This is a genomic window from uncultured Rummeliibacillus sp., assembly GCF_934216135.1.
In the GTDB taxonomy this organism is placed as follows: Bacteria; Bacillota; Bacilli; order Bacillales_A; family Planococcaceae; genus Rummeliibacillus.
Genome location: NZ_CAKQBI010000019.1, coordinates 1 through 57,671, shown reverse-complemented (window position 1 = coordinate 57,671; position 57,671 = coordinate 1). Strand labels below are relative to the sequence as shown.

Below are 57,671 nucleotides of genomic sequence, written 5' to 3'. Positions count from 1 at the left end.
TCCTTTTTCAGCTAAAAAATCACCTGTTAACTCGTAAAAATTCGTTGGCTTAAAGTTTTCAATTTCCATATGTCGTTTATAAATCATATATACTGTGGGAGATTGTACTCTTCCGATAGACATTGTTTCATTTAAACCTTTTGCTTTCAGTAACATGGTATAGAGACGACTTGCATTCATCCCTACCAACCAGTCACTGATTTGTCTTGTTTGCGCTTCTCGATATAGTAACAAGTCCTTCTGATTATCTCTTAAATTGGTAAAGCCTTTTCGAATTTCTTCTATTTCTAAAGAGTTAATCCATAATCGTTGGATTGGTTTATTGCGTACACCTGTCTGACGTAAAATGGAATAAAAGATATTCGAACCTTCACGATCGACATCGCATGCGTTTATAAGTAAGTCGGCTTCTTTAAATAGTCTTTTCACTTCTTGAAATTGGTCCCATTTCCCTTTTGCTACACGAAATTCGTATTTTTCAGGAATCATCGGTAATTGGTTAAGTGACCATCTTTTCCATTCTGGTTTATAATCCGCAGGTTGTTTTAATTCAACTAAATGACCAATCCCCCAAGTAATCGTTGCACCTTGAGGAAATATAGCTGATGGTTGTAATTCTATGTAGTTTTTTGTTTTCTTCGCTACTTTAAATGCGTCCGCATATGCCTTTGCCTGAGATGGCTTTTCGGCAAGTATAACGATTTTTCCCATTAATAATCCCATCTTCTTTAAAATATTTTAGTAGTAAAAACGTAAAACTCAACTAATTATACATATTAGTTGAGTTTGGTATTAAATACTTTACTACTATTTTACTTTAAAAAATCTAAAATATCACTTACAAAATTGAATCTAAGTCTGAACACACCGAAGTTTTCATCTCCATTTTAGTGTGTAGATTATTATTTATCATTAACTTTCTGTAATTGGGTTTTATAAAATTCTATTTCCTAATTCCTACTTATTAATCAAATATCTATTCGTTCAATATTTCTAACTGTCAGATAACCAATGATGATTCCAACTATCCCAAGGGAAATTGGGATGGCAATCAGTTGATACACACTGAAATCATCTACGTTTGTACCTGTAAGGCTTACTAAAATAACGGCTGAAATAATTGTTGCAGATGGTGACTTTTTACGAATTCCAAAAAATAACGGAATAAGGCTTAACCCTGCAGATGTCAGTGCAGTGAAAAAGCTAGTCTTTACATACGCTAGAACGTACTCTACACTAATTGTTTCAGGTACAATATGGAATAACGGATTAAGTAAATAAAGTCCAACTACAATAAGCAATGATGAAAACATTATCGTTGTAAAAGTGAACACCACAATAATGAATAGCTTCGAAAACAAAATCTTCTTTTTGCTAATAGGATAGGTAAACATAATACTCACAACCTTATTCTTAAATTCATTGATGATGATTTTAACCATAATAACAGATGAAAAAATAAGAAATGTCGCCCGAACTAAAGTATCACTCATCATCATAAACGCATCAAAATCTTCGAATGGAACATTTGATTCCATTGTTTCTAAAACAAAGATCATCCCCATCAAAATGATAATACAGATATTTGCTATCAGTACACCTGACCAGTAATTGAATAGCTTATATTTCTTTATCTCCAAAGAAATAAGTTTAAGCAATTGCCCCACCCCCATTAATTATTTTCAAAAAGTAATCTTCTAATGAATGTTCCTTCTTATTAATTTTTGTTACAAGAACATCATTCATAATTAGAGCTTTGGAAATCTCTCCTTCAGCTATTTTCGAATCATATATTCGGATTGTTTGAGTATCCATAATTTTAAAATTGGCGATTTTTAATATTTCATGGATGACAAATACTGATTTCTTTATGTCATCTGTTTCTAACTCTATATAGCCCACATTTTCTGAACGAATGTCATCCATTAATATTTCATTAATGAGATGGCCATCTTTAATAATCGCAATGGTATCCGCAATTTTTTCGATTTCCGCGAGATTATGACTAGATATCAATATCGTCATGCCATAATCTTCTTTCAATATCTTGAAAAGTGAGCGCATTTCTTTAATCCCTACCGGATCAAGACCGTTTAACGGCTCGTCAAGTATTAATAATTCTGGTTTTGATAATATAGCTCTTGCAATGCCCAATCGCTGCTTCATCCCTAAAGAAAAATCCTTTACCTGTTTCTCTTCAAAGTTCTGTAGTTGAACCATTGCAAGAGTCGTATCAATCGCAGATTTGTCATAGTAGCCGATGTATTCACAGTGAAGATTTAAGTTTTCACGAGCTGTTAATTTATCAAAAAATATAGGATATTCAATGATATTACCAATTCTTTTGAATAGTTCATAGGATGTGGGTGTTAATTTTTGATCAAAAAGAAGAATTTCTCCGTTTGTTGGCTTCACTAAATTCAAAATCATTCTCATGATGGTTGTTTTCCCTGCACCATTTGGCCCTAATAGTCCATAAATTTCTCCTTTTTTTACATGTAAATTCACATCCGAAACAACTTCTTTACCTTTATAAATCTTCGTTAGATTCTTTGCTTGTATTATATAATTCATTTCCCTTCCCCTTTCATAATTCTATTGTATCCAATAAAACTCTCCTTTTTCTTAACCATTCCTTACGAATTCCTTACTTTCCCAAAAAAATTGTTGGAATACTTAACATCTATTCGATATTAGGTATTCCAACAATAAAATTAACCTATAAATTTATTTAGTTTTACAGTGAAGGCTGTTCTTTCATAAGGCATACTTTCTAATAAAATTTCTCCACCCATTTTCTCTACTAAAGTTTTTGTAATGGTTAAGCCAAGACCACTTCCTTGATAAAGGTTATTTCTTGAATCATCCATTGTATACATCCGATCAAACACATGCTCTTTATGTATTTCATTTATACCCTTACCTTTATCTGAAACTACAATATAAACATGCTTTTTATCGGCCTTTAACTCTAAGCCTAACATTTTACCATCCGCACCATATTTAATGGCGTTTGATATTAAATTGTCGAGGACTCTCTCCATTTCTATTTCATTGACCAATGCATAATGGTTTTCTTCAGGAATTAGGATGGATACCTCAAAATCTCTGCTCGACAATATATCATAATAATCGAGGACTTTTTTTCGACATATTTCATTTATATTAACTTTTGAAATATCAATCGTCTTATCATCTGATTCAAGCTTCGCTAATTCAAAAAATTTATTTATCAATTCAATAACCTCTTCAGCCTTTGAGTTCACGATTTTCAACAATGATTTCAATTGCTGCCGATTTAGACTTTCATCATTTGCAATCATTTCTGTGTAACCAAGAATGACTGTAAGAGGCGTTTTAATATCATGCGAAATATTCGATAACATTTTTCTCATAGAACGTTCGATACGATTATAATCTGCTGCAATCATTTGGTTATAATCTACTAAACGATTTATTTGTGTTAGTAAAGACTGAATCTGTGTATTATCTGTATAAAGTAATAATTTTTCATCTGTTTTATCTTGCACAATCTGTTGTAGCTTCAAATGGGCATATTCCAGTTGTTTGTAATGTAATGTACGTTTCACATATAGATAGATATTTAAACTAATAGATAGCACTAAAACAATTGTGATCCATACCATACTTTAGAATTCCACCAGTCGATAGCCGATGCCCCATAAAGTTTGAATATATTTAGGATTTGAAGGATCATCTTCTATCTTTTCTCTAAGTCTTCTAATATGAACATTGATCACATTCATATCTTGCACGTACTCTGCCTGCCATACAAGATTATATAATTGTTCCTTTGTATATACTTGCTTTGGTTTCTTTATAAATAGGTTTAAAATATTGAACTCTGTTGCTGTAAGCTTCAAATTTACACCGTTCTTTTTCACGGTGTACCCTTCCATATCAACAACTAAATCTCCTATTTTAATGATAGTTTCCTTTGCGTTTGATATTTCAGTTGAATAATTTATTGTTCTTCTAATGAGCGCTTTAATCCTAGCTATCAATTCTATCATTGAAAAAGGTTTTGATATGTAGTCATCTGCTCCCATCCCAAGTCCTAATGCTTTGTCTACATCATCACCTTTTGCAGACATGATTAAAATTGGTACTATACTATTTTGTCTTATAGCCCTTAGACATTCCAGTCCATCAACTTTAGGCAACATTAAATCCAAAAGAAGTAAATCAAAGTCCTTCTCACGAGTAAGTACCTCTAAAGCTTCTTCACCATCAAATACAGTCGTTATTAAATAACCTTCCCTCGTTAAACTGTCACTGACCAATTTACTAATTGCTTGATCGTCCTCAATAATCAATATTTTTTTCTCCAAGATAACACTCCACTTCTAAAATGGTACTGAGCTAATTATTCAATTATAGAATATAATTATCGTTTTGGAAATATAATACATAATTTAAAAGTGGAATATTTTAAATCGAACGAAATCTTAATTTTATGAAGTTTTATGTGCTACTTTAAAATCTAAACATACTCTTACTTATAATTTCTAATTAAACTAGAATACCGTTTCTTTCAACTTATTTAAAAAATTATTTTTATAGTGATACTTTTTCCAACTAATATGCAATAATTAAAAACCCCACCTCCTTATGTAAGGAGACGGAGCTTCTATAGTAAAAATGTGATTGTTAAACTGTTACTTCGTTTCGAATTAGTTGCTGATTGATTCTTGCTTGAATGTCTTCTTCAATAGCAAAGCCTTGTTCTGTTCGCTCGATTTGCTTATCTATAATAAAGACACCATGTGAAATACTTGTAGCGCCTAGTGCTGTTAATACTGGCTTCAATGCATAATCAATGGCTAATAAATGATGTGGTGTGCCGCCTACCGCGATGGGGATGATATGTTTATCTTCAAATCCTTTTTGCGGAATAAGGTCTAAATATGTTTTTATAATTCCTGAATAGGCTGCTTTATAGACGGGTGTTAATACGACAACTACATCTGCCTGGTCCACTTTGGCATTTGCTTCTCTAATTGCTTCGCTTGCAAAATTTGCAGAGATTAAATCTTCTGCTGGTAATGCAAACACCTCAATCGCTTCTACTTCTTCCAAACTATCTTGAATGTAATGTTGAATCGCATTTACACGTGATGTACGTGCATTCGCTCCATTAATAATAACCGTTTTTGTCATGATAAAATCCTCCTCTATGTTTCTGTTCTCCCGTAAATTGCTATACATTTCAAATCCAAAACTATACATTTCCACTATATACCACTTTCACATACAATTCCACTAAAATAACTAGGGATTAAACTAAAATTATTGTGTGATTTTTTGTCGAGTATATGGATTAATTGGACGTTTTAAGCCAAGGTTTTCACGTAATGTCGTGCCTTTATATTCTGTTTTAAATAATCCACGACGTTGTAATTCTGGAATCACAAGTTCGACGATATCGTTTAAACCTTGTGGGAACGTTGGTGGCATAATATTAAAGCCATCTGCTGCATCATTTTCGAACCATTCCTGTAACTGATCTGCCACTTGTGTTGGTGTTCCAATAATTTCACGATGTCCACGTGCCCCTGCAATATTGTTATATAATTCTCTTAGCGTCTTTAACCCTTTTTTCTCTACAATGCCTTTTACAATACCTGATCGAATATTTGGATTTGTTCCATCTACTTGTTGACCATTAAAGTCTGGGATTGGTCCTTCAAAATCATAATTTGATAAATCTACACCTGTAAAGCCTGATAAATAATTAAGCCCTACTTCTGGCGTGATATAGTTATTAAGTTGTTGATGTTTTGCAATGGCCTCTTCTTCTGTTTCTGCTACTACTATGAAAGCTCCTGGCATGATTTTTAAATCTTCAGGCTCACGACCATATTTTGCTAAACGCCCCTTTACATCGCTGTAAAAAGCTTGAGCATCTTCTAATGTTTGCCATGCTGTGAAGATAACCTCAGCAGTTTTTGCTGCTAGTTCTTTCCCCGCCTCTGAAGAACCAGCCTGTACGATAACTGGATGCCCCTGTGGTGTAGAAGGTGTATCTAATGTCCCTTTTAATTTAAAGAATTTTCCTTCATGGTCAAGCGCATTCACTTTCTCTAAATCGTAATAACGACTACTTTCCTTATCAATGATTAATGCCTCTTCATCAATCGAATACCATAGTTTTTTCACAACATCGACAAATTCATCGGCGCGTTCGTATCGCTCAGCATGTTGATAGTGCGCATCACGTCCAAATAACAACGCCTCTCGCTCATTTGCAGATGTCACAACATTCCATGCTGCACGACCGTTTGATAAATGATCAATCGCCGCAAATTTACGCGCTACATGAAACGGCTCATTATAAGAGGTAGTTAAAGTTGCTGTTAAACCGATGTTTTTTGTGACAGCTGCTAATGCAGAAATGATAACAACTGGGTCAAGCTTTAATCCTGAATGTGCATTTTCTAAAATCGGCTGTCCAAATACATCAGCGAAAAATATATTATCAAATTTACCACGCTCTGCAATTTGTGCAATCTCTGTTAAATACGCTAGATCTGTTACTTTACGTACTTCTGTTTCAGGATGTCTCCAGCTGGCAACATGGTGTCCTGGTAAGTTGATAAACGCTCCTAAGCTTAATTGTTTTTTTGACATATTCAATCACTCCTATTTTTAGTTATTTTCCGTCGTATTAGTACTAACGAGTCTATTTTGCATTAGGGTTGTATTCATTTGTATACAGATCTTCTAATTTCACTTGTCCTTTTTGTAAGTTACCGTTTTCTACTAACCAATCAATCCAAACTTGGAAATCTTTCTTTTCAATTTGACCACCTTCTTCAACGACTCCAAAGCTTTTCCAATATTTCAAGTTTTCTGTTGTTTCATTTCCTTCACGCGCAGATACAATTTCTTTAAATTTCGCAATTACTTCCTCACGAGGAGTTGTTTTTGCCCATTCAATTGCTTTCGATACACCTTCTACAAACGTTTTCACTGTTTCTGGATTTTCTTTAATATACTTTTCTGTAAAGAAATAATTTCCCGCTGTAAACTCACCAAATAAATCGATATCTTTAAATACAGGATAGATTCCCCCTTTATCTAAAGCTCTTTCCTTTCCAATACCACTAAGCGCTACAACATCAATTTGGCCAGCGCGTAAAATTTGCTCTGCGCTTGCACCTGGAACAACGACTAATTCCACATCACTGATTTCATCTTTTGTTAAACCGTGATCACGTAAATATTGCTTCACTGCAAATTCAGAATGTGCGCCCAATGTGTTAACACCAATTTTTTTACCGATTAAGTCTTTCGCTGTTTTAATGCCGCTATCTTCTAATGCATAATAGCCAACAAACGAGTCTTTATCACTACCGTATTGCGCTACAACTGATTTAATCTTCACACCCTGTGCATACGATTTAATAATGGCACCATTAAAACCTGAACCAAAATCTGTTTCGCCTGTTGCTGTTAATTGAATACTTTCAGGACCACCGACATAATCACTTACTTTTTCTAACTTGACATCTCCTAAGTAACCAAGTTTCTCTGCTAATTCTGCTAATGTTACACTGCCTGGTGAACTTTGATATTGTAAAACTTGATCTGGGCCTTCAGCACTCGTTGTCGTTGCTGAACCTCCATTAGAGCATGCTGCTAAAAGTGCTATACTAGCAGCCGCTATTGTTGAAAATAACCATCTTTTTTTCATCATACATTCTCCATTCTATTCTTCTAGTAGTTCTATAGTTTACAAAACTTATTAATTTAATAGGTATTAAATTAAAATAAATTACTCACTGTTTCCATCTTGAAAAGTATCGCTCTGCACTTGAAAGACCATAGTTAATCAATAAACCTAATAACGAAATAGTAATGATACCTGCATACATTTCAGCAATTAAGAAGTTAAATTGCGAATATGTGATAAAGTAACCAAGCCCTGCTTTTGCGCCAATCATCTCAGCAGCTATTAATACTAAAATTGCCCCCGTACCAGCCATACGAACTCCTGTGAAAATTGTCGGTACAGATGCGGGTAAAATTACTTTTGAAAATAATTTAAACGATGAAATATTCATAGAGCGCGCTGATTTAATTAATAATGGATCCACGTTTTTTACCGCTGAAATAGTGTTTAATAAGACCGGCCAAGTACATGCAAATAATACAATTGAAATTTTAGAAACTTCACCAATGCCCAATAGTAAAATGAATACTGGTAATAACGCTAAAGCTGCTGTGTTTCGAAATAGTTCTAAAATAGGTGTTAGTAAATCTCGTGCTAATGGATACCAACCGATTACTAACCCTAATGGAATGGCTATGACTAATGCTAGGACAAATCCAAATATTGAGCGTAATATACTTGCTTCAAAGTGTCTCCATAATTCCCCATTTAAAAGTAATTCCCACCAAGTACGAACTACCTCTGAAAATGGTGGTAAAAATGTCCTTTCCACTAATCCTAGTTGTGGTACTAACTCCCATAATAAGACAAATAATATAAGGACAATCGATTTTTTTAAAGCATTCACAAAACCTGGTAGTATTTTTAACGTAGTTCTATGTGGTTTACTCGACTCGTTGATCTGTCTTGCTTTATTTACAGTTACCATCTAAAAACCTCCTTTTAAATGTATGCTCCTTGATATTCCGGTTCATGTAGTAAACTCCATACTTCATGTCTCGCTTTTACAAATGCAGGATTCGATTTAATATCTGCATCATCTAAACGATTTTTCAGTGGAATATCTACAATCTTTTTGACGGTTCCTGGATTGGCTGTTAGTACAACAACTCTCTCTCCTAAGTACACTGCCTCGTCAATCCCATGCGTTATAAAAATAATGGTCTTTCCTGTTTTCTGCCAAATACGCAATAACTCCGTTTGTAGTGTTTCACGAGTTTGTGCATCGAGTGCTGCAAACGGTTCATCCATTAACAGAACATCTGGATTGAATGCTAAACTTCGTGCAATGGCTACACGTTGCTTCATACCACCTGATAGTTCATGTGGATAGCGATCCGCAAAACTTTTCAAACCTACTAAGTCTAAATAATAGTCGGCACTCTCTCGCCACTCACTTTTCGGAATACCTTTTGCTTCTAATCCAAACTCTATATTGCCTCTGGCTGTTTTCCAAGGAAGCAACGCATATTGTTGAAAAACAATCCCCCTATCTAACCCTGGCCCTGTAATTTCACGACCATCGATTAAGATCCGTCCTTTTGTAGGATGCGTTAAACCAGCTAACAAATCGAGCAAGGTGGATTTTCCACAGCCACTAGGCCCTACTAATGATATGAACTCACCTTCCTTTACTGAAAAGTCAATGTTTTGAATGGCCGTAAACTCACGTTGCGCTCCCTTTTTATGTTCATCTCGTACTAAAAACTCTTTAGTTACTTGTTCAAACTTAATTTTTTCCATCTTACAACCTCCTTACTTAACTATTCGTATAAGTTTAGTATGTTTTATGTTTCAAAAAATCTAATCGAATACTCATCTTGCGTGCTATTCACATCCTCTAATATAAAATAAAAGGCACCTTTATCAAAAGTAGATAAAGGAGCCTCTAGTTGACTAGTGAGCTTTAATATTCAATTATTGTTATTATAATAATTTAGGTTAATTATAATGTCAACCATTTTTATAAGGATTATCGGTTTTATTTTAAAAATATTCTATAATTTCTGTAAATTAATCTTTAATGGATAAATTGTTTAGTATAAACTTCTTACGATTTAGAACAATGCGCTGAAATAATTAGAAGCCCTCTCGAATATATTGTTAATACTGTTAAAAATCAGTACGAAATATGGATTTTGAAGAAGAAAAAATTAGGGGGGATTTTAATGTCCGTTTCGAAAATAAGTAAGGTCGAACAGATTTTAAAAGCGTCACATTTAAAAATTACCGAACAACGGTTAGCTATATTAAATTTTCTTCAAGATAATACGAGTCATCCTACTGCGAATGATATTTTAATTGCTTTGCAGACTTACTTTCCGTCTTTAACATTGAAAGAAATTAATGAAAATCTGGAATTGTTTGTAGAAAAACAATTAATACGAAAAATATCCATCACCCCTAATCTCACAAGGTTTGATGGAAATTTACAATCGCATTATCATGTCATCTGTACACATTGTCATAAAGCTACAGATTTCAATTACCCAAGCTTTATCGATATCGAAAGTATTGCTAGTCAAATTACAAAGCATCAAGTATATACGCATGAACTAATGCTTTTTGGAATTTGTCAACAATGCAGCCATGCAGATTGCTTCTAATTATGCATGTGCTGCATGTCTATTTACAAGGGAAATTGTAATCCCACCAGCTGCAATGGTAAAAATCGAAAATAAAAAAGTACCTCCTGATATTAGTAATCCGCCTAATGAAATAACAAAAGAATCTATCAATAAAATAATCATCCCAACATTAATCCCAAATCGTTTACTTAAAAATAATGCTAATAGATCTGTCCCGCATGTACTAATATCAAATCGTAACATTAAGCCAGTACCTAAACCAACAAATATACCACCAATAATGGAGCTGTACAGTATGTCCAAATGTAATAGATATCTTAATGGCCTTAAATAATCGATGAAAAAGGATGAAATAAATAGCCCATGCAAGCTGTTGTAAAAATATTTTTTCTCTTTAAACCAGGCCACTATGAACATCGGTAAACTCAGAATAACAATCATTAATCCTATTTTTAAATTAAATAAATAATTCAAGATTAAAGATAAACCGATAAATCCTCCATCTAATATTCTATTTGGAGCCAAAAATAAATTTATACCTAGAGATAGGAATATACTCCCTATTATAACCATTAATCCTTTCTTAAATAAAAACATAGTAGCCTCCTCGAGAACTGAACATGTATCTATGCTATGAGTATTTCTGAACAAAAATGATATACCGAGATAAGCGAAGATAAAATAATTTTAAAAAAAACAATACCATTCTGAAACTTTTCTATGGATTTTTCGTAAATTATGTAAATTCATACAAAGGAGGAGTTAAAATGTCCTTGTTACATAAAGCATTAGCTAGTTTAGGTATTGGTGCAGCAACAGTTGATACAAAGTTAGAAAAGGCCGACTATACAGGTGGAGAGGTTATTCATGGTGAGGTTCAAATTCGTGGAGGAAATGTAGACCAACAAATTGATGCCATCTATTTAACCGTCTATACAAACTATAAACGTGAATTTAATGATACAGAGATAATGGCTAAGGGAGTTATTGAGAAAGTTCAAGTTACAGAACCCTTAACAATAAAAGCAAATGAAAATAAAGTTATCCCATTTTCATTTACATTACCAATTGATACACCAGTAACGATTGGTAAAACACAAGTATGGATTAATACTCATTTGGATATTGATAACGCCATTGATCCTAAAGATAAAGATTACATTAATGTTCACCCTTCTTTGTTAGTCGCTGATATCTTAGAAGAATTATCAAATCTTGGTTTCAGGTTGAGGGAGGTAGAATGCGAGCAAGCGTCTTTAAGGTTACAAAACCGCTATCCTTTTGTTCAAGAATTCGAATTTGTCCCTACTAGCGGTAGCTTTCGTAGTCACTTAGATGAACTAGAGATTATCTTTTTATCTCAAACTCCTGATTATGTAGAGGGCATCATGCAAATTGATCGAAAAGTACGCGGGTTAGGTAGTTTACTATCCGAAGCACTTGAGATGGACGAATCATTTGTACGTTTTACCATTCGAAAATCAGATGTACCTACTCTTCGTGGTACTTTGCAAAAATTGATAACTAAATATGTCTGATATCCCCCTATACATCCACTAAATCAATCTTTTTTGAGATAATGGTGTAGCTTTAAAATAAAGTTTGAACAAAAAACACCTCGTAAATCCTTACTTTAAGATTAATAAGAAGCATCCATTTTAAAAATAGATAATCAAAATGGATGCTTCTTTAGCATTTTTAATATTGTTTTTTATTAAAAAAGTTTGATCATTTACTACAGCGTTACTCCATAAAAGCGCCCGATAACGGAATAAGCGTATGGTAATGTGATCCCTCTAACAAATAGAGTTTCGTCGCGTTGTTTAATAAATGCACCAGTTAATTCAGTAATTACTTTGAATATTAAACTGTTAACTGACCATCAAAAATGGTTATAGATTTACCACAAAGTAAAACGTTTTCATCCAATACTCTAACCTTTATAATTCCTCCTCTTTCTGAAGCCTGATAAGCTATAAAATCAGTTTTATGCAATTTGTTTTTCCAATATGGACCTAAACAACAATGTGATGAACCATTTACATAATCCTCAATTATCCCTTGGGCAGGGGAAAAGAAACGTGAAATAAAGTCGAGTTCATTTGTACTAGACTGGCTAGTAACAATTACCCCTCGAACTGGTAATTGTGTTATTAAATCTATATTTGGTTTCAAATTCCTTACTATATCCTCCGATTCCACTTCCACTAAGTAGTCGAGTTTATTTTTACCCACATATACAGGTTCAACACCTAAAGCCTTGATTAATAAATCAGGTACAACCACTTTCTCTTCTAGAATTGCAGGGAACTGTAATTGAACCCAATCATCTATTGACTGTGCTTTAAGAACGCCACTTTTGGTATGAAAGGTGATAGATTTCTCTTTATCAACAAATCCTTTTTCCCATAAAAAGAATGAACTTGCTAGTGTTCCATGTCCGCAAATTGGTATTTCAGTGGTAGGAGTGAACCAACGTAAAGAATATTCATTATTTAATGAACGGATAAAGGCAGTTGTCGGAACATTAATTTCTTTAGCAACTGCCTGCATCCATTTAGGATCTTTTTCTTCATTTAAATAACAAACTGCTGCTGGATTTCCTTTAAAGGCTTCCTCTGTAAAAGTATTTATAATAGACATTAACATCATTAATCCCACTTTCTATTATTAAGCTGTTATAAGTTTAAGTTCTCTGAAATAATCCAAATTCCTTCTTCCACTAAATGGCCCTTAAATTGAAAAAGACGCATTCCTTATTAAAGAAATGCGCCCGATTGTCGAATAACGAATGCCCTTAGTTTTATGCTGGGTTCACAAGTTTATAAACAACAATAATCCCAAACAACGTTTTGGGATTATTGTTGTGGTTGTGGTATAATTTAGAATTATGTGAATTTAATAATTAGAGAGAGGTTGTAGCTAGATGGCAGAAAAGAAGTCCGTAAATAAAACTAGGGTAGCTTATTATGTTTTTTCAGCATTAGCATTACTCTTATGGGCATTTAAGTACATAGATAGCTTAAAATAAAGTTCCTAAATCAAAGTTTGAAAGTGTCTTAAAAAGCGACAACGTTGAAGTAATATCGTTTGTCGCTTTTTTAGTGTAACTTTGTTTATACAAATTTTTATACAGAAAGCAGGAACAGCGTTTATAATAGCTAAGCTGTGCTTTAATTTGCATAAAAACTTATATTTTATTTCTTTATAAATCTGCATCTTTTCTGATACTATCTAATAAGAAATGTTGTTCAATTAATGGCCTAATTGTGGAATAAGTAAAAACCTGCATTCCATACAGTTTTTTTGAGAACATTACGGGCATTTTATTGCTATTTTTTAATGTATTAAAATGATGTACTAAGCCCGGAAGAAAAGCAGGGCTTTTATGTTAAGACACTTCTTTCTTTAAACGTACTGAACGTACGACGAAGATAATAATTGTTCCAATAATCATTACACCAAAAATAAGTAAGTCCCAAGGCCCTACTATACTTCCTTTACCTTTTGCGACATAAATATCATTTATAGCAGAGAAAGAAAAATAGATTAACATTTCATTTTTGATGAAATTCATTAATAACATCGAATTTTTGAAAAGTACTTCCCTATTCTTTTCAGTTAGACCGGAGTAATTATGAAGATGCGGTCTCGTCTCAACTATTTGTAGACTAAACCATAAGAAAATCCCTATCATTAACGGAACAAATACAAACCATCTATCGCTCCATTTATCAGGCTCCCCTGCAAGATTATAGTGACTCGGTACTTTGTCTGGTAACGTTGACCAATTGATCAAAATGAAGCTTAAAGCGATTATAAATGATAGAATAGCGACGATATTAAAATAGATTCCAATTTTTGGACTATTGATTTTCAACTTGTTCTTCTCCACTTTATCAGCCTCCAGCTTTTAGAACGTATTTTAATCACTATTACACATTTTTCCGCAAAATCCTTTTTTGTATAAAAATAGATTAAATCTAATTACTAACATTCTTGCCTAGCATCTTCAACAATCCGCACCCACATAATAGCCATCCAAACATGGAGATAATTACAACAGGTGAGATAATTTTGATAAAGGATAAAGAAATCATGATCCATCCTACTAATATATAGTGGTTTACTGCATGTAGATGATAGCTATCTTGTTCAACATGCCAAGCACGGAAATAGCCTTGAAGAAAGCCTAATAAGACTTGTAAAATTAGTGCTATGTAAGGTAAGAGATCCATTTCTATATTAAACTGCCCTACCACCAAATAAGCACATCCCATTCCAAAATAGACGAATGAGATGTGTGATTTTTGTTTGTTCTTTTTGGTTTGAAATGTTCGATAGCCCCATGCAGCTGAAAAAGAATGCGTCGCAAATAGCCATGCAAATAGCGTAAATGTAAGAGATACTCCTTTGAGCCAAATCACATAGTATGGAAAAACGACTACTTGGCCAACTGTAATGATTAATGGGATTAATCGATTCCATTTTCTTTTCATACTTTACCTCGTTACTTCAAATAATTTTGATAAAAATTGTTTATGAACACTTCATTTGGATCGAGCTTTAACTTTTGATCTTTGAAATCTTTCCAATTTGTATAGGATTCTTTAAATTGTTTCTTTGTTTGATATGGATAATACGGAAGATAATATGTGCCTCCATGTGCCAAAGTGATATCGGTCCATTTTTGTATTATTTTCTTAGCATTTTGAATATTTTCTTCTTGAAGACCATGCTGAATTAGAATCACTAAACCGAGCATATCCTCTTTTGCGTAGTTGAGAGAAGTCGTTTTATCTTTTGCCGCATAGCGAATGGTTATATTATGAATTTTAAAATCATCATCCGCATCATTCGCAGGAAGAAATTGTTTTAAATCTTTCATATACTCACCATATTCACCAACAGGTACAAAAAATTCTTGTAATACTTCTACCTTTCCTGGCTTTGTAAATTCCATAAAAGTAGATTCAGAACGCATTACATTATTTCGGGTTATTTGAGAGTTTTCAATCTGTTTCATATAAAGATTTTGTGTATTCCAAAACAGGTCCTCTAAAAAACCACCTTGTCTCCCCATATCAAGTGAATACTTGGTTAGATGTACAAAGCTTTCCTCTTTTAACTTCGTTTTTTGATCATATTTTCCCGTTTTATAATAATCAATTGCATACATTTCATCTAAAAATGAACTTGGTGCAACACTAACTCTCGCATAATGCATGGCGATTTCAGCATTACTTTGCACATCCTTAAAATACGATTCATATTCACTCGTTTTCATCTTGTTTGTATGAATGGTATACAGTTCGTTATCTGTTAAATCGAGTGTGACATCTAGTATTACGCCAAATAATCCGTAGCCACCTAGCACATATCCCATTAAAGCATCATTTTTTCTAATAGTCTTGATGTCCCCTTTCGGCGTCAACAATGTAATTTCTTTCACCATATCTGCCATGGGGCCAAAACGAATATCTCTGCCGTGTGCATTCACCGAAAGAGAACCACCAATTGTAAAAATCGATTGCGATTGAGTTACTTTAAGTGCTAAGCCATATGGTTGAACCGCTTTTTGAACATCTTCCCAACTAGCCCCTGCTTCAACTCGAACCGTTTTTTCTTGTTTATTTACCTCCATTACTTTGTTGATGGTTCGCATATCAATGACAATGCCATCCTTATAATATGTATGTCCTCCTTGTGAATGTTGAAGACCTGCGATTGAAATATGTTTACCCTCTAGATTGGCTTGTTTCACTATATTTTGTAAATCCGTACGATTAGTTGCTTTAACAACACGGTCGACATGTTCTGGTAAAAGCCCTGTATAATCTGTCGTCATTCCACTTTGAGCAAGTCCATATTTTCGTTTTTCTATCGGAATATTGAAAGCTACTAAAATAACAATGATCAATACAAGAAAACACAGAATCCATGGACTCTTAACAATTCGCTTCATAGAATCCTCCAATAGGTGCTTTTTATAAAATATCTTTATGGAAATTTTATCATATAAAAATTGTTAGATTTCCAATTATTTAGTAAACAGGACATTTGAATTAGACGGCGATATATATAAAGGACTTAATACTACATTACATTTACTTAGTTTTCCTTGACCCGATCATACAAATCTATAATTTCTTTATGTACTTTTCCATCCTCTTTCCCTTCCCAATAAATCACTGCATAGAGTTTATCTATATCTTTAAACTCTATGGACTTTCCATCTTTTGTTATTGGTGGTGAACCTTCGACAGCTCCTGTATCAACATCATTTTTAAAATCCTCGGTTCCTGTAACTGCTTTGCTCTGCAGGGTTTCTTCCTTTTTGTTAATGACAGCATTCATTTCAAAGGCAAAATAATTAGTAGTGTAATCATTACCACTTGATTTAAACCGAAGCTTACCATTTCCTGAATTAAGAATCCCTGAAGTCAAATCCAATTGGTAACCATTTAGCTCCCAATGCGGACTTTCTCCTGATAATCTTAAATGATAAAAATCATTTCTAGTTTCGTCACGTGATCCTCCGAATCCTAAATAAAATACAATAACACATAAAACGCCGATTATAATAATCAACATTGGATAAAAAAACTTATGAACCACAATCTCACCCCTCACTTAGGAAAATAAAGATTGGTAATCTCTTAGAGTATCGTAACTTTCAGAAAATTATCGTCAATCAAACATTCGCTCCCAACTGTTGAGAAGTGGAAGTAAAACTTTAATCCTAGCATTCTAATCTCTATCATCTTCACCAAAAAACTCTACTCAATGGATATTATTCACTCAGATTTTAAGAGTTATCCTATATAAATTTATTTCTAAAACAGTTCAAAACTATTTACTTCTTCCTGACAATTTACACAATAACCTTTACCATTTGTTATTGGAACAGGACAACCACATTCACAATATTATAATACATTTTCTGTAATATCTAATGAAATAAATCTATGACCGCAATATTTACATTTTGTAAGATAATCTGCATTCTCTTTTCGGCATTTCGAACACTTCATTTACTTCACCCTTTCAAGATATCTTTGAATTTGAAAACTTATATCTTAATTTAATTATTGTTCAATATTATGATTCTATATATTAAATAAAATCCCTTTCTTATTTCAATGTTAATCCATCAGTACCTGTGCTTTTTTGCTAACGCTTTCATTTTTCCTGGCATATTTATAAGGAAAGAAGGAGGTGTATCCTATGTCTTTAAATTGGATTAGAGTTTCAGTTGTATATTTTGTACTTGGAATTGCTTTAGGGATCTATATGATTGCTACATCCAACTATGAGTGGGTCGCTTATATTCATATACTCGTTTTTGGATGGTTGTCGAGTGCTGTGATTGGGCTTATTTATAACAATTTTAATTTCCCTGATGATACAGATTTAGCTAAAGCTCAATTTTGGCTATTCAATATAGGTCTAGTCATTTTCTTAATGGGTGTGTTGCTGATTAGCCCTGCTCCTGCCTTAAATTGGGTTTACACTGGCGCAGTTGCAGTTGCTTTATCAGGTGTACTATTCATATTTACCATTTTCAATGATTTAAAGGCATAGCACTACCTTATTAAAAAAGCAGATTCCATTTCTTTTGGAATCTGCTCTTTATTTTATATGTTGGTTGTTTATGCTTCGATTGAGATATGTTGAAAACTGGTTACATCAAATAATCCCGTATCTGTCAGCTTTAATGATGGTATGACTGGTAATGCGATAAATGATAATGTTAAAAATAGATGGAAATTCAAATCAGGGTTCAGTTGTAATAACGCTTCATGTAAATGATGTAGGTGTTTAGCTGCTACATTTGCCTTTTCGTTTGTCATAAGTCCTGCAATTGGAAGAGGTAAAGCACTTAGTACTTTGCCATCTGCTACAACGATGTAGCCCCCTTGCATTTTTTGTAGTTCGTTTAATGCTAATAACATATCTGCATCATTTGTTCCGCATACAAGTGCATTATGGGAATCGTGAGCAACAGTTGTCGCAACTGCGCCTTTTTCCAATCCGAAACCATGGACTATGCCAAGCGCAATATTCCCTAGATTATGATGACGCTCAATGACTGCTAGTTTTAAATAATCATCTTCTACTGAAGGAACAAATTCTCCATTTTCCACTGTCACTTCAGCCACTTTTTTATGGGTAATAATTTGGTTTGGTTCAATTTCGATTATATTTGCTAGGTTACTATATTTAAAGGATATGGCTAAATCTTGCGCTGTTAGCTTTGGAATATGAACAGATTGTAAAATAGAAGGTGGCACTTCTTTTGTATTGTTTTGATTAGCTAGGAGTTCCCCATTCTCAGCTACTTTCTTGCCATTTTTCCAGACTGATTTTGGCTTACACGTTGTTAAATCATCAAGGACGATAAAATCCGCTATATAGCCTTCTGCTAATGCACCTTTTTGGTACATTCGATAACATTCCGCCGCATTCAACGTTGCTAGCTGAATTGCTTGAAGTGGCTTCATCCCTTCTTCAATCGCTATAGCAATCGAATGGTTAATACTTCCTTCTTCAATCAATTCATCTAAATGCTTATCATCTGTGCAAAATAAGAAACGTCTCGCATTTGCTGAATTGACGGCAGGTAATACATCGCGTAAGTTTTTTGCTGCAGAGCCTTCACGTATTAATACATTCATCCCCTGTTGTATTCTAATTGATACTTCTTCTGCGTTTACACATTCATGATCTGTTTGAATTCCTGCAACTCGGTATCCCCGAATTTGACCTGCATTTAGTCCTGAGCCATGTCCATCAACAATATTTCTTGTAGCTTCTGTTTGAGCTATTTTTTGAAGCATATCTTCTTGGCCTTGTAATACCGCAGGAAAATCCATCACTTCAGCTAACCCTAACACATTTGGATGCGTTAAAAACGGTTGTAAATCTTGTGCATTTAATGTTGCCCCTGCATGTTCAAAAGAAGTAGCCGGAACGCTTGATGGTAGCATTACGTTGATATCCATCTCTGCATTTTCGGCATCATCTAACATATACTGAATCCCTTCAGCACCTGCAACATTCGCTATTTCATGTGGATCTGTTATTACAGTCGTAATCCCATGAGGCAATAAAATTTTGCTAAATTCAGACGGCGGTAACATAGAGGATTCGATATGAATATGACCGTCAATCAGGCCCGGAATCACGTATTGCTCATTTGCATCTTCTTCGACATGAGCTTCAAATATTCCATCTTCATCAATGGCAACAATCATTCCATCAGTCACCACTATATCCGCTTTTCGCCATTGAAGATTAAAGACATCTGCTACTATTGCATTTCGTAAAATAAAATCCGCTCTTTTGCTATTTTGAGAACTTAAAATTCTTTCTTTTTTTCTCATCAACTCTTCACTCATAGAATTACCCCCTATACCTAAATATTGCTTTCTACATTTATACCACAAATTTCCTAGTATGAACAAAAAGTAATACATAGGCATAGAGAGTTAAATTAACATACCCATGGAAGAATTTTTAAAGAAGAATCGCCTTTTTAGCATATTATTCACATAAAATGTCACCTAAAAAGGCCATACCATATAGCTCCGATTAAAATTACAGTCGCTTGGATCATTAAATTGATAATGAGGTAATGTCGTTTAGCCTCTGGCCGATGTTTTAACTCCATATAAAGTTGGATTCCCCAATAGATAAAGCTCAAAACTACTACCATGGCAATAGGAATCACTCCGAAGTAATACAAAGAGCCTGCTATGATTAGTATAAAACCAAGAATAATAGACCAATCAATGTATTTATGTTTTTTATCTATATAAGTAGGTGTCCGTTTAATAATGGGAGTTTTATCTTGGATAATAGCTCCTACCAAAAATGATACGACATAAATTACTGCATAAAGAATAATGATGTCAGTACCAGAATCCAAAGTATTCATTGTATATTTTATTTTTTGTAGTTTCTTTGCAGGTTCTCCTTCAATTTTATACCATCGATTATCGTTGACATCTTTTATATAAAGAACTTTATCGGTGCTATCCAAAAAGACAAATTTCAGAAATAATATTGCTTCACTACCTGTATTCAAGTTACTATATTGAATCTGTGCATCTCTAACTGAAGTTTTGTGCGTTTTTAAATCTATATTTTTGATTGGTTTAGCGGATTTAAGAAAATATTCTGTGTTATAAATAAAACTACTATATGGGTTAACTCTTTTATTAAAGCCAAAATAATAAGATGGATTTCCAGTCGGCGTATAGGTTAATGAATGGGAGGTTGAAATATCCATTGTTCCAAAATCAATAGCATCACTTTTTAAAAGTTCCATCATACTTTCTGCTCTTACTGAATTTTGCGTAGATGGTTCTGATCGTAAGGTTAGAATATACAAACCGCACACAACAACTAGTATGGCTAGTGCAAACGCAGGTTTCCATTTGTTAAATTGTTTGCGTGTAGGATGTTGAATTCTCTTTGATAATTTTTGGAAACTTTGTTGTTTTTGTTTCGGATCTCGCTCAATTGTGGAGAGCTCATTTAATAATTGATCTAAATCCTTCGCCATGTAATTCCCCTCCCTCTTCCAATTCTTTTTTTAATGCTTGCATTGCACGAGCTGTTGCGTTTTTTACTTTTACTTCTGTCCATCCCAATAGATTCCCTGTTTCTTTAATCGAAAGGCCCTCTATTTTTCTAAGGATGATAACTTCCTTGTATTCTAATTTAAGTTTTGAGAGGGCACGATAAACTGCAACGATTGCTTCCCCTTTCTCGACGATTTCACTTGGGAGCAAATTTGTGTCTTGTTGTTCATGTTGTGAGAGAAACGGAATGAATTGAATAATTCTTTTTCTTCGGTAATGATCATAAACTAAATTTCTTGCAATTTTTCGTAGCCACGTTTGAATAGATGCCTGCTCTTTAAACGTCTCGAATTGCTTATACGCTCGATAAAACGTTTCTTGTGTAAAGTCCTCAGCAGTTTCCTTATTGCCAACAAGCATTAATATGTATTTAAATATGGCATCACTATATTCTTCGTAAAAACATTCAAACTGTTTTTGCTGCATTTGAATCCCCCTTCACAGCTATAGACGAGTGACCATTGAAAAAGAATCACTAGATGTAAAAATTAAAATTTCTATTTATCTACTATGATATACTAATTTTATAAAATTCTGATAGCCTATCATAAAAATGAAGGAGGACTTCAAATGATAAAGTTGGAGTACTTTGAACGTACTGATATAGAACAACTAATAAGTTGGATCCCATCGGCCTCATTTACATTACAATGGGCTGGTCCTGCTTTCCAATATCCTTTAACGGTTTCACAATTCGAAAAGTATATACAAAATGCAAACAAAGAGGATTCGGATACATATATTTTTAAGGTCATTGACCAAGATACAAAACAAGTGATTGGGCATATCTCTTTAGGGAGAGTTGATAGAGTGAATAAATCTGCTAGGATTGGCAAAGTATTGGTAGGTTCTTCGCAGTATCGTGGAAAAGGCATTGGTGCTGAAATGGTGAAAGCTGTCTTAGCAATTGCTTTTGAAGAAATGCAATTGCACAAAGTGACTTTAGGTGTATTTGACTTTAATGCCTCTGCCATTCGATGTTACGAAAAAGTAGGATTTGTTCAAGAAGGGTTATTAAGAGATGCAAGAAAAAATGGAGATGAATATTGGAACTTGATTGAAATGGGGATTTTAGAAGACGAGTGGAGAATGAATCATAAAAAATAATTTTTCTGAAATGTGCGAAGAGATGATGTGATTTTGATTTGTACCTGCTATTTTATCTATCATCAACTAATTTTAACCGTGCCATTAAAAAAGGGGGTTCCCTTTAAGGACACCCCCGTTATATATTACACTTCCGATTTTTCTAGATGAGTTTTTCTCAAATGCACTTTTTGAATTTTTCCTGATGCTGTTTTTGGTAACTCATCCACAAAAGTTACACCCGTAACTGCTTTGAAATGTGCAAGTTTAGAGCGAGAGAAATCGATAATATCTTGCTCTGTTAGCTTAGCATTTTCTTTTAAGACAACATATGCATGAGGTGTTTCACCCCATTTTTCGTGCGGAATCGCAATGACAGCTGCTTCTAAAATATCTGGATGGTCATATAGCACACCTTCTACCTCAATTGAAGAAATATTCTCACCCCCACTAATAATGATATCTTTTTTACGATCTGTAATCGCTACATATCCTTTTTCATCGATATGTCCGACATCACCTGTGTGTAACCATCCATCTTTAAGTGTGTTGATGGTCGCTTGCTCATTTTTCCAGTAGCCCTTCATTACGCCATGTCCTCTTATAACAATTTCACCAACAGATACACCATCATGCGGAAGCTCATCTCCATACTCGTCCACAACTTTCACTTTCGTACCAATCAATTGAGTGCCACCTTTTGCTTTCAGCTGATACTTTTCTTGGTCTGGTAAGTCTTTATATTGTGGAAGAATACGAGAAATGGTACTTAAAGGTGAAGACTCTGTCATGCCATATACTTGGATAAATTCCCAACCAATCTCTTTTTCCACTCTTTCAATAAACGCCATTGGAGGAGCTGAGCCCGCAACAATAATGCGTAATTTCTCAGAAAGTGGTGGTGTATATTCATCATAGTATTGAATTAGAGAATTCAATACAGTTGGAGCCATATGAATAATTGAAATATTATGTTTTGCAATGACATTAAAGATTGCCTCAGGTGTTGCTTTTCTTAAAAACACTTGTGTTGAACCATTTGCTGTGTAGTAAAACGGCGATCCCCAACCGTTTACATGGAACATCGGTAACACATGTAACAGGGCATCTTCATCTATAACACGTAAATGATGCATAGCTGTTAGTGCATGTAAGTAGTTGTTACGGTGTGTCAACATAACCCCTTTAGGATCTCCTGTTGTTCCACTTGTATATAGTAAACTAGCAACGTCATCCTCATCTAGTTCTACACGATTAAACGGGCTATCATCAAAATTCCCAAGCCATTCATCATACCCTAGTTCAGGCGTTTCTTCATCCTTATAGTGAACGATAATTTGTTGAACTGTTTCTAACTTATCTTTTATAGGAACAATTAAAGGATACAAATCTTGATCCACTAGTAAAATCTTAGATTCACTATGATTTAATATAAATAAGTAATCTTCAGGCTTTAAACGGATATTCAGTGGAACCATAATAGCCCCTAATTGATAGATTCCATAAAAACCTTCATACATTTCAATCGTATTGGAAGCTAAATAGGCTACCTTATCCGCCTTTTTCACCCCAAGGGACTGTAGACCGCGAGATAACTGATTAACTCGTCCGTTTATTTGAGCGTAAGTAAAAGCTCTCTTTTCATCAAAAATAGCTTCTTTATCCCCGTATAATTCTACTGCTCTGTCTAAAAAATCTGTTAGCACCATTTGTACATTCATCCCTATACACCCCTTAGTAAAAATGAATTAAATTAATTTTACATTATTAAGATATTTTTGTACATATTTAAGATATTAATTGATTTAAAGAGAATTATTTGATATTTATAAATAAAATGAATCTAGTAGTTTATAAAATATCAATATATCAGTATTTATGTTCCATTTACTAATTTTATGAATAAACTAATAGTTTTTTTAGAATATATCTGATAATGTCTATTTCACTAGACGATACACTCCCAAAGGAAAAAGAGAAAAGAAAAAAGGCGGCTTTCCGTTCAAAATTGAACAAAAAGTCGCCTAATAATTATTTCTAGCAAAAAGGTAATTTAGTGAAGTCTAAAAATCATCCTTCCTCTAGAGATACCTTTATTTAAAATTATATTCAGTTACGATTTTTTCACGCCCTGTTACAATATCATTGAAGTATTCATACAGACAAATACCTAGGAATGATCCTGACACATTCCAAATATTATTAAATCCAGAATTTTTCAATGCCATTACAGCGTTATAGCTACGTTGCCCTGAACGACAATGAACATAAACTGGAACATCTTTTGGGATTTCATCCATACGATCGCGAAGTTCACTTAATGGAATATTCACTGAACCTTTTAAATGTCCATTTTCATATTCATTTTTTTCACGAACATCTACAAAATATGCATTTTTCTCCATTAGTTCGCGAACTTGTGAAACCGCAACTTGATTATATCGACCATATAATAAGTTTAAGCCAACTAACGCTGCAAGATTTACGATATCTCTTGCTGTGCTATACATTGGTGAGTAAGATAATTCTAATTCTTTCAGATCTTCTAGTGTACCATTCATTGTTATTAAAGTAGCAATGACATCAATACGCTTGTCTGCATTCCCCTTACCAATAGCTTGTGCACCTAAAATTCTTCCAGTTGGTACTTCGTATACTAGTTTGAAGTGTAATGGATTACTATTTGGCATAAGTCCAACTTTATCTGGTGCGATTAAGTACACATTATTTACGTTAAAACCAGCGTCTTTTGCTGTTTTTTCATTTAGACCTGTTACGGCACAGTTCAAGTCAAATATTTGAATACTAGATGAACCGATTACACCTGTGTTTTGATTTGGTATATTGTATATATGATTTGCAGCTGCACGTGCTTGTCGTTGTGCTGGACCTGCAAGTGCAAGTCTTGTTTGCTTGTGCAGCAAGCGATGATAAACTTCAATTGCATCACCTACAGCATAGATGGATGGATCCGATGTAACATAATTAGGGTTAACTTTTATCCCCCCGAGTTCACCGATTTCTAGTCCAGCATCTTTTGCTAAAGAAATTTCCGGTCGAACGCCAATCGCTAGAACGACTGCTTGGGCTTTCACTTGTCTGCCAGAATTTAATACAACAGAATCATCTGAGATTTTTGCGAGAGCATCATTTACAAATAGTTGAACACCTTTATCAATCATTTCTTTATGCAAAATTTGTGCCATATCATAATCAAATGGTGTCATAATTTGATTATTTGATTGTACTAAAGTTATATTCTTCCCTGCCAAGCGTAGATTTTCCGCTACTTCTACTCCGATAAAACCTCCGCCAACAACTGTAATATCTTTGACATTATCATTTTTTACATATTGGTTTAAACGTTCAATATCATTGACGTTTCTTACAGTAAAAACATGAGGAGCATGTACTCCTTCAATATTTGGAACGATTGGACTCGCACCCGGTGATAAAACTAAATAATCATAGCTTTCGTCATATTGTTCATCTGTTAGTAAATTTTTGACTGTAATTGTTTTAACTTCACGATTAATATTAATAACTTCTTGTTGTACACGTGCTTCAATATTATATTTTGTTTTAAAAGCGGTTGGATTCGTTAAGACCAATCTTTTGCTATCTTCAACAATTCCGCTCAAATGGAATGGTAACGAACAATTTGAAAATGAAACATGTGGTCCTCTTTCAAACATAATAATTTCTGCTTGTTCATCTAAACGGCGAATTCTTGCAGCAGTAGAAGCTCCGCCTGCTACGCCACCTACGATTAAAATCTTTTTCACTATACTTACCCCCATTTTGAAACTTCGAGTTCTGCTTCAATTTATACCCCACTAGGTATATTGTCAATATAATATATGTATCTGTCATAAATTATTCTAAATTTCAAATTATTCTTTTAGTCATTTATTTTCTAAAAAAAAGAATCTCATTCTGGTTTTGTAATTAAACAGAATAAGATTCTTATTATGAATTGGCTGAAAAGAATTGATGATAAAACGCTTATAAAGTGAAGTGCACTCATTAAATTATTTAAATGTTTAATGGATTCTAGTAGTTAATAAAATATTAATCTACTTTACGAATAGAAACTATTATAAATCTGTTTTTAAGAACCGTACAAGTGCTGTGTTAAATTGTTCAGCATGTGTTGCGTTCAAGCCATGTGGTCCACCTTTTATGACAACAAGTTGGCTATTAGGGATTCTTTCATGTGCCTTTTGACCACTGAATTCTAGCGGAACAATTGCATCGGAATCACCATGAATAATCAAAGTCGGTACATCAAATTTATCTAGGTCGTCTCGGAAATCTGTTTTACTGAAAGCCGCGATACAGTCGAGCGTACCTTTTGGTGAAGCAAATGCTGCAATATCACGATTGTGTAATCGGAATTCTTCGCTTACTAAATCTGTTCTGTCTCCAGATGCGAAGAAGTTAGTTGTAAACGTCTCTAAGAACGCAAGGCGATCTGTCTTAACTCCTTCTTGTAACCCATTAATCACTTCATCGTCAAATCCACCATCCGGATTATCTTCTGATTTGTAAAGGTATGGAGGAACAGCCCCTGCTAACACTGCTTTTGCAATTCGCTCTGTTCCGTAAGTGCCGATGTAACGTGCGACTTCGCCTCCACCCATAGAAAATCCAACTAGTGTAACATCTTGTAGGTCTAAATGAACGAGAAGTTTATTCAAATCGTTTGCAAATGTATTGTACTCGTAACCATTCCACGGTTGTGATGACTGACCAAAACCACGACGATCATACGTAATAACACGATAACCAGCTTCAACTAATGCGGGAATTTGTTTTTCCCATGATCTTCCGCTAAGCGGCCAACCATGAATCAATACCACTGGCTTTCCTGCGCCAACATCCTCATAGTGTAGCTCGATAGGTGCTCCATTTTCGATTCCAACTGTAACTTTACTCATTATAAATCCCTCCAATATATTATTTGACAAATTTCATTTTGCATAATTGTATTTCGTAAAATTATATTGTGCAAAATGTATTTTGTAAATTAATCTTATATTATCCATAAAGTATTGTCAACAATTAAATTTTGCAAAATGTTTTTTATTATTGTAGAGGTATGTTAAAATAAAGATGAAAAAATATTAAGTATACGAGGTATAACTATGGAAACAAACGCGGATAATCTTAAATTAGAAGATCACTTGTGCTTCTCATTGTATGCCTGTTCAAGGGCAATTTTGCGACTTTACCGTCCATATTTAGACGAACTTCAACTCACTTACCCTCAATATCTAGTCTTGGTCACTTTATGGGTGAAGCAGAAAAGTACGATTAAAGAACTTGGAGAGGTACTAAGTTTGGATACTGGTACTCTGACTCCTCTACTTAAACGTATGGAAGCTGCTGGTCTTGTCGAGCGTCATCGTGACAAAAAAGATGAACGCATTATGAACATCCACATTACGAATGCAGGTCAAGCACTACAGGAAAAAGCCTCATGCATTCCTCAATCCTTGCTAGAAGCTTCTGGCATGAAGCAAGAAGAGTTAAATGAAATAAACGTAACAATAAAGCAACTTCTACAACAGCTAAATACGGCTTCCAAGAAATAGAGGTATAGAAAAATCCACTCCTGACTGTAGGAGTGGATTTTTTGTATGATTGGCATTTTATTATGTTTAATTGATAACCGATGCCTCATCTTTTCCTGTTTGTAAATTGATATACTCTTCTTTTAACATAGAATAATATTCACTATCCGTAAGGACACCTTTAATCATATGATTTTTACGAAGAGTAGCTTCATGTGTCATACCTAAACGACGCAACAGCTTTCCTGAAGCTTCATTTTTAACATCACATTCTGCAAATACTCTTTCTAACTCTAGTATATTGAACGCTAAATCGAGTATTAACTTTCCTGCTTCTGTCATGTAACCTTTTCCCCAATAATGCCTATTTAATGTATAACCTAGTTCTCCACTCTTATTATAATCGTGGACTCTAAACTCAATTGCACCAATCATTTTATTGTTTTCTTCTTTTAACAAAACTGCATATTTACCGATTGGCTCTTTTATAAAATAGTTTGCTATAAAACTTTTTGTTTGGTTTAGATCTTTATGTTGGTCATAAAGGTAACGTGTTGTTTCTTCATCAGATGTATATTCATACATATCTTCAGCGTCTTCAAACGATACCGGACGTAATATAAGACGCTCACTTTCCATTCGACTATGCTCTACCATTAAAAGGTTTTCTTGTTTCAAGTTAACTCTCCCATCTTTATAATACTATTGTGATTTTACTATCTTTTCCAATTATTATAACATAATGGAACTACCATATATAGTATATTTTTCCAAAAGTATTTGGTTCTGGTATATGGAAGTGGAACTAGGGATAGCAGCCTAAGAATACCTTAGTGAAATTAAAACGCTAATCTATAAGTAATACTCCACATTATTAAAAGAAAAGATACGGTTAACCAAAAAGTATTAATAGTAGTTTTTTCGTCGTTCTTAACTTTTTTTAATATCTTTACTAGATTTAAACAGAAGACAACACATAGAACTGGGACTAAATATATTCCAACAATATCAAGTAAATTATGTAAAAATCTATACCGAAAGCTAATCAGAAATCACCCTCCTTTCATAATAAGCCTACTGCTATCCTGTAAAAAAGGTGCAACATAAGTACAATTCCTCCCAACATATTACTCGGTAGTGGTACCCCCTAATCTATAAAATATTCTTTATCAATCATCAACATTCCTGCTTTTACTATGGATTTCCCTTCTGCTATGGTTAAAAAGTCAAAAAAAGAGAGGGCAATTCCCTCTCTTCTTAAAACTATATCTAAAATTCTATACACATATTACTCATCGTACCGAATTCATAGGTTTGGTTGATCTTTTTTGGTTTTGTTGATTTGTTGCTTGCGCTTCCCATTGCGATGAATAGTGGCACAAAATGTTCTGCTCTAGGAACGGCAAGGACAGCATTTGGTGCAAGTGAACGATACTGATCTAATGTATCAATATCCCCTTTTTCAACATGTTCAAAAATCCAGTTATCAAAATCGACTGCTTCTTTTACTGGACTTGTTGCACTAGGGTTCATCCATTGGAAATTGTGAACGGTTGTACCACTACCAATTACTAAAATATCTTGCTCGTCAAGCCCCTGTAAGGATTTTCCAATTTTATATTGCTCCTTTGGTGATAAAAATGCGTTAACAGAAATCGCAACGACTGGAATATCTGCTTCTGGATACATATGTTTTAACGCTACCCAAACACCATGGTCTAAACCGCGTTCTACTTCACGACGAGTAGGAATTCCAGCTTTTTTAAAACGATCTTCCACTATTTCTGCAACTATTTTTGAGCCTTTCGCAGGGTATTTAATCTGATACATTTCCTCAGGAAAACCGTAGTAATCATACACAGTATCTAAAATATCATCTGTATAGGTGATTGCTAATGTTTCACTTTCCCAATGAGCACTAAAGATGACAATCGCTTTCGGTTTAATGTGTTTTCCTAAATCCTTTAGAAACGCTGAGTAGTCATTTTGTGTTACTGCTAAGTATGGTGAACCATGTCCTATAAATAATGCTGGGACCATTTGAAAACTTCCTTTCTTTATAACCCTATAAATACCTAATGTTATCATAATCTTTTCAAGGTAAAAACAGAAGTCAGGAGGTCTATAAATCTTATTTAGGCTCTGTTAAATTTTAATGTTGATAATCGCATAAAAATTAAAGGAAACCAAATTTAATAAGTTTCCTTTAATCTTTCTGTTCAGTTTACTTTTGTACAGGTCTTTCAAAGATTAAATCATAATAAGAACCTACTGCAACTCCTGAAGTTACACTGTCAGGAGAGAAAATTTGAACAAAACGCCATCCCTGTTCTGCGTGACTTTTAATTACTTCTTGATAGTCCTCTTTAGGCTTACCAGATATTTTTTTAAACTCTATTTTGACGAACTTGTATTCAAACATTTTATTATCCTCCTTTTGAATATAATTATTTGTACGGTTTCAATTGAAATAAGTTTCAATAACATTTAGAGGCAACATTGTTCATATAACCTGCCTCGTTGAATAAAGATTACACAATAAATTTTGACAGTCGTAAACTTTCATATGTGTCTATCATTTCAAATACAAAAGATGTTAATAGAAATTCTTATATATGCTGTTTAGTGCTTTCTTTTTATAGAAAAAGCCTTCCAGTTATCCATTTGGAAGGCTTCACTACAATATTTCTTTCAATATCAAGCTTCTTTTACAACTAATGATTTCGCTTTTGAACGTTTGACATTCACAAACCATGCAATCACAATGGCAATCATTAAAACAAAACCTAAGTACCCCATTGCTGGATATACCGTGCTCACCAAAGTGATAAAGCCTACAAAACTTAGACCAAATCCACCAACACCAATTACCCAAACTACCCAATTGAAATGTTTACTTTCTGCTGGAACGATACGAACAGTAAAGGCATAAAGCATACCTACAGCTGTGTTATAAATCATTCCCAGTAAAGCAATTGACATGAGAACACCAAGAATCGGTGAAATGTTCGTTGCAAGTGTAAGCATTGGCATATCCGAACTACCAACTTGATTTATTTTTGTGAATATTGCGACATTTATAAGCAAAATAAGAATACCTAATCCAATACCACCGTAAACTCCGCCTTTTTTTGCGATTTTCTCATCCTTTTCAAGTCCGCCCATTACAGTAAGCATTGATGCACCTGCTGCAAGATTGTAGGATACATACAATAGTGCCCCTAAAATCCAATTAGAAGACCCTGAATTTTGTTGTTTTGCTAACTGATCCATTTGTCCAGCTGTTAAATCCGTTGTAAAGATGGAATAACCAGCAATAATGACTACCAATACCATTAAGAAAGGTGTAATTGCACTGATCATCGCGATAATCTTCTGAACATTGAACATCAGTGTTAATATTGTTACGATTAACATCGCTAAACTACCATACATGGCCGGAATGCCGAATTGGTTTTCAAAAATCGAACCTGCTCCCGCAAACATAACAACAGATACTCCAAATAAGAAGAACGTGATGACAAAATCTACTGCTGCACCTAAATACTTCCCGCAAATTTGATAGACAACTTCTTTATGAGAAGTCGCATGTAAGCGACTCCCTAATGTAGTTAAATTCATGCCTAAAAAAGCAAATAAAACCGTTGCAATTGCCGTACCTACAACTCCCCACCAGCCAAAGCTAGTGAAAAATTGCAAGATTTCTTGTCCAGAGGCAAAACCAGCACCAACAATGACACCGATAAATGCTCCGGCCATTTCAAAACTCTTTTTCATCGAACCACCTCTTCGTCTACTAAGTTATATACTTTTTTGTTGACGGTGAATTTTTCAATTCGTTCAAGGTTTGGCTCGTATCCAATTCCAGGTTCGTCTGGTACTGTAATATAACCATTTTCAACGATTACTTCAGGATCGATAATGTCACGTTCCCAATAACGTTCAGAACCTGCCGTATCGCCTGGCATGATAAAGTTAGAAAGTGTTGTAATCGCTACATTATGAGCTCGTCCAATACCAGACTCTAACATTCCACCACACCATACAGGAATCCCTTTTGATTCACAATAATCGTGGATTTTTTTGGATTCTGTTAATCCACCGACACGACCAATTTTAATATTAATAATGCCGCAACTTCCTAGTTCAACAGCTTTGCGTGCATCTTCTAAAGAATGGATACTTTCGTCTAAACAAATAGGTGTTTTCAATTTTTTTTGCAATGTGGCATGATCGATAATATCGTCAGAAGCAAGGGGCTGTTCGATCATTGTTAGATTAAATTCATCGAGTTGCTTTAATAACGCTGCATCTTCTAAGCTATATGCTGAATTCGCATCCGCCATTAATGGAACATCCGGGAATCTTTCTCGAATCGCACGAATGACATCGACATCCCAACCTGGTTTGATCTTCACTTTGATACGTTTATAGCCTTCTTTTACATATCCATCTATTAATGAAAGTAATTTTTCAACTGATTTTTGAATACCGATACTAATACCGACTTCGATTTCTTTCTTGTCTCCTCCAAGTGCTGAGGCTAATGTTTGATGTGTCCGTTTTGCATATAAGTCCCATACAGCACCCTCAAGAGCTGCTTTTGCCATATTGTTTTTGCGAATGAATGCAAATAATTCGTTGATTTCATCTGGATGTTCGATTTCTCTTCCTTTGACTAGTGGAATTAAAAAGTCTTCTAGAATGATCCAATTTGTTTTGTAAGTTTCTTCATTGTACCAAGGGGAATCAAATGCAACCGACTCTCCCCATCCTTTGTTGCCTAATTCATCTGTTGCTTCTAATAGTAGAAACTCCTTATTAACAAATGTTCCAAAGCTCGTTGTAAAAGGTGCTTTCATTTTCATTTTTAAATGTCGAATTGTGATATTTTGAATTTTCATCTATAAAATCCTTTCTATTGTGGGATATTTAATTTAGTTTTTGGAACAAGAAGATAATAGTGAATTGGTTTATCTTGTGTTTTTACTAATTCAATCGCTGTATATCCATTTCGGAATAACGTTTTAAAAATGTTACGAGTTTTCATACGCCAATCAATCGCGACATTTAAATCTTGTTCTTTCAAGTGATTGATATCAGCAGGAACAGGTATTAGATAGGCCCCTTCATCAAAACTCGTAATTTTCTGAAAATAGATATCATCACAATACGGTACATGGAGATCGTTATAAGCCCATGACGCAAGTACAGTCGGTTTACCATAATCTTCTTTCACAAACTGATTGACATAATCACTTGTGATCCACCAATCGATTTGAAATCGGTCTGATGGTAAACCTGCGTTCAAACCATCGTCCATCTTGCCATAACAATCTTCAATGTATGTATCGCATACGCCATGTAATTTTGTTAAGTTTAAATAGGCATTTCTTGTTTGTAATGGATCATACGTCCATGTCATTCTTTCATACCCGATTTTCACGGCAAGTTGTTTTTGTTGTTGTTTTAACTCCGCCCCTATACCAAGCTCTCGATATTCTGGGAGAATACCGAGCATATGTGAACAAAGCGAAACTTTTCCATTTTCAAAACCCGCAAAACCATAGCTAAATCCAACAATTCTGTCCCCATCAAATGCACCAATTACTGTTCCTCCATGCTTTACAGCTGTAAGAGTTTGATGTGTTGGAATGGGAGATGTGCCCCAAACGGCATGTTCTAGTTTTTGTACAAGTTCCATTTCTTCATTTGTTGTTAATACTTTATACGTAATCATTTTGGTGTCACTTCTTCCTGTGCATATGTGACTGCATTCAATACAGTACGTGTTAAAATTTCAACTCCCGTAAATAGTGCATCTCTATTAAATGTCATATTCGGGTGATGTAAACCTGGTTGTAAACCGCAACCTAGCCCAAGCATAGTTGCTTTAATATGCGGACATTTCAGGGTATAAAAGTGAAAATCCTCACCGCCTGTTGTGATTACAGGTGGTTTCGTATTGGCTTCACCAACTGTTTCAACTATTGCTTTACGCATCAGTTGCATCGCTTCCTTATTTACTTCTGCGGCTGCTATATTAGCATCAATCTGATAGTCAATTTTAATATCATATTGTTTTTCGACACCGGCAATGGCATGTTCAAATTCCTTCATCAATGTAGTAATGCCATCATTTTTTTGAGAGCGTGCATCAATTGAAAATTCCGCTTTTCCAGGAATAATATTTGCTGCTGAACCTGCATGGAATTTTGTCAATTTAATAGATGACGGAATCATCGGATTGATATGAATACTTTGCAAAGCATTTACTAAAGAAGCACCAATCTCAATGGCATTTTTGCCAAGATGAGGTCGTGCACCATGTGCTTCTCTACCATAAATCGTACCTGTTATTAATCTTGCAGCACCATGATAGATTGCTGGACTAAATGTGCCATCTTGTAATTCCTCAATCGGTCTGACATGAACACCAAATAAGAAATCGAGGTCATCAACCAAACCTTTGTCGATTAGATGTAGCGCACCTTGTCCTTTTTCTTCTGCAGGTTGGAATAAGACCCGGATTGTTCCATTTTCTGGGTTGTGTAATTTTTGAAGCAATAACAATGTCCCAATCGCCATGGTCATATGTCCATCATGCCCACAAGAGTGATTTGCCTTAAAGACACCATCTACTTCTTGCCAAAGTGCATCAATATCTGTTCTAAGTCCGATAACCGGTTTACCATGCCCAATTTCTACGTACAATCCAGTTGATCCATCTATTAAATGTGGTGAAAAACCATATGACTCTAATAGTTGTTTAATATAATTCGTTGTATTTTGTTCTTTCCAACTTATTTCTGGATGGCTATGTAGATATGTAAAGACATCTTTTAGTGTTGGAGTTATTTCCTCTAGTAATTGTTTCATTTAAAATCATCTCCATCTAAAAATAAAAAGCTACTATCAACACTATCATATTGCGCTTTATACATCTCATATTGCTCTGGCGCTTGAATCGTCATGCCTGAAACTAATGTATTCAAAAAAGAAATGACGATTGGCATGATATCAATTGTTGACGTTTCTGCTGACCCGAGAGGAAAATAGTAATCAGCATACTGATATAGTGGTGCTGTCATCGCATCAGATATCCCAATAATAGTAACTCCCTTTTGCTTGATCATCCGTGTTAAATCGATTGTCTCTTTGTAGTATCGATGAAAAGATAAAACAATCAATACCTCGCCTTTCTTCATATGGCTGAGTAGTTGGATAATATCTTGTGACTGTGGTTCAATCATATGAATATCAGGTCGCAAAAGATTTAATGTAAACCCTAACCATTGCGCAGCTGCAAAAGATGAACGAAGCCCAAGTACATATATCTTTTTTGCACTATGTAAAGATTGACAACTCTCTTGAAAAGAATCTTTGTTGATCAATTCAGACACTTCTTGTATTTTCATCGCATCATTTTGCATAACTATTTCATGAAAGCTACCATTTGCTTCAATTTTGTTTTTTGTTGCTAAGTATGTACCTAGTGAACTTTTACTCTTCATAAATGTACTTCGAATAATAGATTGTAATTCACTATAACCTGACAACTTAATCGCATAGCAAAAGCGAATAACAGTTGTTTCACTAACCCCAACAGCTTCACCAATTTCTTGAGCTGATTTTAAAGCGACATCATGTGGTGATTCTAAAATATAACTTGCTACTTTTTTCTGTCCTTTTGACAGCTGTTCAAAATGTTCTTGTATCAATTTTTGATACATATTTATAACCTCCAAAATGAAGTTTATACTTTATTTTTATATATTCTTGAAGTTTTGACTTCAATTTGTTGTATATAACAATAGCACTTTTAATTTTTAAATTCAATAACTTTTCTGAAAATTTTATTCATTTAAGTTTATTTGAGATTAATTGTTCAATCCTATTAAAAAAAATGAACCAAAAGTATAAAAAAAAATACCCTAAAGGTCTTCAAAGTAACCTTTAGGATATGTATTCTTCAATAACCCGCCATTCTTCAACTTTCTCATCAAACGTTTTAATGTTTTTGCCGGGAATTGGACTCGTTGAAGGCATTTTTGCATAGTCAACTTGTTTTAGAAGTTCGAGTCCCATATATTTCTTGAAGACTGAATAGGATTTACCACCATTAAATAGTAAGATTCGAATATTCGGGTATTTCAAGAATAGATTCTTAAAGTCATTTGGGATGACATTTCGAATACTAGCATCTGAGCTACCTTCTCTTTCACAAGATTGAATGGTATCCCAAAGACCGATATGGTGTTTTTTTAAAAGTTTTATTCGTTCATCATAATCTGATGGAATTTCACAATTTAGGATTTTCCCGATAATGGGCCAAAAGTGATTTCGCGGATTCCCGTAATATTGTTGTTTTTGCAGCGATAATTGACTTGGCATAGAACCTAATATCAAAACTTTTGTAGATTCATCAATGACAGGTGGTAAAACATTTTGGATATTCATGGCTTTCTTTTCCCTCTTTTAATTATAATTATTCTCCATTATACCCTTGCTGCTCCATACCACTCAAAATAAATCAGGCGAGTTCATACTCAATATCCCACTTTTATTTAAACGTCCGATAGCAAATATACGATTTTTCATGTCAAATATAGCCCTCATCAATAAATATCCAAGTATTCCGCCCAATATGTTGAATAATAAGATTTTTATAAACATGTTATTATTTAAAGCCAAGACTAATCCAAACGATTCAAAAGCAAAACGAAGAATTTCGATTGCAATACAGCGATTGCAATACAGCTTAGAATAACAGTAGGTACAACTTGCTTTAAGCCATTTAACTTGAACAGAATTGAAAGATAAATACCTAAAGGAATAAATAAAAGTAAATTATAAAAAATAGCAGAAGGAACATTCATTGTTGTCTTCTTATATATAAAATAATACTCGTCAAACAATCCATCTGGAACAGTAACGCGAAAATTATATGGTTGGGTTAGTATCGGGAGTGTGATCCCTCCAAATTTTATTTGAATCAAGCTCAATACATAAAATAAAAAACTATAGAATATTATTCGTTTCGTATTAGTCATCTTCGGTTTCCTAAAGAAATCCAAAAATATATCTATAAATATATAAAGTAGTAATAATATAAATCCCCAAGGAACAATATTGTATAGAATATGTAGAGACATCTACTATTTCCTCCATATTTTTAATTAGTGGTTTGTAAACCTTATGCTGCTAAATAATGTTTCGAAAGCACTAACACTCATTACTTTATACTGTTATCAACCTCAATTTGTGGATTTTTACTTTTTAGAAAAGATACGAATTTTTGTTTATCCTTTGGAGAAACAAGTGCCATTCCAAATTCAGAGTTATAAATTATTTCAAGCCTATCCATCGAAAGTGCGGAAGATGCTAACGGATTTATTGTTTTTGTTATTTTTTTAATATCTTTTATAGGCACTTTCTTTTTTATAGGACCATTTCGGATGATTAGTAATTCGCTATTTACGGTGTATCCTGTAGTAAACCAACTCCAAGCTAATAGGATTGCTAAAGGAATCGTGAAAAAAAGTGCTTCATAGTCTCTTCCTATAAAAATTGGAGAGAAACATGCAATTATACAACCCCAATTGATAGGATATATCCAGAGATCTTTTTTTGATGGAAAATACATTAAAATCCCCCTTTTTCCAATAATCAGATGTGAATTATACGACATATCTTTGTTTGTAATGGGTGGAAGAAATTTGGCTGAAATCATTAAGCTACCTTTATTTCGTGATACTATTTATGAGACCACCTACTATTGTTCCTACGAGAATAGAGGCTCCAATAAATCCATAACCCATACCACTCCAACCTCCTACAAACAAGCTAATAATAACAATACCTATACTTATTATTACTAGCCCATAAAAACCAATACTAAGGTACTTATCTTTCTTCTCTGGAATTGATTTCTTTAAAAATATTGATGCAACAACCAAAAGCACAGTTACTCCTAACGCAATATAAATAAAAATTCCGAAGCCTTCCATTTTTACACATCTCCCCTGCCATATTCATAGAATCTATCTATAGTTATATCCTTCAAAAAGCAAAAATGTGTAAGAAAATGGTTGATTTTTTCCTTTTTTTAAATATTATATCTTCAAAGATGAAGATTAAGACAGCCATTAAAATAATAAATAAAATCCTTGAGCGTTATGTTTTATTATGACAGTGTACATCTATTGGGCATAATAAAATAATTATGATCCAAACAATAATGGAATTACCTAAAAATTTCTTTGATAGAAAGTTCATAAATTTCCCCCACTATAATTTTTCAGTTTGGTTTTGTAATATCTCACCTTATTATATCATGCAAATTGCATAACTTTCCAATTATTGTAATTAACACTTCTATTAAAAAGGCCTTTATTCTTCAGGCAATCCATTTATTTTCGTTGCAATTTTCTTAATTAGTCGCTACTTCCCTACAATTTTTTAAACTAAAAAATCCACAGACTGGATTTCAGACCAGTCTGTGGATTAGGATTAACAATTTAAATCGTTTAGAATTTTTTCGCAGTTACTTGTTTATCAGGAAAACCTAGAGCTGACACCATTGCATTATAGGCAGGAAATACGTTGTCATAGGCTTCATTTGCACCTTTTGTATCTACTGTACTTTCAAAATCTTTGGTTACTTCCTTAAAGTAATCTCTAAAAAGATTTAGTTTTTCTTGAAAATCAACCACTTCAGGGGCATTTTCAATTTCAGGATCCATTAGTGTATATACATAGTATGAATGTAAATTAGCACAATATCTTTCATACATATCAGAACGCACCTTACCATTTTTCTTGGCAACCTTTTTTAAGTCTTTCATACTTATAAGTACGTTTTCTCCTTGTTGTACGATCAATTCTACATTTGTATTGGTTGAATCCATTTCTATTACGACCTTTCTTGTCTGTTACAATATCATCAATATTATAATAACACAATTGCCTAATGATGGCAGTTTCGATGAATTTGATGCAGTAAAACTTTTACTTTTTCCCTAACGAAAACCCTTCAAAGAGTGTTCCACCAAAAGGGGCTAAAATCTCTTCTACTATTTTTATAACGTTTTCTTTTTCGCCAGTTCGATAAAAACCATCGAAGGCATCTATAAATCTATTGGCAAATTTCAGGTCATATTGCTTTAATGCACGAACAATCCATTTTGACGATCCGATCCATTGACGATTTGTTCGTAAGACGAATTCACTTGCTAATTCAGCTAGATGATTTGCAATGAATAATTCCTCAGCTCGATTCGTACAACCGATGAAATCGTCGAGCGTATCTGTTAAAAAATAGCGTTTGAAGTTGATTGTTTCTATTGACCATTCAGCCGGTCCTTTATCTAATAACTTTATTGCTTCTAATTTAATCGATTCAATAATTCCTTCATCTTTTAAAATAATGCCCTCTGCCACCATTCTCGGTAAGGATGGTCGTGCTCTTTCTACATCACTATCAAAATAAGATTGATACGATGTTAAATTATGCACAAAGACCTCAATAGGCCATCCAAATTGGATAAGGGATTCTCTATAAGACGCACATATTTTGTTATCAAATATGACAATATCTAAATCTGATGTGTCGGTCGCCTCCCCTCTCACTACACTTCCTGCAAGAATGGCACCTTGACACTGTGGGAAAAATTCATCAATGAACAAACTAGCTGCTTCGACTGGTTTATATTGATGCATACATGTTACTCCCCCTTGTTCCATTCATGCTCCAAAATACTATATAACAATGAATCACGCCAACCTGTTTTAAGAAGCAAGTCTTCACGTATTCTACCTTCTTGAATCATGCCAATTTTTTGTAGTACTTTTGAAGAACCGATATTTCGTGGATCGCAGGTTGCATAGATTCGATGAAGATTTAACGTTTCAAATCCAAATTGTAACAGAAGTTTTGCGACTTCCGTAGCTATGCCCTTCCCCCAATAATCAGGATGAATGATGTAAGCAATCTCCCCTACCCTAAAATCACGAATATTCATCTCCCCAGCGCCGATCATCTTTCCATTTTCTTGTTCAATAACTGAAAAGACATACCGAGAGCGCTCTTCTTCTGTCGCGTCCAATAATACTTGTTTGACGAAATCTTGTGTCTCTTCTTCCGTATTAGGTCCCCAAGGTTGATATTGACAAACAATTGGTAGAGAAGCATATTTATGTACGTCTCGCCAATCTTTTTCGTTCATCTCTTTTAGTATTACTTTTGAATGAATTATTTCGATTGTCAAATTACATACCCCCTTAAGAAAGTTAAATTATACCTATTTTATCAGTTTAATGAATTTATACAATAGTTATTTGTGAATTTCGAAGTTTCCTAACGGTTGATTTTTTCAACTAAAATACACTGTTTCTCCATCGTCTTTACTGTACTTCTAGGATATACTGAACATAAAGGAGTTGAAGATGATGAAAGACTTACAATTTGCTAATACAATTGCTTCTTTACGAAAGACGAATGGCTTAACACAAGACGAAGTGGCTAATTTTGTAGGTGTTTCAAAAGCTGCCGTTTCAAAATGGGAAACCGGTTTAAGTTATCCTGATATATTACTACTTCCTAAACTCGCAACTTATTTTAACTTAACGATTGATGAGTTATTAGGTTATAAACCACAGATGACAAAGGAAAATATTCAAAAATTATATGTTGAACTATCTCAAGACTTTGCAACTAAATCTTTTGATGAAGTCTATTCACATATTAAAAATATAATTGATGAATACTATTCTTGTTTTCCTTTATTATTGCAAATGGCAGTATTATTGCTAAATTATCAACCGATAGCTGGTGAGTTAAAAGATGAAGTGATGCAAAAAATCATTACCCTCTGTCAACGTGTTGAAGAATATGCTGAAAATCCACGGCTTTCCTTTCAGGCTCGTTCTATCGAAGCAAGCTGCCAACTGATGATACAAAATCCTGAAAGAGTGTTGGATTTGCTTGGAAATGGCGTTGAACCTTATATCGGAAACGAAATTATCGTTGCAAATGCCTATCAGCAATTACAACAAACTGACAAAGCTAAAGAAACACTACAAGTTAGTATGTATCAATATATTCTTGGCATTGTATCCATCGCGTCAAATTACTTGATGATGAATAGCACTCAACTCGGAAAATTCGATGAAATGGTAGAACGCACAGAAAAGGTTATTGAAGCTTTTGATTTGGGGCACTTACATTTCAATAGTACCCTTATCTTTTATCTAACATCCGCACAAGGATATATGATGCAAAATCGTGAAGAAAAGGCAATCGTGATGATCAAAAAATATGTAAAAGTTGCACAATCGATTGAGTTCCCTATTACACTACATGGTGATGAATTTTTTGACTTAATCGATGGTTGGGTAGATCGTGAATTTGACTTAGGTTCAAATGCTCCGCGAGATGAACAATCGATTAAACATAGCCTCATTTCGACCATTCAAGATAATCCTGTATTCAAGCCATTACTGCAAAAACAGGAAGTACGTTTAATGCTTACAAATTTACAACACACGTTAGGATGTGATTAATATGTCAATTCAAGAAGCACTACCGTTGATCATCCCAATCGCTATTTTAGAGTGGACACTTGCGATTGTTGCATTGGTACATGTTTTAAAACACCCACACTATCGCTTTGGCAATAAACCTATGTGGATTGTCATCGTTCTTTTCATTCAAATTATTGGACCAATCGTATACTTCTTATTTGGAAGAGGGAGAGATGAATGACTATTTTAACTTTAGATCATGTAACCAAATCATTCGGCTCCAATTTGGTCATTGACGACATTAGCTTCCAATTAGAAGAAGGGAAAATATTTGGTTTACTTGGTCAAAATGGCGCCGGAAAAACAACTTTGATGAAAATGATATTAGGGCTGCTGCCAATAACTAAAGGCAAGATTCTACTATTTGATGAAGAGGTCAAATATGGCTATTCCCCTACCAATCGTCATATCGGTTATTTACCAGATGTCCCTTCCTACTATTCTTATATGACCGCTTATGAATATTTAATATTATGTGGAGAGATTACAGGAATCCCGAAAAAGACGTTAAAAGAACGCGCGGAAAAATATTTAAAACTAGTTGGATTAGAAAAAAACAAAAAGAAGATCCAACAATTTTCACGCGGTATGAAACAACGACTTGGCATTGCACAAGCGCTCATTCACCAACCAAAATTACTTATTTGCGATGAACCGACTTCAGCACTTGACCCTATCGGACGGAAAGAAATATTGGATATTTTGAAATCGATAAAAAAAGAAACAACTGTTATTTTATCTACCCATATTTTGCATGACGCTGAACAAATCTGTGATGAGGTGGCCATGTTACATAACGGTAAGTTTGTTGTGACGGGGACACTTTCAGAAATTATGAAAACGCACAGTAAACAACAGATACGAGTTGTATTTGATGACGAAAAACAAGCACAACATTTTGTCGAGAAATCTGAAATAATTGAAAACGTAAGGATTCAATCAAATATACTATTAATAGAAGCAACGGATATAAAAGATATGCAGAAACAAATTTTTACGCAATGCACATTCCTTCATTTATTCCCATCCTCTATTCAAATAGTCCAACCGTCTTTGGATGAAATTTTCTTGGAGGTGAGTAGATAAGATGCATACTTTTCTCGCATTATTTAAGAAAGAAACAATGGAGTTTAATCGTACTTATAAATTTTTAATCGTTATTTCTGTATTTATGATATTTGCCATCATGAGTCCTTTAACTGCTAAATTCATGCCAGAAATTTTGTCGCAATTTCTTCCAAAAGAAGTAGCTGATAGCTTCCCTGCCCCTTCAGCTCTCGATTCATGGGCACAGTTTTTCAAAAACTTTTCACAAATCGGTCTTTTTGTGATTGCTCTGCTATTTGCAGGAACCATTATTCATGAACGAAGTGAAGGTACCTTAATCATTTTACTGACAAAAGGATTACGACGAAGTACAGTTGTTTTCGTAAAAACAATCTTCTCGATGTTGGTTTGGACCGTAATGTATTGGGGCGCTTTTGGCGTGACCTATTTCTATACTTGGTATTATTGGAAAGACGAACATGCTGACCACTTAGGTCTTGCCGTGGGAAATTTATGGTTATTTGGTCTTTTACTCATTGCGGTAATCTTATTTGGTAACGTCTTGTTCAAATCGATTTATGGTAACCTCCTTTTGACCGCGCTATTTGTAGGGGTCTGGTTTATTGTTTCCATCTTCCCTAAGGCAGAAGACTTCAACCTTTTAAGATTGGCTACAGATGGTAATAATATTTTAAAAGGTGTAAATGATGTGGGTGATTTTAATTGGATCTATGTTATTTCGATTGGTTTAATCATAGTGTTGCAAGTTCTGACGATTCGAATCTTTAATAAAAAATCGCTAATTTAATATAGCCTTAGTTGCCGGTTTTTCTTTCTATTATATATAGACTGGCGAGGTTTATAATTGTAATAATAAAAAAGAATCTCTTTCATAGTGAAATGAAGGAGATTCTTTTTTGTATTTTAATATGAAGTGGAATTTTTATTTTAAAAGGAAATTGTTCTATTTATGTTGAAATATAATTTAACATGGAGGTGTTGATTTGAAAAAGGTTTTGTACGTGGGGATGTTACTCGGAGTGATCCTTTTAACAGGATGTAGTTTCAAACAAGAACAGGTGAAAGATGACATAAAGAAAGAGAAAAATACTGAACACATCGTAGAAGTTGAAACTTTGCCCGATTCCTTTAAGAAAGAGGTTGAACCAGTAGCCCCTTTAAAATTAACCAAAGAGCAAAAGAAAGAATATTATAAACAGTACGAAGAAATTGTGCTAAAAGTAAATTCAAAGTATGACGAGGATATGGAACTTGTACCATTTAATGATTTTAAACAAGATGAATGGGTAGCTCCAGAGGAATTTGAAAACATTGTAACAGATATGGCGACTATGGAATTCACCTCTGAAAATTATGGTGGCGACTCTGTTGAGGATGAATAAAGTTTAATTGTTAATGCAAAAAACTCAGAATAATACTGAGTTTTTTTATTTGCTGTTTATATAGTACATTTTAGGATTCAATCCATGTGTTTCAAGGTTTAATCCACGCATTTTGGGATTCTATCCACGTACTTCAGGGTTTAATCCACGCACTTTGGCATTCAATCCACGCAGTTTTGAATTGAATCCACGTTCCGGACATTTTAAGTCACCGTTTTAGCGAATCGACGTAGCCTAAATTACTCCTTTTATCCGCGGCATGTTTTACCAGATTTAATGTAGATACTACTCGCGTTCAATGATCTTTTTAATCCACGCAGGTTGGGATTCAATCCACGTATTTCGGCATTCAATCCACGCACTTGAGACTTCAATCCACGCAGTTTTGAATTGAATCCACGTTCCGGACAATTTAAGTCACCATTTCAAATAGTTTCTGATTTAATTCTCCCTACCCTTTTTCAAATTAACAATCATCCATACCATTTGAAAAAGGAATGGTATTATAAACGCACTCAATAATACTATGAATGCCACAAGTTTGAGTTCAAATGTTTGGGTTACACCCGCTCCATCAACAGTTCGTATCCACACCACAGCTGATCCAACTGCAAATAGAATTATCCAAATAATATTAGCGATCCACCCATTCCCCTTTATAAGAATTGTCATAAGCTATATTATTTTTAATATTTCATACTTGTTAATAACGAATCATCTATTTCTCCAATAAGTGTAAGGTCCATTACTTTTTAAAACGGCATTTTTGGGTACTTGTTTGATTACAAGAATAAGATTGAGTAGATCTACCGATGATCCTAACGCGTTTAGTATGATTAAAAATTTTAATGTAGTAGTTAATAGTCCGAATACGCTTAAAACTAACGGTAAGATTAGCGAAATGATCACGAAAGGAGCAATTGTAATGATGATATATCTTGATTTCGAAATTTCTTCTTCTGTAAATACAAATCCCCCAAACACCGTTAATCCTGCATATGTTCTTTCTGATTTGATAAAATTCGGTATGAAGATTAAGTGAATCAATTCATGCATCACTAACAGTAAAACTAACCAAAGAATATCAATAAAATTAATTGTAAATGCATATCCATTCGACTTTATCCCAAATTCGCTTAATGAAATACTTGAAACGCTGTTTAATATAAAAATAGAGATAATTGCTGCAATAATCATTAACGGAATAGATAACAATATTGCACTTGCTACATTTTTAGGCTCTTTCATTGGAATCCAGTTATCTTCTATTAAATTCAAATGTAGCTTAGGATTACTCTTTGGTAATTTCATAATGAGCTTCATCCAATCTACCCTCTCTATTAAAATTCCATATTAATACAATATTAACATTTTACTATGCATGAGTATACCACTTTTCTGTTATCTCCCCTTCTGCGCAAATACTGTTCAGATTTAGTAGAAATAAACATCCTTCATAAAGAAGTAATCCGCTCCATTTTGGAAATAAAGCATCCCTATTTAGAAATAAAAATGCTTCCGGAAATAAAGAGGCCTCAAATAGAAATAAAATGCTCCACTTTGGAAATAAAAGCCTCCGAAATAAAAATAAATGTGCTACTTTTGGAAATAAAATACTCTGTTTTAGAAACAAAATACCTTAAGATAGAAATAGATTCATGTGATAATTTTAGAAAGGTGGAAATTTATTGGTATTAAATAGTAGTTTTCTCAAAAGTCAATTTATCTTTTTTTCTATCATAGTTGGAATAATAGTTGCTATTTTTTCTGTAATTTCGGATAATATCCCCTATTCAGTAGATGATGTGTCAATATTAAAATCTATCATTTATTATTTAGCTAGCGTCATCAATTCTTTACCCATGTGGTTTATCATAGCCATGTTTGTTGGATATCGTTATGCATCGAATCTTAAAAGTGCAATGTTTTTTGGGATGAGCTACTCGCTGTGGACTATCCTACTCTATCTTCTAATTGCAAAACTTTATGAAGATACGCCAGAAAACATATCTGTCACTATGTTCCAACAACTTTTAAGTTATTTGACCTGGTTGGGAGCTTCTGCAGTTGGCGGTTTATTTGGCGGTGCAATGGGTTTTCTACTCAAAAAATCATTTTATCCTTTACTTATTTTACTGGCAGGACTCGTTTTACAATTATTTGTGAATGGAAAAGAAAATTGGAATGATCTAATTGGCATTTTACAAAATGCTACGTTTTGCATCATGATAGCAGGCATTATAATCTTTTTAAAAAGATCATTATACCGAGCTAAGTAATTAAATATCAAATACTAAGTGATTATTTAAAAATCCTCCAATAATTGTTATCAAATCAATTCATTTTTGAGATGAATCATGTATAATTATACGTAGTATATCGAAATGAGGCGAAGACAACATGCATAGTTTAGCAAAAGAATTAAACGAAACTATACAAAAAGAAAATCCTTACGTTTATGAAATGCTTTCTGGATTAGCTAAAGAATTGTATTTCCCAAAAGAAGGAATTTTAAGTCAATCAGCAGAAGCTGGTAAAAAGGCAACAAAATATAATGCAACAATTGGTACTGCATTAGAAAATGGCAAACCTATGCATTTAAAAGTGATTCAAGATACTTTATCTGCATATGATCCAAAAGATCTTTACCTATATGCTCCACCAGCTGGTAAACCACAATTACGTAAAGAATGGCGTAAAAAAATGCTTGCCGAAAGTCCATCACTAGAAGGTAAAACATTTAGTACACCAATTGTTACGAATGCGTTAACTCATGGTTTAAGTATCGCTGCTGATTTGTTTGCAGATGAAGGGGATGCATTAATCCTTCCTGATAAAAACTGGGAAAATTATGATATGGTATTTGATATTCGTCGTCATGCACAAACTGTCACTTATCCACTTTACAATGAAGAAAATAAATTCAACGCAGAAGCTCTTTATGAAGCGATTCTTAGTCAAAAAGACAAAGGCAAAGCGATTGTTTTGTTAAACTTCCCGAACAACCCTACTGGTTACACACCAGGTGCTGAAGAAGGCGCTGCAATTGTAAAAGCGATCACAGATGCTGCTGATGCTGGGATCAATGTTGTTGCGATTACAGATGATGCGTACTACTCATTATTCTTTGAAGATTCGTTACATGAATCATTATTTGGCGCTCTAAGCAACGCACATGAACGTGTACTTGCTGTCAAAATTGATGGTGCGACAAAAGAAGAATATATTTGGGGATTCCGTGTTGGCTTCATCACTTATGGTAGTACAAGCGAAGCGCTTCTAGCAGCTTTAGAAGAAAAAACAAAAGGAATCATTCGTGCTACAATCTCAAGTGGTCCACACCCATCACAAACTTTCGTATTACATGCACTTCAAAGTCCTGAATTTAAAGAACAAAAACTAGAAAAATTCAACATCATGAAAGGTCGCGCAAACAAAGTAAAAGAAGTTCTTGATAGCGGCAAATTTGATGATGCTTGGGATTACTACCCATTCAATTCAGGTTACTTTATGTGCTTAAAACTAAAAACAGTTGACGCAGACAAACTACGTCTTCACCTTTTAGACGAATACGGCGTTGGTACAATTGCTTTAAGTGGTACTGATTTACGTGTAGCTTTCTCTTGTATCGAAGAAGAAGGCATCGAAGAACTATTCGAACTAATCTATAAAGGCGTTAAAGATATAGAAGCATAATGGCTCATAGTAAAAAGCTGGTTAGCAAATGCTAATCAGCTTTTTTCTTTGTAATGTCCCAACGAACATAGAAACTTCCTGAAACATCATCTCCAGTTACGACAGCTCGATAAATGCCCGACTTCTTAACTTTGAACTTAAATTGATCTTTAGCGATTCTTTGCATGCCCACATAACGATTATTTTCATCTTTTATACGGAAGCCATGTCCCCCACCGTTTTCGGCATGAAATTGTTGCGTGATTTTTATCGTTTCACCTTTCTTTGCCTCAATCGGAATTTCGTATTTCCCGTTAAAATATGTAAACGATGCGGCATATGAATTTTCATGTTGAATACTTTCCCAATTCTTTTTAACCGTATAATCTTTAGACATGATGATGCATAAACCAATAGGAATAAGGAATGCAAATATGTATGTAAAAATCTTTGAGTAGTTTACAATAACTGTTCCTAGGAAAAAGATGAGTGCACAAACCGCTCCGACAATACCTGCCAAATTAGCATAAGCTAAATCCACATTAAATAGTTTCCCAGAAATTATATTCAATATAAATCCTAAGATAAGAAAAATGCCAAATCTAGCAATACTATACAATCCCATCTTTGTTTTTACTTTTTTTAATGCATATTTCTTGATCAACCAATCAATCAATACGGAAGCCAAAATTCCATAGCCATAAGCAAAAAACCACAGCATTTTATTTGAAATCCCTTCAACAGTTTGATACATTTTCATATCTGAACCAAAGAATGCAAATAGGAAAAAGAAAAAGATTAAAAAGCCCGCCGCTGCTAATTTGCTGATAATATAAGAAGAAATTTGTTTGCTTTTGATAATTCTAGGACAACTCCTTTTTATTGTGTAGTAACATCCTTTAATCTTTTAAAATAAGTATATAAAATAAACAAGCGATCAAATATATATCTAGTTCTGGTTATGATTTTTTCAAAGGTTGCTTCAGCAATTGTTTGGTCCGAACTATTTAGTATATACATTGTTCGTTCACCAAAATCTTTCTTTATTTTAAATGGTTCATTATTAATATAAATTTCATACCTTGGATGTGTATTAATCTTTGTTTTATCTAGTAATTTTAAAGTGCCGTAGTGTTTTGTTTTTACGTTCCAATTTTGTCGTGTGAATTTCACATAATCTTTTCGTTCAACTTTTTCTATTGCCTCAGCTATTACATTTTTTGATAGGTCTAATACTCTTATATTTAAGAACATACCTGAAAAAATATAGTCTAAAATATGACTGACTTTTCCTGTATAAAATCTTTGCATATACCCGATTGTTTCATTATTCTCATTTAGGATAGGAAAATCTTTTGTAGATCTTTTCAAAGCAGGACTTACAAACTGAATTTGAGACATAAATCTAAAATCCTCCGTTTTTAATTTGCAAATAATAACAAAATCCACGTATAATAAAGGAAAAAGTAACATACAGTTGAAAAAAGACCGCCGATGTTTAGTATCAAGCGGTCAAATGATAGTCGGTTCCCTAAAGGGGATTGGCTGTAAAGGATCAGATAACCCAACCCGCAGAGCGCTCAACTCAAGGATGGGTTATTTTTTATGATTAAATGACAGAATTGTAATGATTAACGTTGCAAATGCAATCGCAAACATTAATGATTCAAAAACTGTCAAGGCATCACCCCCTCTCGGTCCCACAATTTGTGGGTAATGTAGACGATGTCGTAACAAACGATGTCTGCAAACCATTGACGGAGTGAGCCAACCACCCTTGAGTACCAACTATCAAATCTATTATAACAAGTATCCTCTCTAAATTCATTTAATTTCCATATATAGAAAAACTAGATTGAACCACTTTTAAATCTATACCTTGGATAATTAGTCTACTTAAAGTAAACTTCACTTTCTTTATCAACTTTTCCAAAGAAAAAGACACTTTCCTTACTACAGGAAAGCGCCTTTTAATAGATTAACGATTATTATTTCTTTTTTTGATATTAAATCCTATATAGAGAATCAAAAACCATATAGGTGCTACAATCAATGCTATTCGCATGTCCTTTATAAAACCCATTAAGACAATGACAAAGGCTAAAAATGCTAATGCTAAATAGCTTGAAACTGGATATAATGGCATTTTAAATGCGAGTTTCCCTATTTCTGCTTTTGACTTTGATTTTCTGAACTTTAAATGTGTAAGCAGAATAATTGTCCAGCTAGTAATAACTGCAACTGTGGCAACAGCTGAAATATACATAAATACTTTTTCAGGGACAATATAATTCAAAAATACTGCGACTAATAAAAATAAAGAAGAAAACAGAATTCCACGTCTTGGACTGCCATTCTTACTGAGCTTTCCAAAAAATTTAGGACCGTTATTTTGCAATGATAAATTGTAAAGCATTCTTCCAGATGCAAATAACCCGCTATTAAAAGCTGATAACGCTGCTGTAATAACAACGAAGTTAATCAAATTCGCAGCGCCAGGAATTCCAACTTTGTCAAAAATCAATACAAAAGGACTACCATTCGTGCCTATCTTATCCCAAGGATATAAAATCATCATAATTCCTAATGCACCGATATAAAAAATTAATATCCTCCAGATGACATTGTTGATGGCTTTAGGAATTGAGCGTTGAGGATTTTTTGCTTCCCCTGCGGTAATCCCAACTAGTTCTACTCCGCCAAATGAAAACATCACAAGAACAAATGACATGATCATACCGTTGATACCATTCGGTAGTAATCCCCCATGAGACCAAAGATTATCAATTCCGATTGGCTGTCCGCCGTTCCCGATTCCAAAAAAGATAATTCCTAACCCAAAGAGAATCATTCCGATAATGGCTACAACTTTAATCAGTGCAAACCAGAATTCAAACTCTCCATATGCTTTTACATTAGCAAGGTTGACCATTGTAAAGACGATCAGTACTACAAGTGCTACCAACCAATTTGGAGTATCCGGGAACCAGTAGTTCACATAAACACCTACTACCGATATTTCCGCCATACCAACAACAACCCACATAAACCAATAAGTCCAACCAGTTAAATAACCAGCAAAGGTCCCTAAATAGCGATTTGCATATGAACTAAAAGAGCCTGAAACTGGTTCATCCACAGCCATTTCCCCAAGTGCTCTCATAATAGTGAAAATAACTAAACCTCCAACTAAATATGAGAGTAAAATAGATGGTCCTCCCATTTGAATAGTTGCACTTGAACCATAAAACAATCCAACTCCAATAGAACCTCCGAGAGCAATTAACTGGATATGTCTATTGTCTAATCCCCGTTGAAGTTTCTTTTTTTGATGTTCTTTACTCAACATGATTCCTCCTCCTTAAAATTATTTCTAATATCGCAAGTTCTTTAAGAAACAAATTAAAAAATAAAAAAACGCCCTTTTGGATTAACCAAAAGGACGATTCAACTCGTGTTACCACCTTTAATTCATAAGCAACTCAAATTGCTTATCTCTGTAAGTACGGTCAAATGATGACGATACTTTAGCACATGATTACGGGTGCTAAGCCGGTGTAGCCTACTAAGACTCTCTTTTCAGTACACTGCTCCAAGATGAATTCACAATCTTTCAGCATGCACCTCTCATTTGCCGGTAACTCCCTGTTTGCTTACGTGATTGCTACTATTTCTTATCATAGCCTTTGTTCTTATACTTTTATCTTAAAAAGTTTTTGTTTTGCAAATATTAATTATCTTTATTTTATTCCTTTATTTAATTTTGTCAATATAATTTTTCTGCAACTATCATTTTAATATAATTTTCTTTATATATAGATGTATTTTTCTAATTTCATAATATTTATTTTTAAATCGTCGGTAGGCCTTGAATTATTTATTATTCTATTTTACTTTCGTATACTTCTTCACAGCTGGCATGATTTCTGTAGCGATTAGTTCGATATTTTTCATGATTTTATCAAATGGTACGCCCCCAAAATCGATTTGTGCCATGAAACGTTGATGGCCATATAATTCATATTGATAGAGCATTTTTTCAATAATTTGTTGTGGGCTTCCGACCATCAATGCTTGCGTGCGGTCTGGTCCTTCTTCTACTTGCCATTTTGGATAGCCAGCACCACGGATATAATACATACCTGCATTTAGATGTGGGTGCATAGCATCTACTGCATCTTGCGAATTTTCAGCCGTATAGAATAATGATGCTGTTGCAATTGGCAACTCAGATGGATCAAATCCACTTCGTGCAGCAGCTTCTCGATATGCGTCAACGGAAACTTTAAATGATTGTGCTGGACCGCCTAATGTTGTTAACATCATTGGAATACCGGCGTAACCTGCTTTTATCGCACTTTGTGGAGGTCCTCCTACTGCTCTCCAAATTGGTAAAGAACCAGTTTTTGGTTGAGGCAGAATTTCTGCATTTTTTAATGATGGACGGAATTTACCTTCCCACGTAATATGATGATCTTTGTTTAATTGTATTAATAGATTTAGTTTTTCTTCAAATAATTCTTCATAGTCATTTAAATCATATCCAAGCAAGTCATATGCTCCAACACGTGAGCCGCGGCCTGCAACAATTTCGGCTCGACCATGTGAGATTAAATCGATTGTTGAAAAGTCTTCATAAGTGCGAACTGGGTCTGCTACACTGATGACAGATGCTGAGCTTGAAATTTTAATGTTTTTTGTTGCTTGAGCAATCGCCCCTAAGATGACCGTATGTCCTTGTGATGTAAAATATTTTTGATGGCTTTCCCCTACTGCAAAGACATCGATACCTGCTTCGTCAGCTAATTTGCTAGCCTCGATGATTTCTTGAATACGTTGCTCTGCACTAATACGTTCTCCATTTAGAGGATTCATGACGTGATCTCCTAATGAATATAAACCAAATTCCATTCCTTTCGATGGATCGATACGATATTGTTCCATTCTACTCACTCCTTTTCATCAAGCGGTTCTAGTTTCGCTTCAATCATTTCACGTTCATCTTCTAAAAATGGTGGTAAATCTAGTTTTTGTCCTAACTCTTCGACTGTTGAATCTGCAGTAAATCCAGGACCATCCGTCGCTAGTTCAAATAAGATACCGTTTTTGTCACGAACATATAAGCTTTTAAAGTAAAAGCGGTCAATTACCCCAGAAGTTTGTAGACCATAATCGCTCAACTTCTCGTTCCACATTTCAAGTTCCGCTTGGTCTTCAACTCGAAGTGCTAAATGATGAATACTTCCTCGTCCATGTCTTTCCCTTGGTGCATCGAGTTCTTTTACTACAATCTCACTTGTTCGTTCCCCTTTAATTAATTGAAGTCGTACAAATGTGTCTTCTTTTTCAATGACTGTAAAGCCAAATACATCTTTTAATAAATTCACAGTTTGGTTTAAATAGCGAACGGTCATTTCGATTGTACCTAAAGCAAAAATTTGGTGCTCTGCTGGTACTGCTGAAGATGTGACTGGTTGCCATGTTTCCGGAATTCTAGCTCCATTATTATTTAATAGAACCAATCGTAAATCTTCATGGTCTTCAAAGAACAATGCATCTTGACCCATATAAGTGGTAATGTCACTATGTTTTACCTCTAGTTCTTCAAAGCGTACTTTCCAATATTGTAGGCTTTCATAACTTGGTACCAACAACCCGATTTGCGTGATTGCATTCGTACCTCGCATTGTTCGGCCAGCCACAGGCATTTCAAAAAATGTAAGATCAAGTCCAGGACTTCCGATTTCATCGCCATAAAATAAGTGATACATGGATGGTTCATCTTGATTGACCGTTTTTTTCACACGTCGTAGCCCTAGAATATTTTGATAAAAGTGATTATTCTTTTTGCCGTTTTTCGTTAGCATTGAAATATGGTGATGTCCTTTCATGTCCATCTCTCCCTCTTCAATTGATTAGTCAATTGATAGTGCAAAAAAATTTACTTCGATTGTAAATTTTTTTCATGTGTGTGCTTTTGTAACTTTGTAGTTAGTTGATATAGTGTTTTTAATTCTTCTTCTGTTAATACTTCGTTGAAAAAGGAGGACTGAAATTCGACTTGTTCGGGTGTTGCGACATTTAATATGTCCTCGCCCTTTTTAGTCAATGAAATCTTTTTAATCTTCCATTCCTGTTTGCGCTCTATCAAGCCATCCTTCTCTAGTCGAGCTAACATACGAGAAATTCCACCTTGCGTAACGGTTACCTTTTCAGCAAGTTCTGATTGTGTAATCGGCTGATAAGTTTGAATTTGAATCAATACATCAAACTGTGCTGCTGTTAAATCATATCGTTTTAAAAACTCATTCGATAAATGATTACTCTCGGTCACAAAACGCGTCATTCGCAACCAAGTAAGGGATTCAAGTGTATTCTTTTTCATTTTATTGTCCTCCTTTCTCTTTTGTTAATGTCACTTTACTACTCAAGTGATAAAATGTCAACAGCAAACTTTAACGGTTTCAGTTATATAAATATGTACAAGCGAAATCATACCCTCACAACAACTGCTTAGGACAATTATTGATATCTTTTATTTCTGATTTTAAAAATCCGGATATAGTTCGACTTTACCAAGTTGAGAAATGGGGATCCATTTGTAGATTAATCTTTCACCTTCTATTCCATAAAACGGCTTTGCATTCACTTCGTAATCATAATTGGTCGTATGTTTACCACTTTTATAATAGTAATGCCATATGCCATTAGGATATTGCTTCTTTGATTTTTTTCCATACTTCTTATAATACGCAACCTTAGGCAACCTATGGAAATCTATAGAAAATACACGTCCTTTTCCTTTTTTCTATAACTCTTACCACTGCTCCAACTTCCGACTCTACTCTATATCTAGAACCCCATTTTTTTAAGTATTTGGAAAGCTTTTTCACCAAATATCGTCGTACTTTATTTGTAACACCTTTACCATACTTTTTCATTAATGGTTAATTGGTTATTGCCATCAATAGTTTCTTCTAAAATATTACCACCATTCGTATAGTTATAACCAATTTCAAATGGTTGTTGTGCCTTGGTTGTATATGTCAAGGAAGCTAGTAAGTTGGCGTCATTGAATTGTGCGGCTTGTTTTAATAAATCAGTATTGAGTGTTAAGGTATTTTGGTTTTCTACGAATTCTATAAATAGAGAAGACCCCCAACATGTAAAAATATTGGGGATCCTACGACTTAAATTAGAACGTATTATCAGAATTGTTTTGGTGACTGGCACTTAATCTAATACATCTCCACGTTGATTCGTAATGAATTGATATGCTTTTGTTTCGAAATCACCTGTATCATTCTTCGCTTTGATAATCATACCAAGTGGTGTGTAGCCATTCCACTCATAATAACGGTATTGTGTGATTTCACCATTTTTCTTTAGAACTTCCATATCTAATACTTCGTTATTATAGAAGTATTCATGCGTTGTATCTCCAACTGTTTTGGTTAAACGCAAACCATTTTCGTCATATGTGTATGAGGCTACTACATCGCCTTTTAGTGTTTGAACACTTGTTAGTCGCTGAGCTTCGTTATATGTGTATTTAAAGTGTTCATTTTGTAGGAGGTTACCGTCTGCATCATATTGGTAAGCTGTATCATTTTTCTTTTCAATTTGATTGGCATCGTTATAACTAAACGTGAATATTTTGGACAATTCATATGAACGATATTAAGTAACTTTATTTCAGTTCCTACTATCTAAGAAAATCCCCCAATCTATACAATAAAGATTGAGGGTTCTATGATTTAAACTATAGACTGTTGGTAAAATTGTTCCGTCAGCGCATGGCTCCTAGATGCTAATTTCGCATTACTGCTGTAGCTAAGCAGTAAAACAGCTTAAAACGCATTAATATACTCTCCATATAATTCAGTTCAAATTGAAATCCACGTTTAATTATTTCAATTTATATGCTACATCTTAATAATTCATCTAGTCTGCTTTTATTATTTAAATTGGTATTATTAGTATAAATTCTTATCCCTACATCCGATAGTAAATAAATTGTTGCTTTTGGATCTAACTCAAAACTATTTTGAAGTTTAGAATTATCCCCCATATTGTACAAAATAATTTTATAAAGATCTATCTGCTTACAATCACAAATTAGCCCGTAACATCCATTTGTTATACTGAAGAGGATATAAGGCATCAATAGCTTTAAATCCCGATTGCTTTCCACTTTAAAAACTTTCAAATCTCCATTCTCTATCTCTTTAATACTAATTATATTAGATGATATCAAGCCTTCAAACTCTTCATAAAAACCCACGTTATCATTAATTACAATAAAGAACGGGAAATTTAAAGTTTTTAGTAAAAATGTATAAGTTAAACCATTGTTTGAATCATCTCTAAAAAAATATGCTATATCTATTGCAGAATTAAAAATTCTATCCAGTACATCATCCTTTTCAATGGATTCATTAACTTCAAAATCAAATTTACGCATATTTACCCTTCCTTCGTATAATAGTGAGAACTATTTTATTATCCTATACCCTTTTGTTCTTAAATACCATGGTTGATAGTGTGATTTACCGATGTGAAAATGCCATTTTGTCAGTTGTGCTTTGTTACCTGTTTTTAGATTTCTAAACAATGCTGGTCCTTTTTCAATTGTAAATATTCTCCCTGGATTCAAACCTCGATATTTTTTCTTTAAGATAATATCAACTATTTTATATTTTCCTTTACCTTCATTTTTAAAAAATACAACTTTATAATATTTATTATTTAATACTTTTCCTATTTTTTTCTTAACATATTTAATAATCTTTTTTTGGGATTGGTGGGATTTATACAATCTCAAAACATAAAAACCTATAGAATAAAATATTGATTTCAAAATTTTAGGGAAGCCCTGTTTTCCATTCGGATCAACATTCATCACCGGATTATTATTCGCATACGTATACCCATTCTGCGACAATGGTTCATCGTCATCTCCAGGATGTGGATCAAGTGCTTGAAACGCACCGTTCTCTGGATTATAGTATCGAGCTTGTAAATAGTAATTACTTGTTTCCTCATCATAATAGTAACCTGCATAGCGAATAGGGTTGTCTTTTGCGACATCGCCTTTTACAAATAAAACATTTCCGTAAGCATCATAACTATATGAACCAACTTCTTTATCTTCGCCGTCACGAATACTTAATACATCTCCACGATGGTTCGTTATGAATTGATAAGCCTCTGTTTCAAAGTTCCCTGCATCATTCTTCGCTTTCACAATCATACCAAGTGGTGTGTAGTCATTCCATTCGTAATAACGGTATTGTGTGACTTCACCATTTTTCTTTACGACTTCCATGTCTAATACTTCACTGTTATAGAAGTATTCATACGTTGTATCACCAACTGTTTTGGTTAAACGCAAACCATTTTCGTCATATGTGTAAGAGGCTACTGCATCGCCTTTTAATGTTTGAACACTTGTTAGACGCTGAGCTTCGTTATATGTGTATTTAAAGTGCTCATCTTGTAGAAGATTACCATCTGCATCATACTGATAAGCTGTATCATTTTTCTTTACAATTTGATTGGCAGCGTTATAAGAGAACGTGAAGTCTTTTCCATTCACATGTGCCGCTTTTCGATTTCCAACTTCATCGTATTGATACGAATTGACATCGCCATTTGAAAACGTTTCTTTTGTTAGTTGGTTATTGCCATCGTATTCATAGAATGGTTTCTTTTAAAATATTACCACCATTCGTATAGTCATAGGAGATTTCAAAATTGAATTGTGCGGCTTGTTTTAATAAATCACTATTGAGTGTTAAGGTATTTTGGTTTTCTACGAATTCTATAAATAGAGAAGACCCCCAACACGTAAAAATATTGGGGATCCTACGACTTAAATTAGAGCCTATTATCAGAATTGTTTTGGTGACTGGCACTTAATCTAAGTCTTTAACTTTTTCTTTAATAACGCTACTGCATAATTACCAATTGAAGATTTTTTTACAGAAAGTATAAAGTTTATGACATTTACCGCTACTTGTTTTGCCGTAGGTTTTTTCATCCCCGCTTTCTTTAGCCCAGAAAATGTGGCTTCAATTATCTTATCTTTAGTCGTCTTTTTCTTTAGTAAATTTTTTAATTTATACCAAGCTTTACTTGACATTGCTTTAACTACAGGCCTAAGCTGGGGAATTGCTGCGACAACTCCATTAATAAGCAATGCTAAATCTCGAGTACGCATACTAGCTAAACCATTGGGATCTACATCCATAACCGGATTATTATTCCTATAAGAATACCCATTTTGTGACAATGGCTCTTCTCCATCCCCTGGATGTGGGTCTAAAGCTAAAAATGCTCCATTTTCTGGATTATAGTATCGAGCT

The 57,671-nt window shown here is 34.0% G+C and carries 63 protein-coding genes and 1 other annotated feature (1 of these 64 running past the window's edge); of the genes, 12 read left to right on the top strand and 51 right to left on the bottom strand.

What is annotated here, in order from left to right:
* From topB to Q0977_RS12395, 10 genes are all read right to left on the bottom strand, one after another.
* On the bottom strand, positions 1 to 711 hold the 5' portion of the coding sequence (gene topB, locus Q0977_RS12440) for a type IA DNA topoisomerase (RefSeq protein WP_299514407.1). 1,413 nt of this gene lie to the left of the window's left edge; only the first 711 of its 2,124 coding nucleotides appear in the window; it begins with the start codon at positions 709 to 711; its stop codon lies beyond the left edge, outside the window.
* A 257-nt stretch (positions 712 to 968) separates the two neighbouring features.
* Positions 969 to 1,658, bottom strand: coding sequence for an ABC transporter permease (locus tag Q0977_RS12435; RefSeq protein WP_299514404.1), 690 nt, complete (start codon positions 1,656 to 1,658; stop codon positions 969 to 971).
* Positions 1,651 to 2,574, bottom strand: coding sequence for an ATP-binding cassette domain-containing protein (locus tag Q0977_RS12430; protein WP_299514401.1), 924 nt, complete (start codon positions 2,572 to 2,574; stop codon positions 1,651 to 1,653). The genes Q0977_RS12435 and Q0977_RS12430 overlap by 8 nt, the downstream gene beginning before the upstream one ends.
* Positions 2,575 to 2,714: 140 nt before the next feature.
* Positions 2,715 to 3,647 carry a sensor histidine kinase KdpD gene (locus Q0977_RS12425; protein ID WP_299514398.1) on the bottom strand — a complete coding sequence of 311 codons (933 nt, stop codon included), beginning with the start codon at positions 3,645 to 3,647 and terminating at the stop codon, positions 2,715 to 2,717.
* A 3-nt stretch (positions 3,648 to 3,650) separates the two neighbouring features.
* Positions 3,651 to 4,352 (bottom strand): response regulator transcription factor, encoded by a 702-nt coding sequence (locus Q0977_RS12420; protein WP_299514395.1) that lies wholly within the window; start codon positions 4,350 to 4,352, stop codon positions 3,651 to 3,653.
* A gap of 319 nt (positions 4,353 to 4,671) precedes the next feature.
* Positions 4,672 to 5,181, bottom strand: a complete 510-nt coding sequence (ssuE, locus tag Q0977_RS12415; protein WP_299514392.1) for an NADPH-dependent FMN reductase — start codon at positions 5,179 to 5,181, stop codon at positions 4,672 to 4,674.
* A 129-nt stretch (positions 5,182 to 5,310) separates the two neighbouring features.
* On the bottom strand, positions 5,311 to 6,651 hold the full coding sequence (locus Q0977_RS12410) for an LLM class flavin-dependent oxidoreductase (RefSeq protein ID WP_299514389.1): 1,341 nt from the start codon (positions 6,649 to 6,651) through the stop codon (positions 5,311 to 5,313).
* 52 nt (positions 6,652 to 6,703) lie between these two features.
* Positions 6,704 to 7,717: an ABC transporter substrate-binding protein gene (locus Q0977_RS12405; RefSeq protein WP_299514386.1), complete on the bottom strand. Its 1,014-nt coding sequence runs from the start codon at positions 7,715 to 7,717 to the stop codon at positions 6,704 to 6,706.
* A gap of 85 nt (positions 7,718 to 7,802) precedes the next feature.
* Positions 7,803 to 8,624 carry an ABC transporter permease gene (locus tag Q0977_RS12400; RefSeq protein WP_299514383.1) on the bottom strand — a complete coding sequence of 274 codons (822 nt, stop codon included), beginning with the start codon at positions 8,622 to 8,624 and terminating at the stop codon, positions 7,803 to 7,805.
* Between the two features lie 14 nt (positions 8,625 to 8,638).
* The gene (locus Q0977_RS12395; RefSeq protein ID WP_299514380.1) at positions 8,639 to 9,439 is read right to left on the bottom strand and encodes an ABC transporter ATP-binding protein; all 801 of its coding nucleotides are present in this window, start codon (positions 9,437 to 9,439) and stop codon (positions 8,639 to 8,641) included.
* A 425-nt stretch (positions 9,440 to 9,864) separates the two neighbouring features.
* Here Q0977_RS12395 and Q0977_RS12390 point away from each other — a divergent pair, with 425 nt between their 5' ends.
* Positions 9,865 to 10,302 carry a Fur family transcriptional regulator gene (locus Q0977_RS12390; protein ID WP_124218069.1) on the top strand — a complete coding sequence of 146 codons (438 nt, stop codon included), beginning with the start codon at positions 9,865 to 9,867 and terminating at the stop codon, positions 10,300 to 10,302.
* On the opposite strand, the gene Q0977_RS12385 is transcribed toward Q0977_RS12390, so the two are convergent.
* Complete coding sequence (locus Q0977_RS12385) at positions 10,303 to 10,881, bottom strand: YitT family protein (protein WP_124218068.1); 579 nt, start codon at positions 10,879 to 10,881, stop codon at positions 10,303 to 10,305.
* Positions 10,882 to 11,051: 170 nt separating this feature from the next.
* Here Q0977_RS12385 and Q0977_RS12380 point away from each other — a divergent pair, with 170 nt between their 5' ends.
* Positions 11,052 to 11,822 (top strand): sporulation protein, encoded by a 771-nt coding sequence (locus tag Q0977_RS12380; protein WP_299514375.1) that lies wholly within the window; start codon positions 11,052 to 11,054, stop codon positions 11,820 to 11,822.
* Between the two features lie 325 nt (positions 11,823 to 12,147).
* Here Q0977_RS12380 and Q0977_RS12375 read toward each other — a convergent pair whose 3' ends face one another.
* The 5 genes from Q0977_RS12375 to Q0977_RS12355 all read right to left on the bottom strand — a co-directional run bounded on the left by Q0977_RS12375 (position 12,148) and on the right by Q0977_RS12355 (position 16,902).
* Positions 12,148 to 12,933, bottom strand: coding sequence for a PhzF family phenazine biosynthesis protein (locus tag Q0977_RS12375; RefSeq protein WP_299514372.1), 786 nt, complete (start codon positions 12,931 to 12,933; stop codon positions 12,148 to 12,150).
* A 742-nt stretch (positions 12,934 to 13,675) separates the two neighbouring features.
* Positions 13,676 to 14,179, bottom strand: coding sequence for a DUF1648 domain-containing protein (locus tag Q0977_RS12370; RefSeq protein WP_158582315.1), 504 nt, complete (start codon positions 14,177 to 14,179; stop codon positions 13,676 to 13,678).
* Between the two features lie 88 nt (positions 14,180 to 14,267).
* Positions 14,268 to 14,783, bottom strand: a complete 516-nt coding sequence (locus Q0977_RS12365; protein WP_119414977.1) for a hypothetical protein — start codon at positions 14,781 to 14,783, stop codon at positions 14,268 to 14,270.
* Between the two features lie 11 nt (positions 14,784 to 14,794).
* Positions 14,795 to 16,249, bottom strand: coding sequence for an FAD-binding oxidoreductase (locus tag Q0977_RS12360; protein WP_299514367.1), 1,455 nt, complete (start codon positions 16,247 to 16,249; stop codon positions 14,795 to 14,797).
* A 146-nt stretch (positions 16,250 to 16,395) separates the two neighbouring features.
* Complete coding sequence (locus Q0977_RS12355) at positions 16,396 to 16,902, bottom strand: hypothetical protein (RefSeq protein ID WP_299514364.1); 507 nt, start codon at positions 16,900 to 16,902, stop codon at positions 16,396 to 16,398.
* 609 nt (positions 16,903 to 17,511) lie between these two features.
* Here Q0977_RS12355 and Q0977_RS12350 point away from each other — a divergent pair.
* Positions 17,512 to 17,868: a hypothetical protein gene (locus Q0977_RS12350; RefSeq protein WP_299514361.1), complete on the top strand. Its 357-nt coding sequence runs from the start codon at positions 17,512 to 17,514 to the stop codon at positions 17,866 to 17,868.
* A 68-nt stretch (positions 17,869 to 17,936) separates the two neighbouring features.
* Here the strand turns inward: Q0977_RS12350 and ade are convergent, their stop codons facing one another.
* The 3 genes from ade to Q0977_RS12335 form a co-directional block, all read right to left on the bottom strand.
* Positions 17,937 to 19,685, bottom strand: coding sequence for an adenine deaminase (gene ade / locus Q0977_RS12345; protein WP_299514358.1), 1,749 nt, complete (start codon positions 19,683 to 19,685; stop codon positions 17,937 to 17,939).
* Positions 19,686 to 19,846: 161 nt separating this feature from the next.
* Positions 19,847 to 20,854 (bottom strand): hypothetical protein, encoded by a 1,008-nt coding sequence (locus Q0977_RS12340; RefSeq protein ID WP_299514355.1) that lies wholly within the window; start codon positions 20,852 to 20,854, stop codon positions 19,847 to 19,849.
* The gene (locus tag Q0977_RS12335) at positions 20,823 to 21,359 is read right to left on the bottom strand and encodes an RNA polymerase sigma factor (RefSeq protein ID WP_124218059.1); all 537 of its coding nucleotides are present in this window, start codon (positions 21,357 to 21,359) and stop codon (positions 20,823 to 20,825) included. Before Q0977_RS12335 ends, Q0977_RS12340 begins: the two co-directional genes overlap by 32 nt.
* 144 nt (positions 21,360 to 21,503) lie before the next feature.
* Between Q0977_RS12335 and Q0977_RS12330 the strand changes: the two genes are divergently transcribed.
* The gene (locus Q0977_RS12330; protein WP_124218058.1) at positions 21,504 to 22,040 is read left to right on the top strand and encodes a GNAT family N-acetyltransferase; all 537 of its coding nucleotides are present in this window, start codon (positions 21,504 to 21,506) and stop codon (positions 22,038 to 22,040) included.
* Between the two features lie 125 nt (positions 22,041 to 22,165).
* Here Q0977_RS12330 and Q0977_RS12325 read toward each other — a convergent pair whose 3' ends face one another.
* The 3 genes from Q0977_RS12325 to Q0977_RS12315 all read right to left on the bottom strand — a co-directional run bounded on the left by Q0977_RS12325 (position 22,166) and on the right by Q0977_RS12315 (position 26,959).
* On the bottom strand, positions 22,166 to 23,740 hold the full coding sequence (locus Q0977_RS12325; protein WP_124218057.1) for a long-chain-fatty-acid--CoA ligase: 1,575 nt from the start codon (positions 23,738 to 23,740) through the stop codon (positions 22,166 to 22,168).
* A 372-nt stretch (positions 23,741 to 24,112) separates the two neighbouring features.
* Positions 24,113 to 25,807, bottom strand: a complete 1,695-nt coding sequence (locus Q0977_RS12320) for an FAD-dependent oxidoreductase (RefSeq protein WP_299514413.1) — start codon at positions 25,805 to 25,807, stop codon at positions 24,113 to 24,115.
* A gap of 309 nt (positions 25,808 to 26,116) precedes the next feature.
* Positions 26,117 to 26,959, bottom strand: coding sequence for an alpha/beta fold hydrolase (locus tag Q0977_RS12315; RefSeq protein WP_119414987.1), 843 nt, complete (start codon positions 26,957 to 26,959; stop codon positions 26,117 to 26,119).
* A 207-nt stretch (positions 26,960 to 27,166) separates the two neighbouring features.
* Here Q0977_RS12315 and Q0977_RS12310 point away from each other — a divergent pair, with 207 nt between their 5' ends.
* Positions 27,167 to 27,616, top strand: a complete 450-nt coding sequence (locus Q0977_RS12310; protein ID WP_124218055.1) for a MarR family winged helix-turn-helix transcriptional regulator — start codon at positions 27,167 to 27,169, stop codon at positions 27,614 to 27,616.
* 66 nt (positions 27,617 to 27,682) lie between these two features.
* Here the strand turns inward: Q0977_RS12310 and Q0977_RS12305 are convergent, their stop codons facing one another.
* The 15 genes from Q0977_RS12305 to Q0977_RS12235 form a co-directional block, all read right to left on the bottom strand.
* Positions 27,683 to 28,273, bottom strand: coding sequence for a GNAT family N-acetyltransferase (locus Q0977_RS12305; RefSeq protein ID WP_124218054.1), 591 nt, complete (start codon positions 28,271 to 28,273; stop codon positions 27,683 to 27,685).
* 591 nt (positions 28,274 to 28,864) lie between these two features.
* Positions 28,865 to 29,635 (bottom strand): class III extradiol ring-cleavage dioxygenase, encoded by a 771-nt coding sequence (locus tag Q0977_RS12300; protein ID WP_299514344.1) that lies wholly within the window; start codon positions 29,633 to 29,635, stop codon positions 28,865 to 28,867.
* A 184-nt stretch (positions 29,636 to 29,819) separates the two neighbouring features.
* The gene (locus Q0977_RS12295) at positions 29,820 to 30,017 is read right to left on the bottom strand and encodes a DUF4177 domain-containing protein (RefSeq protein ID WP_124218052.1); all 198 of its coding nucleotides are present in this window, start codon (positions 30,015 to 30,017) and stop codon (positions 29,820 to 29,822) included.
* Between the two features lie 275 nt (positions 30,018 to 30,292).
* Positions 30,293 to 31,372, bottom strand: coding sequence for a hypothetical protein (locus Q0977_RS12290; protein WP_124218051.1), 1,080 nt, complete (start codon positions 31,370 to 31,372; stop codon positions 30,293 to 30,295).
* Positions 31,369 to 32,499 (bottom strand): o-succinylbenzoate synthase, encoded by a 1,131-nt coding sequence (gene menC, locus Q0977_RS12285; protein WP_124218050.1) that lies wholly within the window; start codon positions 32,497 to 32,499, stop codon positions 31,369 to 31,371. Before menC ends, Q0977_RS12290 begins: the two co-directional genes overlap by 4 nt.
* Positions 32,500 to 32,513: 14 nt before the next feature.
* Entirely contained in the window at positions 32,514 to 33,335 is an 822-nt protein-coding gene (locus Q0977_RS12280; protein ID WP_299514335.1) for a GNAT family N-acetyltransferase, read from the bottom strand.
* Complete coding sequence (locus tag Q0977_RS12275) at positions 33,332 to 34,474, bottom strand: M20 peptidase aminoacylase family protein (protein ID WP_299514332.1); 1,143 nt, start codon at positions 34,472 to 34,474, stop codon at positions 33,332 to 33,334. The genes Q0977_RS12280 and Q0977_RS12275 overlap by 4 nt, the downstream gene beginning before the upstream one ends.
* The gene (locus Q0977_RS12270; RefSeq protein WP_299514329.1) at positions 34,471 to 35,328 is read right to left on the bottom strand and encodes a MurR/RpiR family transcriptional regulator; all 858 of its coding nucleotides are present in this window, start codon (positions 35,326 to 35,328) and stop codon (positions 34,471 to 34,473) included. The genes Q0977_RS12275 and Q0977_RS12270 overlap by 4 nt, the downstream gene beginning before the upstream one ends.
* Positions 35,329 to 35,551: 223 nt before the next feature.
* Positions 35,552 to 36,055: a DNA-deoxyinosine glycosylase gene (locus Q0977_RS12265; protein WP_124218046.1), complete on the bottom strand. Its 504-nt coding sequence runs from the start codon at positions 36,053 to 36,055 to the stop codon at positions 35,552 to 35,554.
* Between the two features lie 236 nt (positions 36,056 to 36,291).
* Complete coding sequence (locus Q0977_RS12260; protein ID WP_299514323.1) at positions 36,292 to 36,750, bottom strand: hypothetical protein; 459 nt, start codon at positions 36,748 to 36,750, stop codon at positions 36,292 to 36,294.
* Between the two features lie 80 nt (positions 36,751 to 36,830).
* Entirely contained in the window at positions 36,831 to 37,241 is a 411-nt protein-coding gene (locus Q0977_RS12255) for a PH domain-containing protein (RefSeq protein ID WP_299514320.1), read from the bottom strand.
* Between the two features lie 97 nt (positions 37,242 to 37,338).
* Positions 37,339 to 37,605: a YesK family protein gene (locus Q0977_RS12250; RefSeq protein WP_299514317.1), complete on the bottom strand. Its 267-nt coding sequence runs from the start codon at positions 37,603 to 37,605 to the stop codon at positions 37,339 to 37,341.
* A gap of 519 nt (positions 37,606 to 38,124) precedes the next feature.
* Positions 38,125 to 38,505, bottom strand: coding sequence for a hypothetical protein (locus tag Q0977_RS12245; protein ID WP_299514314.1), 381 nt, complete (start codon positions 38,503 to 38,505; stop codon positions 38,125 to 38,127).
* Positions 38,506 to 38,605: 100 nt separating this feature from the next.
* Positions 38,606 to 39,316 carry a nucleotidyltransferase domain-containing protein gene (locus tag Q0977_RS12240; protein WP_299514311.1) on the bottom strand — a complete coding sequence of 237 codons (711 nt, stop codon included), beginning with the start codon at positions 39,314 to 39,316 and terminating at the stop codon, positions 38,606 to 38,608.
* A gap of 5 nt (positions 39,317 to 39,321) precedes the next feature.
* The gene (locus Q0977_RS12235; RefSeq protein ID WP_299514410.1) at positions 39,322 to 39,858 is read right to left on the bottom strand and encodes a GNAT family N-acetyltransferase; all 537 of its coding nucleotides are present in this window, start codon (positions 39,856 to 39,858) and stop codon (positions 39,322 to 39,324) included.
* A gap of 187 nt (positions 39,859 to 40,045) precedes the next feature.
* Between Q0977_RS12235 and Q0977_RS12230 the strand changes: the two genes are divergently transcribed.
* The 5 genes from Q0977_RS12230 (at position 40,046) to Q0977_RS12210 (ending at position 43,629) form a co-directional block, all read left to right on the top strand.
* Complete coding sequence (locus Q0977_RS12230; protein WP_299514308.1) at positions 40,046 to 41,158, top strand: helix-turn-helix domain-containing protein; 1,113 nt, start codon at positions 40,046 to 40,048, stop codon at positions 41,156 to 41,158.
* Position 41,159: 1 nt separating this feature from the next.
* The gene (locus Q0977_RS12225) at positions 41,160 to 41,360 is read left to right on the top strand and encodes a PLD nuclease N-terminal domain-containing protein (protein WP_199670670.1); all 201 of its coding nucleotides are present in this window, start codon (positions 41,160 to 41,162) and stop codon (positions 41,358 to 41,360) included.
* The gene (locus Q0977_RS12220) at positions 41,357 to 42,265 is read left to right on the top strand and encodes an ABC transporter ATP-binding protein (RefSeq protein ID WP_299514304.1); all 909 of its coding nucleotides are present in this window, start codon (positions 41,357 to 41,359) and stop codon (positions 42,263 to 42,265) included. Before Q0977_RS12225 ends, Q0977_RS12220 begins: the two co-directional genes overlap by 4 nt.
* Before the next feature lies 1 nt (position 42,266).
* Positions 42,267 to 43,034: an ABC transporter permease gene (locus Q0977_RS12215; protein WP_299514301.1), complete on the top strand. Its 768-nt coding sequence runs from the start codon at positions 42,267 to 42,269 to the stop codon at positions 43,032 to 43,034.
* Between the two features lie 196 nt (positions 43,035 to 43,230).
* Entirely contained in the window at positions 43,231 to 43,629 is a 399-nt protein-coding gene (locus tag Q0977_RS12210; RefSeq protein ID WP_119415011.1) for a hypothetical protein, read from the top strand.
* A 441-nt stretch (positions 43,630 to 44,070) separates the two neighbouring features.
* Here Q0977_RS12210 and Q0977_RS12205 read toward each other — a convergent pair whose 3' ends face one another.
* Together Q0977_RS12205 and Q0977_RS12200 are read right to left on the bottom strand one after the other, a co-directional pair.
* Entirely contained in the window at positions 44,071 to 44,301 is a 231-nt protein-coding gene (locus tag Q0977_RS12205) for a DUF3923 family protein (protein WP_299514293.1), read from the bottom strand.
* 42 nt (positions 44,302 to 44,343) lie between these two features.
* Entirely contained in the window at positions 44,344 to 44,940 is a 597-nt protein-coding gene (locus Q0977_RS12200; protein WP_299514291.1) for a DUF3267 domain-containing protein, read from the bottom strand.
* Positions 44,941 to 45,317: 377 nt separating this feature from the next.
* On the opposite strand from Q0977_RS12200, the gene Q0977_RS12195 reads away from it, so the two are divergent.
* Complete coding sequence (locus tag Q0977_RS12195) at positions 45,318 to 45,908, top strand: hypothetical protein (RefSeq protein WP_299514288.1); 591 nt, start codon at positions 45,318 to 45,320, stop codon at positions 45,906 to 45,908.
* A gap of 121 nt (positions 45,909 to 46,029) precedes the next feature.
* Entirely contained in the window at positions 46,030 to 47,325 is a 1,296-nt protein-coding gene (locus Q0977_RS12190) for an aminotransferase class I/II-fold pyridoxal phosphate-dependent enzyme (RefSeq protein ID WP_299514285.1), read from the top strand.
* A 31-nt stretch (positions 47,326 to 47,356) separates the two neighbouring features.
* Here the strand turns inward: Q0977_RS12190 and Q0977_RS12185 are convergent, their stop codons facing one another.
* From Q0977_RS12185 to Q0977_RS12130, 12 genes are all read right to left on the bottom strand, one after another.
* Positions 47,357 to 48,064, bottom strand: a complete 708-nt coding sequence (locus Q0977_RS12185; RefSeq protein WP_299514282.1) for a hypothetical protein — start codon at positions 48,062 to 48,064, stop codon at positions 47,357 to 47,359.
* Between the two features lie 119 nt (positions 48,065 to 48,183).
* Positions 48,184 to 48,705, bottom strand: coding sequence for a hypothetical protein (locus Q0977_RS12180; RefSeq protein ID WP_299514279.1), 522 nt, complete (start codon positions 48,703 to 48,705; stop codon positions 48,184 to 48,186).
* A 577-nt stretch (positions 48,706 to 49,282) separates the two neighbouring features.
* Positions 49,283 to 50,650, bottom strand: a complete 1,368-nt coding sequence (locus Q0977_RS12175) for an amino acid permease (protein WP_299514276.1) — start codon at positions 50,648 to 50,650, stop codon at positions 49,283 to 49,285.
* Between the two features lie 89 nt (positions 50,651 to 50,739).
* Positions 50,740 to 50,994: a binding site (T-box leader), on the bottom strand.
* Between the two features lie 195 nt (positions 50,995 to 51,189).
* On the bottom strand, positions 51,190 to 52,248 hold the full coding sequence (locus tag Q0977_RS12170; protein WP_119415020.1) for an LLM class flavin-dependent oxidoreductase: 1,059 nt from the start codon (positions 52,246 to 52,248) through the stop codon (positions 51,190 to 51,192).
* 5 nt (positions 52,249 to 52,253) lie between these two features.
* Entirely contained in the window at positions 52,254 to 53,201 is a 948-nt protein-coding gene (locus Q0977_RS12165) for a ring-cleaving dioxygenase (RefSeq protein ID WP_119415021.1), read from the bottom strand.
* 44 nt (positions 53,202 to 53,245) lie between these two features.
* Positions 53,246 to 53,689 (bottom strand): MarR family winged helix-turn-helix transcriptional regulator, encoded by a 444-nt coding sequence (locus tag Q0977_RS12160; protein ID WP_119415022.1) that lies wholly within the window; start codon positions 53,687 to 53,689, stop codon positions 53,246 to 53,248.
* A 162-nt stretch (positions 53,690 to 53,851) separates the two neighbouring features.
* The gene (locus tag Q0977_RS12155; protein WP_299514271.1) at positions 53,852 to 54,070 is read right to left on the bottom strand and encodes a hypothetical protein; all 219 of its coding nucleotides are present in this window, start codon (positions 54,068 to 54,070) and stop codon (positions 53,852 to 53,854) included.
* 158 nt (positions 54,071 to 54,228) lie between these two features.
* Positions 54,229 to 54,537, bottom strand: coding sequence for a hypothetical protein (locus Q0977_RS12150; protein WP_299514268.1), 309 nt, complete (start codon positions 54,535 to 54,537; stop codon positions 54,229 to 54,231).
* Positions 54,538 to 54,969, bottom strand: coding sequence for a hypothetical protein (locus Q0977_RS12145; RefSeq protein ID WP_299514265.1), 432 nt, complete (start codon positions 54,967 to 54,969; stop codon positions 54,538 to 54,540).
* Between the two features lie 253 nt (positions 54,970 to 55,222).
* The gene (locus tag Q0977_RS12140) at positions 55,223 to 55,768 is read right to left on the bottom strand and encodes a hypothetical protein (protein ID WP_299514262.1); all 546 of its coding nucleotides are present in this window, start codon (positions 55,766 to 55,768) and stop codon (positions 55,223 to 55,225) included.
* Between the two features lie 30 nt (positions 55,769 to 55,798).
* Positions 55,799 to 56,902: an RHS repeat domain-containing protein gene (locus tag Q0977_RS12135; protein ID WP_299514259.1), complete on the bottom strand. Its 1,104-nt coding sequence runs from the start codon at positions 56,900 to 56,902 to the stop codon at positions 55,799 to 55,801.
* 324 nt (positions 56,903 to 57,226) lie between these two features.
* Positions 57,227 to 57,671, bottom strand: a 445-nt coding sequence (locus Q0977_RS12130; protein ID WP_299514256.1) for an RHS repeat domain-containing protein, incomplete at its 5' end; no start/stop codon positions are given.

Bases quoted from the DNA above. Each gene is read 5' to 3' on its own strand.
- Q0977_RS12380 (WP_299514375.1), top strand. From the start codon at position 11,052: ATGTCCTTGTTACATAAAGCATTAGCTAGTTTAGGTATTGGTGCAGCA.
- Q0977_RS12240 (WP_299514311.1), bottom strand. From the start codon at position 39,316: ATGCATCAATATAAACCAGTCGAAGCAGCTAGTTTGTTCATTGATGAA.
- Q0977_RS12300 (WP_299514344.1), bottom strand. From the start codon at position 29,635: ATGGTCCCAGCATTATTTATAGGACATGGTTCACCATACTTAGCAGTA.
- Q0977_RS12405 (WP_299514386.1), bottom strand. From the start codon at position 7,717: ATGAAAAAAAGATGGTTATTTTCAACAATAGCGGCTGCTAGTATAGCA.
- Q0977_RS12220 (WP_299514304.1), top strand. From the start codon at position 41,357: ATGACTATTTTAACTTTAGATCATGTAACCAAATCATTCGGCTCCAAT.
- Q0977_RS12185 (WP_299514282.1), bottom strand. From the start codon at position 48,064: ATGAAAATGTATCAAACTGTTGAAGGGATTTCAAATAAAATGCTGTGG.
- Q0977_RS12360 (WP_299514367.1), bottom strand. From the start codon at position 16,249: ATGAAGCGAATTGTTAAGAGTCCATGGATTCTGTGTTTTCTTGTATTG.
- Q0977_RS12200 (WP_299514291.1), bottom strand. From the start codon at position 44,940: ATGAAATTACCAAAGAGTAATCCTAAGCTACATTTGAATTTAATAGAA.
- Q0977_RS12270 (WP_299514329.1), bottom strand. From the start codon at position 35,328: ATGTATCAAAAATTGATACAAGAACATTTTGAACAGCTGTCAAAAGGA.
- Q0977_RS12330 (WP_124218058.1), top strand. From the start codon at position 21,504: ATGATAAAGTTGGAGTACTTTGAACGTACTGATATAGAACAACTAATA.
- Q0977_RS12260 (WP_299514323.1), bottom strand. From the start codon at position 36,750: ATGTCTCTACATATTCTATACAATATTGTTCCTTGGGGATTTATATTA.
- Q0977_RS12410 (WP_299514389.1), bottom strand. From the start codon at position 6,651: ATGTCAAAAAAACAATTAAGCTTAGGAGCGTTTATCAACTTACCAGGA.
- Q0977_RS12190 (WP_299514285.1), top strand. From the start codon at position 46,030: ATGCATAGTTTAGCAAAAGAATTAAACGAAACTATACAAAAAGAAAAT.
- Q0977_RS12375 (WP_299514372.1), bottom strand. From the start codon at position 12,933: ATGTTAATGTCTATTATAAATACTTTTACAGAGGAAGCCTTTAAAGGA.
- Q0977_RS12230 (WP_299514308.1), top strand. From the start codon at position 40,046: ATGAAAGACTTACAATTTGCTAATACAATTGCTTCTTTACGAAAGACG.
- Q0977_RS12290 (WP_124218051.1), bottom strand. From the start codon at position 31,372: ATGAAAAAGAGTTTTGAAATGGCCGGAGCATTTATCGGTGTCATTGTT.
- Q0977_RS12250 (WP_299514317.1), bottom strand. From the start codon at position 37,605: ATGGAAGGCTTCGGAATTTTTATTTATATTGCGTTAGGAGTAACTGTG.
- Q0977_RS12310 (WP_124218055.1), top strand. From the start codon at position 27,167: ATGGAAACAAACGCGGATAATCTTAAATTAGAAGATCACTTGTGCTTC.
- Q0977_RS12400 (WP_299514383.1), bottom strand. From the start codon at position 8,624: ATGGTAACTGTAAATAAAGCAAGACAGATCAACGAGTCGAGTAAACCA.
- Q0977_RS12315 (WP_119414987.1), bottom strand. From the start codon at position 26,959: ATGAGTAAAGTTACAGTTGGAATCGAAAATGGAGCACCTATCGAGCTA.
- Q0977_RS12245 (WP_299514314.1), bottom strand. From the start codon at position 38,505: ATGGATTCAACCAATACAAATGTAGAATTGATCGTACAACAAGGAGAA.
- Q0977_RS12180 (WP_299514279.1), bottom strand. From the start codon at position 48,705: ATGTCTCAAATTCAGTTTGTAAGTCCTGCTTTGAAAAGATCTACAAAA.
- Q0977_RS12170 (WP_119415020.1), bottom strand. From the start codon at position 52,248: ATGGAACAATATCGTATCGATCCATCGAAAGGAATGGAATTTGGTTTA.
- Q0977_RS12295 (WP_124218052.1), bottom strand. From the start codon at position 30,017: ATGTTTGAATACAAGTTCGTCAAAATAGAGTTTAAAAAAATATCTGGT.
- Q0977_RS12335 (WP_124218059.1), bottom strand. From the start codon at position 21,359: ATGCAGCAAAAACAGTTTGAATGTTTTTACGAAGAATATAGTGATGCC.
- Q0977_RS12395 (WP_299514380.1), bottom strand. From the start codon at position 9,439: ATGGAAAAAATTAAGTTTGAACAAGTAACTAAAGAGTTTTTAGTACGA.
- Q0977_RS12160 (WP_119415022.1), bottom strand. From the start codon at position 53,689: ATGAAAAAGAATACACTTGAATCCCTTACTTGGTTGCGAATGACGCGT.
- ade (WP_299514358.1), bottom strand. From the start codon at position 19,685: ATGAGTGAAGAGTTGATGAGAAAAAAAGAAAGAATTTTAAGTTCTCAA.
- Q0977_RS12430 (WP_299514401.1), bottom strand. From the start codon at position 2,574: ATGAATTATATAATACAAGCAAAGAATCTAACGAAGATTTATAAAGGT.
- Q0977_RS12365 (WP_119414977.1), bottom strand. From the start codon at position 14,783: ATGAAAAGAAAATGGAATCGATTAATCCCATTAATCATTACAGTTGGC.
- menC (WP_124218050.1), bottom strand. From the start codon at position 32,499: ATGAAAATTCAAAATATCACAATTCGACATTTAAAAATGAAAATGAAA.
- Q0977_RS12140 (WP_299514262.1), bottom strand. From the start codon at position 55,768: ATGCGTAAATTTGATTTTGAAGTTAATGAATCCATTGAAAAGGATGAT.
- ssuE (WP_299514392.1), bottom strand. From the start codon at position 5,181: ATGACAAAAACGGTTATTATTAATGGAGCGAATGCACGTACATCACGT.
- Q0977_RS12425 (WP_299514398.1), bottom strand. From the start codon at position 3,647: ATGGTATGGATCACAATTGTTTTAGTGCTATCTATTAGTTTAAATATC.
- Q0977_RS12350 (WP_299514361.1), top strand. From the start codon at position 17,512: ATGTCTTTAAATTGGATTAGAGTTTCAGTTGTATATTTTGTACTTGGA.
- Q0977_RS12390 (WP_124218069.1), top strand. From the start codon at position 9,865: ATGTCCGTTTCGAAAATAAGTAAGGTCGAACAGATTTTAAAAGCGTCA.
- Q0977_RS12255 (WP_299514320.1), bottom strand. From the start codon at position 37,241: ATGTATTTTCCATCAAAAAAAGATCTCTGGATATATCCTATCAATTGG.
- Q0977_RS12225 (WP_199670670.1), top strand. From the start codon at position 41,160: ATGTCAATTCAAGAAGCACTACCGTTGATCATCCCAATCGCTATTTTA.
- Q0977_RS12385 (WP_124218068.1), bottom strand. From the start codon at position 10,881: ATGTTTTTATTTAAGAAAGGATTAATGGTTATAATAGGGAGTATATTC.
- Q0977_RS12205 (WP_299514293.1), bottom strand. From the start codon at position 44,301: ATGACAATTCTTATAAAGGGGAATGGGTGGATCGCTAATATTATTTGG.
- Q0977_RS12275 (WP_299514332.1), bottom strand. From the start codon at position 34,474: ATGAAACAATTACTAGAGGAAATAACTCCAACACTAAAAGATGTCTTT.
- Q0977_RS12325 (WP_124218057.1), bottom strand. From the start codon at position 23,740: ATGAATGTACAAATGGTGCTAACAGATTTTTTAGACAGAGCAGTAGAA.
- Q0977_RS12215 (WP_299514301.1), top strand. From the start codon at position 42,267: ATGCATACTTTTCTCGCATTATTTAAGAAAGAAACAATGGAGTTTAAT.
- Q0977_RS12265 (WP_124218046.1), bottom strand. From the start codon at position 36,055: ATGAATATCCAAAATGTTTTACCACCTGTCATTGATGAATCTACAAAA.
- Q0977_RS12165 (WP_119415021.1), bottom strand. From the start codon at position 53,201: ATGGACATGAAAGGACATCACCATATTTCAATGCTAACGAAAAACGGC.
- Q0977_RS12340 (WP_299514355.1), bottom strand. From the start codon at position 20,854: ATGGCGAAGGATTTAGATCAATTATTAAATGAGCTCTCCACAATTGAG.
- Q0977_RS12280 (WP_299514335.1), bottom strand. From the start codon at position 33,335: ATGATTACGTATAAAGTATTAACAACAAATGAAGAAATGGAACTTGTA.